This is a genomic window from Streptomonospora arabica, assembly GCF_039531585.1.
Taxonomy (GTDB): domain Bacteria; phylum Actinomycetota; class Actinomycetes; order Streptosporangiales; family Streptosporangiaceae; genus Streptomonospora; species Streptomonospora halophila.
Map to the genome: position 1 here is coordinate 1 of NZ_BAAAQI010000007.1, position 57,671 is coordinate 57,671.

Annotated in this window: 46 protein-coding genes and 1 tRNA gene (1 of these 47 running past the window's edge); 31 read left to right on the forward strand and 16 right to left on the reverse strand. The window is 73.6% G+C overall.

Going from position 1 to position 57,671, the window contains the following annotated elements; all coding sequences use genetic code 11:
• The first annotated feature begins 211 nt into the window (after positions 1 to 211).
• Positions 212 to 1,408, forward strand: a complete 1,197-nt coding sequence (locus ABD284_RS13455; RefSeq protein WP_344143275.1) for an aminotransferase class I/II-fold pyridoxal phosphate-dependent enzyme — start codon at positions 212 to 214, stop codon at positions 1,406 to 1,408.
• Positions 1,409 to 1,519: 111 nt separating this feature from the next.
• Positions 1,520 to 2,632: an SGNH/GDSL hydrolase family protein gene (locus ABD284_RS13460; protein ID WP_344143277.1), complete on the forward strand. Its 1,113-nt coding sequence runs from the start codon at positions 1,520 to 1,522 to the stop codon at positions 2,630 to 2,632.
• A 102-nt stretch (positions 2,633 to 2,734) separates the two neighbouring features.
• Here ABD284_RS13460 and rocD read toward each other — a convergent pair whose 3' ends face one another.
• Entirely contained in the window at positions 2,735 to 4,009 is a 1,275-nt protein-coding gene (gene rocD, locus ABD284_RS13465; RefSeq protein WP_344143279.1) for an ornithine--oxo-acid transaminase, read from the reverse strand.
• Positions 4,010 to 4,500: 491 nt separating this feature from the next.
• Between rocD and ABD284_RS13470 the strand changes: the two genes are divergently transcribed.
• From ABD284_RS13470 to ABD284_RS13490, 5 genes are all read left to right on the forward strand, one after another.
• Complete coding sequence (locus ABD284_RS13470) at positions 4,501 to 6,240, forward strand: AMP-binding protein (RefSeq protein WP_344143280.1); 1,740 nt, start codon at positions 4,501 to 4,503, stop codon at positions 6,238 to 6,240.
• A 110-nt stretch (positions 6,241 to 6,350) separates the two neighbouring features.
• A complete protein-coding gene (locus ABD284_RS13475; protein ID WP_344143281.1) occupies positions 6,351 to 7,424 on the forward strand; it encodes a serine/threonine-protein kinase in 1,074 nt (357 codons plus the stop codon).
• 238 nt (positions 7,425 to 7,662) lie between these two features.
• Positions 7,663 to 8,625, forward strand: coding sequence for a DUF368 domain-containing protein (locus tag ABD284_RS13480; protein WP_344143282.1), 963 nt, complete (start codon positions 7,663 to 7,665; stop codon positions 8,623 to 8,625).
• A 219-nt stretch (positions 8,626 to 8,844) separates the two neighbouring features.
• Positions 8,845 to 9,660, forward strand: coding sequence for a bifunctional hydroxymethylpyrimidine kinase/phosphomethylpyrimidine kinase (thiD, locus tag ABD284_RS13485; RefSeq protein WP_344143283.1), 816 nt, complete (start codon positions 8,845 to 8,847; stop codon positions 9,658 to 9,660).
• A 181-nt stretch (positions 9,661 to 9,841) separates the two neighbouring features.
• Positions 9,842 to 10,189, forward strand: a complete 348-nt coding sequence (locus tag ABD284_RS13490; protein WP_344143284.1) for a DUF1330 domain-containing protein — start codon at positions 9,842 to 9,844, stop codon at positions 10,187 to 10,189.
• A gap of 198 nt (positions 10,190 to 10,387) precedes the next feature.
• Here ABD284_RS13490 and ABD284_RS13495 read toward each other — a convergent pair whose 3' ends face one another.
• On the reverse strand, positions 10,388 to 11,809 hold the full coding sequence (locus ABD284_RS13495) for an alanine/glycine:cation symporter family protein (RefSeq protein WP_344143285.1): 1,422 nt from the start codon (positions 11,807 to 11,809) through the stop codon (positions 10,388 to 10,390).
• 242 nt (positions 11,810 to 12,051) lie between these two features.
• Positions 12,052 to 12,303 (reverse strand): DUF6457 domain-containing protein, encoded by a 252-nt coding sequence (locus ABD284_RS13500; protein WP_344143286.1) that lies wholly within the window; start codon positions 12,301 to 12,303, stop codon positions 12,052 to 12,054.
• Positions 12,304 to 12,551: 248 nt separating this feature from the next.
• Between ABD284_RS13500 and ABD284_RS13505 the strand changes: the two genes are divergently transcribed.
• The gene (locus ABD284_RS13505) at positions 12,552 to 13,745 is read left to right on the forward strand and encodes a glycosyltransferase family 4 protein (RefSeq protein WP_344143287.1); all 1,194 of its coding nucleotides are present in this window, start codon (positions 12,552 to 12,554) and stop codon (positions 13,743 to 13,745) included.
• Positions 13,746 to 13,900: 155 nt separating this feature from the next.
• On the opposite strand, the gene ABD284_RS13510 is transcribed toward ABD284_RS13505, so the two are convergent.
• Complete coding sequence (locus ABD284_RS13510; RefSeq protein ID WP_344143289.1) at positions 13,901 to 15,196, reverse strand: pyridoxal phosphate-dependent aminotransferase; 1,296 nt, start codon at positions 15,194 to 15,196, stop codon at positions 13,901 to 13,903.
• A 141-nt stretch (positions 15,197 to 15,337) separates the two neighbouring features.
• On the opposite strand from ABD284_RS13510, the gene ABD284_RS13515 reads away from it, so the two are divergent.
• Entirely contained in the window at positions 15,338 to 16,282 is a 945-nt protein-coding gene (locus ABD284_RS13515) for a LysR family transcriptional regulator (protein ID WP_344143290.1), read from the forward strand.
• Positions 16,283 to 16,379: 97 nt separating this feature from the next.
• Here the strand turns inward: ABD284_RS13515 and ABD284_RS13520 are convergent, their stop codons facing one another.
• The 3 genes from ABD284_RS13520 to ABD284_RS13530 all read right to left on the reverse strand — a co-directional run bounded on the left by ABD284_RS13520 (position 16,380) and on the right by ABD284_RS13530 (position 19,199).
• Positions 16,380 to 16,706 carry a hypothetical protein gene (locus ABD284_RS13520; RefSeq protein ID WP_344143292.1) on the reverse strand — a complete coding sequence of 109 codons (327 nt, stop codon included), beginning with the start codon at positions 16,704 to 16,706 and terminating at the stop codon, positions 16,380 to 16,382.
• Positions 16,707 to 16,938: 232 nt separating this feature from the next.
• Positions 16,939 to 18,180: a glycosyltransferase gene (locus tag ABD284_RS13525; protein WP_344143546.1), complete on the reverse strand. Its 1,242-nt coding sequence runs from the start codon at positions 18,178 to 18,180 to the stop codon at positions 16,939 to 16,941.
• 65 nt (positions 18,181 to 18,245) lie between these two features.
• Complete coding sequence (locus tag ABD284_RS13530; RefSeq protein ID WP_344143293.1) at positions 18,246 to 19,199, reverse strand: DMT family transporter; 954 nt, start codon at positions 19,197 to 19,199, stop codon at positions 18,246 to 18,248.
• Between the two features lie 1,048 nt (positions 19,200 to 20,247).
• Here ABD284_RS13530 and ABD284_RS13535 point away from each other — a divergent pair.
• Both ABD284_RS13535 and ABD284_RS13540 read left to right on the forward strand, forming a co-directional pair.
• A complete protein-coding gene (locus ABD284_RS13535) occupies positions 20,248 to 22,104 on the forward strand; it encodes an asparagine synthase-related protein (RefSeq protein WP_344143294.1) in 1,857 nt (618 codons plus the stop codon).
• Positions 22,105 to 22,234: 130 nt separating this feature from the next.
• Positions 22,235 to 23,830 (forward strand): beta-N-acetylhexosaminidase, encoded by a 1,596-nt coding sequence (locus ABD284_RS13540; RefSeq protein WP_344143296.1) that lies wholly within the window; start codon positions 22,235 to 22,237, stop codon positions 23,828 to 23,830.
• A 105-nt stretch (positions 23,831 to 23,935) separates the two neighbouring features.
• Here ABD284_RS13540 and ABD284_RS13545 read toward each other — a convergent pair whose 3' ends face one another.
• Together ABD284_RS13545 and ABD284_RS13550 are read right to left on the reverse strand one after the other, a co-directional pair.
• Complete coding sequence (locus ABD284_RS13545; protein ID WP_344143297.1) at positions 23,936 to 24,895, reverse strand: glycerophosphodiester phosphodiesterase; 960 nt, start codon at positions 24,893 to 24,895, stop codon at positions 23,936 to 23,938.
• Between the two features lie 338 nt (positions 24,896 to 25,233).
• Entirely contained in the window at positions 25,234 to 26,214 is a 981-nt protein-coding gene (locus tag ABD284_RS13550) for a mechanosensitive ion channel family protein (protein WP_344143298.1), read from the reverse strand.
• Positions 26,215 to 26,642: 428 nt separating this feature from the next.
• Here ABD284_RS13550 and ABD284_RS13555 point away from each other — a divergent pair, with 428 nt between their 5' ends.
• Positions 26,643 to 28,046: an ICP22 family protein gene (locus tag ABD284_RS13555; RefSeq protein ID WP_344143299.1), complete on the forward strand. Its 1,404-nt coding sequence runs from the start codon at positions 26,643 to 26,645 to the stop codon at positions 28,044 to 28,046.
• A 124-nt stretch (positions 28,047 to 28,170) separates the two neighbouring features.
• On the opposite strand, the gene ABD284_RS13560 is transcribed toward ABD284_RS13555, so the two are convergent.
• The 7 genes from ABD284_RS13560 to ABD284_RS13590 all read right to left on the reverse strand — a co-directional run bounded on the left by ABD284_RS13560 (position 28,171) and on the right by ABD284_RS13590 (position 36,853).
• On the reverse strand, positions 28,171 to 29,364 hold the full coding sequence (locus ABD284_RS13560) for a fumarylacetoacetate hydrolase family protein (RefSeq protein WP_344143300.1): 1,194 nt from the start codon (positions 29,362 to 29,364) through the stop codon (positions 28,171 to 28,173).
• A 70-nt stretch (positions 29,365 to 29,434) separates the two neighbouring features.
• Positions 29,435 to 30,589 carry a hypothetical protein gene (locus tag ABD284_RS13565; protein WP_344143302.1) on the reverse strand — a complete coding sequence of 385 codons (1,155 nt, stop codon included), beginning with the start codon at positions 30,587 to 30,589 and terminating at the stop codon, positions 29,435 to 29,437.
• Positions 30,590 to 31,286: 697 nt separating this feature from the next.
• Positions 31,287 to 32,474 carry a C40 family peptidase gene (locus tag ABD284_RS13570; RefSeq protein ID WP_344143303.1) on the reverse strand — a complete coding sequence of 396 codons (1,188 nt, stop codon included), beginning with the start codon at positions 32,472 to 32,474 and terminating at the stop codon, positions 31,287 to 31,289.
• Positions 32,475 to 32,694: 220 nt separating this feature from the next.
• Positions 32,695 to 34,398 carry a bifunctional 3'-5' exonuclease/DNA polymerase gene (locus tag ABD284_RS13575; RefSeq protein WP_344143304.1) on the reverse strand — a complete coding sequence of 568 codons (1,704 nt, stop codon included), beginning with the start codon at positions 34,396 to 34,398 and terminating at the stop codon, positions 32,695 to 32,697.
• 49 nt (positions 34,399 to 34,447) lie between these two features.
• Entirely contained in the window at positions 34,448 to 35,353 is a 906-nt protein-coding gene (locus ABD284_RS13580) for a 2-hydroxyacid dehydrogenase (RefSeq protein WP_344143305.1), read from the reverse strand.
• A gap of 80 nt (positions 35,354 to 35,433) precedes the next feature.
• Positions 35,434 to 36,258: a TrmH family RNA methyltransferase gene (locus ABD284_RS13585; RefSeq protein WP_344143306.1), complete on the reverse strand. Its 825-nt coding sequence runs from the start codon at positions 36,256 to 36,258 to the stop codon at positions 35,434 to 35,436.
• 67 nt (positions 36,259 to 36,325) lie between these two features.
• Positions 36,326 to 36,853, reverse strand: a complete 528-nt coding sequence (locus ABD284_RS13590; protein ID WP_344143308.1) for a subtilase-type protease inhibitor — start codon at positions 36,851 to 36,853, stop codon at positions 36,326 to 36,328.
• A gap of 467 nt (positions 36,854 to 37,320) precedes the next feature.
• On the opposite strand from ABD284_RS13590, the gene ABD284_RS13595 reads away from it, so the two are divergent.
• The 19 genes from ABD284_RS13595 to ABD284_RS13685 form a co-directional block, all read left to right on the forward strand.
• Complete coding sequence (locus ABD284_RS13595) at positions 37,321 to 39,033, forward strand: substrate-binding domain-containing protein (protein ID WP_344143309.1); 1,713 nt, start codon at positions 37,321 to 37,323, stop codon at positions 39,031 to 39,033.
• A gap of 265 nt (positions 39,034 to 39,298) precedes the next feature.
• Complete coding sequence (locus ABD284_RS13600; RefSeq protein ID WP_344143310.1) at positions 39,299 to 41,083, forward strand: substrate-binding and VWA domain-containing protein; 1,785 nt, start codon at positions 39,299 to 39,301, stop codon at positions 41,081 to 41,083.
• Between the two features lie 193 nt (positions 41,084 to 41,276).
• On the forward strand, positions 41,277 to 41,951 hold the full coding sequence (locus ABD284_RS13605) for a hypothetical protein (protein ID WP_344143311.1): 675 nt from the start codon (positions 41,277 to 41,279) through the stop codon (positions 41,949 to 41,951).
• A gap of 55 nt (positions 41,952 to 42,006) precedes the next feature.
• Positions 42,007 to 43,995, forward strand: coding sequence for a DUF2510 domain-containing protein (locus ABD284_RS13610; protein ID WP_344143313.1), 1,989 nt, complete (start codon positions 42,007 to 42,009; stop codon positions 43,993 to 43,995).
• A gap of 228 nt (positions 43,996 to 44,223) precedes the next feature.
• Positions 44,224 to 44,865, forward strand: a complete 642-nt coding sequence (gene orn / locus ABD284_RS13615) for an oligoribonuclease (protein WP_344143314.1) — start codon at positions 44,224 to 44,226, stop codon at positions 44,863 to 44,865.
• Between the two features lie 73 nt (positions 44,866 to 44,938).
• Positions 44,939 to 45,014, forward strand: a tRNA-His gene (locus ABD284_RS13620).
• 1,269 nt (positions 45,015 to 46,283) lie between these two features.
• Positions 46,284 to 47,780, forward strand: a complete 1,497-nt coding sequence (locus tag ABD284_RS13625) for a hypothetical protein (protein ID WP_344143316.1) — start codon at positions 46,284 to 46,286, stop codon at positions 47,778 to 47,780.
• A 78-nt stretch (positions 47,781 to 47,858) separates the two neighbouring features.
• Positions 47,859 to 48,653, forward strand: coding sequence for a Flp pilus assembly protein CpaB (gene cpaB, locus ABD284_RS13630; protein WP_344143317.1), 795 nt, complete (start codon positions 47,859 to 47,861; stop codon positions 48,651 to 48,653).
• Positions 48,653 to 50,353 carry a CpaE/TadZ family protein gene (locus ABD284_RS13635; protein WP_344143318.1) on the forward strand — a complete coding sequence of 567 codons (1,701 nt, stop codon included), beginning with the start codon at positions 48,653 to 48,655 and terminating at the stop codon, positions 50,351 to 50,353. Before cpaB ends, ABD284_RS13635 begins: the two co-directional genes overlap by 1 nt.
• Complete coding sequence (locus ABD284_RS13640; RefSeq protein WP_344143319.1) at positions 50,346 to 50,774, forward strand: TadE/TadG family type IV pilus assembly protein; 429 nt, start codon at positions 50,346 to 50,348, stop codon at positions 50,772 to 50,774. Before ABD284_RS13635 ends, ABD284_RS13640 begins: the two co-directional genes overlap by 8 nt.
• A gap of 54 nt (positions 50,775 to 50,828) precedes the next feature.
• On the forward strand, positions 50,829 to 52,184 hold the full coding sequence (locus ABD284_RS13645) for a TadA family conjugal transfer-associated ATPase (protein WP_344143320.1): 1,356 nt from the start codon (positions 50,829 to 50,831) through the stop codon (positions 52,182 to 52,184).
• Positions 52,181 to 53,113 (forward strand): type II secretion system F family protein, encoded by a 933-nt coding sequence (locus ABD284_RS13650; RefSeq protein WP_386699255.1) that lies wholly within the window; start codon positions 52,181 to 52,183, stop codon positions 53,111 to 53,113. The genes ABD284_RS13645 and ABD284_RS13650 overlap by 4 nt, the downstream gene beginning before the upstream one ends.
• Before the next feature lie 78 nt (positions 53,114 to 53,191).
• On the forward strand, positions 53,192 to 54,091 hold the full coding sequence (locus ABD284_RS13655; RefSeq protein ID WP_344143321.1) for a type II secretion system F family protein: 900 nt from the start codon (positions 53,192 to 53,194) through the stop codon (positions 54,089 to 54,091).
• 107 nt (positions 54,092 to 54,198) lie between these two features.
• Positions 54,199 to 54,420, forward strand: a complete 222-nt coding sequence (locus ABD284_RS13660) for a hypothetical protein (protein ID WP_344143322.1) — start codon at positions 54,199 to 54,201, stop codon at positions 54,418 to 54,420.
• Between the two features lie 66 nt (positions 54,421 to 54,486).
• Positions 54,487 to 55,134, forward strand: a complete 648-nt coding sequence (locus ABD284_RS13665; RefSeq protein WP_344143323.1) for a pilus assembly protein TadG-related protein — start codon at positions 54,487 to 54,489, stop codon at positions 55,132 to 55,134.
• Positions 55,131 to 56,165, forward strand: coding sequence for an OmpA family protein (locus ABD284_RS13670; protein ID WP_344143324.1), 1,035 nt, complete (start codon positions 55,131 to 55,133; stop codon positions 56,163 to 56,165). The genes ABD284_RS13665 and ABD284_RS13670 overlap by 4 nt, the downstream gene beginning before the upstream one ends.
• Before the next feature lie 9 nt (positions 56,166 to 56,174).
• Positions 56,175 to 56,753 (forward strand): hypothetical protein, encoded by a 579-nt coding sequence (locus ABD284_RS13675; RefSeq protein ID WP_344143325.1) that lies wholly within the window; start codon positions 56,175 to 56,177, stop codon positions 56,751 to 56,753.
• A gap of 35 nt (positions 56,754 to 56,788) precedes the next feature.
• Complete coding sequence (locus ABD284_RS13680) at positions 56,789 to 57,454, forward strand: C40 family peptidase (protein WP_344143326.1); 666 nt, start codon at positions 56,789 to 56,791, stop codon at positions 57,452 to 57,454.
• Between the two features lie 27 nt (positions 57,455 to 57,481).
• Positions 57,482 to 57,671 carry the beginning of a hypothetical protein gene (locus tag ABD284_RS13685; protein WP_344143327.1) on the forward strand. 680 nt of this gene lie beyond the right edge of the window, so the window shows 190 of its 870 coding nt (coding positions 1-190); it begins with the start codon at positions 57,482 to 57,484; its stop codon lies off the right edge, out of view.

A 57,671-nucleotide genomic window follows, 5' to 3' on the forward strand; every position in this document is an offset into this window, starting at 1 on the left:
CCGCGGCGGGGGGCCCCGCCGCGGCCCCCGCCCGCCGCAACGCCGTTGGCGCGGTGGCCGGGCCGTGCAGGGAGGGGCGCGCCCCGGCGGGGCCGCTTCGCGCGACCCGGCCACCGCGCCAACGGCGTCGCGGCGGCCGGGCGCCGCGGCGGGGCCCGCCGCCGCGGAGCGACCCGGGGCGGGCGACCTGGAGACCGACGACGAGGACGGCATGGGCGAGCACGATCCCTTCGACCGGCTCGGCGCCGCCGCGGCCGAGCGCGCCGCGGCGGGGCTGACCCGGCGGCTGCGCCCGCGCAGCCCCGACACGGTCCCCGGCGCGGTGGACCTGGCCGGCAACGACTACCTCGGCTTCGCGCGCCACCGCGCCGTGACCGGCGCCGCGGCCGCCGCGGCGCGGCGCTGGGGCGCGGGCGCCACCGGCTCGCGCCTGGTCAGCGGCGACACGCAGCTGCACCGCGAACTGGAGGAGGAGCTGGCGGAGTTCTACGGGGCCGAGGCTGCCCTGGTGTTCTCCTCGGGCTACACCGCGAACCTGGGCCTGGTCACGGCGGTGGCCGGCGGATCGGCGGCGCTGGTGTGCGACCGCGGCAACCACGCCTCCCTCATCGACGCCGCGCGCCTGGCCAAGGCGGCGGGCGCGCAGATCCTGCTGTTCGACCACGGCGACACCGGCGCCGCGCGGGCGGCGCTGGCCGGCTGCGCGCGGGAGCACCGGGCGCTGCTCAGCGACACGGTGTTCTCCGTGGACGGTGACCTGACCGACGTCGCCGGCCTGGCGCGCGCCTGCGCCGCGGACGGCGCCGCGCTGCTTCTCGACGACGCGCACGGCCTCGGGGTGGTCGGCGAGGGCGGAACGGGGGCGCTGAGCGCCGCCGGACTGCGCGGGGCGCCGGGAGTCGCGGCGGCGGTGACGCTGTCCAAGGCACTGGGCGCCCAGGGCGGCGCGGTGCTGGGGCCGCGCACCCTGGTCCGGCACCTCGTCGAGACCGCGCGCACCTTCGTCTTCGACACCGGTCTCGCCCCGCCCGCCGCCGGCGCCGCGCTGGCGGCGCTGCGGCTGCTGCGGGCCGACCCCGCGCGCCCGCGCCGGCTGCGCGGAACGGCGCGGCGGCTGTCGGCCGAGCTGCGCGCGGCCGGGTTGGCCGCGACGGTGCCGGACGCGGCCGTGGTATCGGTGCTCGCCGGGTCCCGCGAGGAGGCGGTCGCGTGGGCCGAGCGGTGCCGCGCGGCGGGCGTGGCGGTGGGCTGCTTCCGGCCTCCGTCGGTGCCCGACGGCCGGGCCCGGCTGCGGCTGACGGCGCGCGCCGACCTCACCGGCGCGCAGGTGGACCGCGCGCTGGAGGCGGTGGTGGCGTCCCGCCCACGCGGTGCGCCCTCGACGGGACCGGTCGCCGACTTCCGCTGAGGGCGCCGGCGGCGCGGGTAGCCTTCGTGCAGTGGACGCCGGTCCGCGGCGCCGGGCGCACAGGGCTCCGGCGGCGGGCGCAAGCGCCGGGAACGGGAGGCAGAAGGAGCGGTGCGCATCCCCGAGATCAGCCGTCGCGCACGGATCGTCGGCGCGACGGCCGCGGCCCTCGTGCTGGTGTGCGTCGCCGTGCTGGTGGTCCCGGTCACCCGCGAAGGCCTGCGGGCCGCCTGGTGCGACGCCACCGGCGAGGGCTGCACCCGGCTGGAGGACCCGCGGCGCGACCACGACGGGGCCTCGGGCTGGCGGCAGCGCCTCACGCCGCGGGAGGCCGCCTCGTGGGGCAACTACATCGCGCTGGGCGACTCCTACTCCTCGGGCGAGGGCGCGGGCGACTACGCGCCGGGCACGGCCGGCGAGGGCGGCTGCCGGCGCTCGGCCAACGCCTACCCCCGGCGCGTGGCCGACTCCTTCGACTTCGCGGGGGAGCTCGGGTTCTTCGCCTGCAGCCGCCAGCGGGGCGCGTCGATGCTGGAGTCGGTGGGCGAACGCGACTCCCAGATCGGGCGGGTGACCGCGCACACCTCGCTGGTCACCATCGGCATCGGAGGCAACGACCTCGGGTTCACCAGCGTGCTGCGGGGGTGCATGGTGCGTGTCCCGCTGATGGAGTCCACCGCCTGCCGCGACCAGGAGGAGGAGATCGAGAAGCGGATGCGCCTGTTCGACGACACCCTGGAGGACATCGTCGGCGAGATCCGCGAGCGGGCCCCCGACGCGCGCATCCTGGTCGTGGGCTATCCGCGGCTCTTCCCCACCGACCCCTCGGGCATGTACTACACCCTGGCCCCCGACGACCAGGAGTGGCTCAACGGCAAGCTCAAGGAGTTCAGCACCCGGGTGCGCGAGAAGGTCGCCGGGCTGGACTCGGAGATCGTGGAGGAGCGCCAGACCGGCAGCGTGGAGTACGTGCGCATGTTCAGCGCGCTCAAGGGCCACGAGGTGGGCGCCGACGAGCCCTGGCTCAACGGCGTCCTGCTGGGCGGGTTCGCCCAGGGCGTCCAGGTCGACCACGGCACCTTCCACCCCAACGCACGCGGGCACCGCGCCTTCACCAAGCGGATCCTGAGCCAGCTGGAGGAGGGACCGGACCGCGCGCTCTACGCGGCGCAGGCGACCTTGGACAGCGCCGAGCCGGAGGTCCTGGCGGGCGAGCTGGACTGAGCCCGCCCCCTCTGAGCGCGGCGCGGGGCTTCCCGCCGACCGCGCGGCCGGCGGGAAGCCCCTAACGGGTGAGCGTGCGCGCCGCAGCGGGCGGCGGTCGGCTCAGGAGTCGGCCCCCAGCTCGGTCAGCACCGCCGAGATCTGGTCCAGGCCCCAGTCGAGGTCGTCCTCGGAGACCACCAGCGGGGGCGACAGCCGGATCGTGGAGCCGTGGGTGTCCTTGACCAGCACCCCCCGTTCGGCCAGCAGCTCGCACATCCGCCGGCCGGTGGCCAGCTCGGGTGCCACGTCGATGCCCGCCCACAGGCCGATGCACCGGGTGGAGACGGCTCCCCGGCCCTCGAACTCCTTCAGCCGGGTGCGCAGCAGCTCGCCCAGCCGCCGCGCGTTGTCCAGGTAGGGGCCGTCGCGCAGCATACGCACCACGGTGGTGCCCAGGGCGCAGGCCATGGGGTTGCCGCCGAAGGTGCTGCCGTGCTGGCCGGGTTTGACGACCCCCAGCACGTCCTCGTCGGCGACCATCGCCGAGACCGGCAGGATGCCGCCGCCCAGCGCCTTGCCGAAGAGGTAGGCGTCGGGAACGACTCCCGTGTGCTCGCAGGCCCGCACGGTGCCGGTGCGCCCCAGGCCCGACTGGACCTCGTCGGCGATCAGCAGCACGCGGTTGCGGTCGCACAGCTCGCGCAGCCGGGGCAGGTAGTCGGGCGGCGGCACGATCACGCCGGCCTCGCCCTGCACGGGCTCGACCAGGATCGCCGCGGTGGTGGAGTCGACCGCCTCGGCGGCCGCGTCGGCGTCGCCGTAGGGGACGGTGCGGAACCCGGGGGTGTAGGGCCCGTAGCCGCCGTAGGCGTCGGGGTCGTCGGAGAAGGAGACGATGGTGGTGGTGCGGCCGTGGAAGTTGCCGCCGGCGACGACGATGGTGGCCTGGTCCGGGGGGACCCCCTTGACGTCGTAGGCCCAGCGGCGGGAGACCTTGACAGCGGTCTCCACCGCTTCGGCGCCGGAGTTCATCGGCAGCACCCGGCCCTTGCCGGCGAGGCCGGCCAGCGCGGTGACGAAGGGCGCGAACCGGTCGTGGTAGAAGGCGCGGCTGGTCAGCGTGACGCGTTCCAGCTGCTGTCGGGCGGCGGCGACGAGCTCGGGGTTGCGGTGCCCGAAGTTCACGGCCGAGTAGCCGGCCAGGCAGTCGAGGTAGCGGCGCCCCTCGACGTCGGTCACCCATGCGCCGTCGCCTTCCGCGACGACGACGGACAGGGGGGCGTAGTTGTGTGCGGAATGGGTCTCGGCCAGCCTGATGTGTTCGGCGGTCGAGTAGGCGGCTCCGGCGGGGTCGCCACCGGTCTCCTGCGGTCCCAGAGCGCGGGTCTCGCTCATCCAGGTTCCTCCGATCACCCTTGATCGATTGCCGCTCAGTGGATACCCGTTCGCTGTCGGGGCGAAGCGCCCGATCCGGTACGCCTGAGCCGCCGGTGGCCGCTGGTGCGCGTCCGGCGCCGCAGCGCGGCGGGAGGGGGGCGGCACCCTCGCGGAGCGCGTCCCGGGCGTGTTCGACGGGTCGCTGTCGTCCTGGGCGGCGCCGCAGCGCCGGTCCCGCCGCGTTCTCGTCAGTCGGCAAGGGCCCCTGGCTTCTTCCGCGGCCGTGCGAGAGCGGCACCGGCCCCCATCCGCAGCGCCCCGCGCCCAGCGCAGCGCGCCGGAGAAACGGCCCTTCGCGCCCGGCGCGCGGGACGCACCCGGGTGCGCCGCCCGCTGCTGACGGACCCGTAAGAATCGCCTTAGCGCACCCCCGGCCTGCTGTGATTCGCCCCATAGAGGCATCATCGGTCGCTCCGGCATTTCTCGGGTAGACCGCCGCTGGGGGACCCATGAAGGAGACGGCCAAGCGCATCGCACGGGCCCGCCGCACCGCGACCGCTCAGGGCGGGCGCGGCCGGGCCGACGCCCGCCGCGACGGCGACCGGCGCCTCACGCTCGCCGGGCTGCTGCGCGCGGTCGCGGCGGCCGTGCCGGAGCGCACGGCGCTCACCGACGGCTCGCGGAGCCGCACCTACGCCCGGCTCGACGAGCACGCCGACCGGCTGGCGGCGCATCTCGCCGCATCGGGCACCGCGCCGGGGTCGCACGTGGCGATCCTGGGCGGCAACAGCATCGAGTGGCTGGAGGCGTTCTTCGGCGTGCTCCGCGCGGGCGCGGTCCCGGTCAACCTCAACCAGCGCTACATCCGCACCGAGCTCGAGCAGGTGATGGCCGACTCCGGCGCAACGGCCCTGATCGCCGAACGGGCGCACGCCGCCCGGCTGCTGGAGGGCGGCTCGCGACTGCCCGCGCTGCGCCACACCGTCCTCGTCGACGACGGCGGCCCGCCCTGCTTCCGGGAGGAGCGGGGCGTCGGGGTGCCCGGCGCCGCCGACTACGCCGACGCGCTCGCCGCCGCCCCGTCCGCGTCCGTGGCCGTCGCCGACCGCGACGCCGTCGACGACGCCCGCTACCTCCTCTACACGGGAGGCACCACCGGCCGGCCCAAGGGCGTGCTGTGGAGCCAGGCCGATCTGTTCCGCGCCGCCCTGGAGCGGCGCGGGCGCGGCCATCCGCGCGCCTCGGGCCCCGAGGAGGTCGCCAAGCGCGCCCGGGACCGCTCTCCCGCGCGGCTGCTGGTGCTGGGGCCGCTGATGCACGCCGCCGGGCAGTGGAACGCGCTCTCCGCGCTCTTCGCCGGCGGCACCGTCGTGCTCTCCGCCGACGCGGGCTTCGACGCCGACCGGGCCGTGCGGCTGGCCGAAGCCGAGCGGGTGCACACCGTGCAGGTCGTCGGCGACGCGATGGCCCGCCCGCTGGCCCGCCGCCTGGCCGGGGAGCCCGAGCGCTGCCCGGAACTGGCCGTTCTCACCTCCGGCGGCACTCCGCTCACTCCCGCCGTCCGGCGGATGTGGCGCGCGTGGCGCCCGGCGATCGTGATCAACGACAGCTATGGCGGCTCCGAGACCGGGGTCTGCGGTGCGGCCGGCGGCGTCGACGAGGCGCCCTTCACGGTGGGCGCGAGTGTGGCGGTGCTCGACGAGCGGCTGCGGCCGCTTCCTCCGGGGTCGGACCGCATCGGGCGCATCGCCCGCACCGGGCGCATTCCCCTGGGCTACTTCGGCGACCCCGAGGCGACGGCGCGCACCTTCCCCGTCGACCCCGACGGCCGCCGCTGGGTGCTCTCCGGCGACTTCGGCACCGTCGCCGAGGACGGCGGCGTCACCCTCCTGGGCCGGGGCTCGGCCGTCATCAACACCGGCGGCGAGAAGGTGTTCGCCGAGGAGGTGGAGTCCGTGGTCAAGGCGCACCCCGGGGTGGCCGACGCGATCGTGGTGGGAGCGCCGGACGACGTTCTGGGCCGCCGGGTCGCCGCGATCGTGGCCCCGGTTGCGCAGGGCGCCCTCGACGCGCACGGACTGCGCCGGCACTGCCGCCGGCACCTCGCCGGGTTCAAGGTCCCCCGCAGCGTGCACCTCGTCGACCGCGTGCGCCGCACGGCCGTCGGCAAGCAGGACTACCGCTGGGCGGCCGGCCTGGTGGGTACCGACTCCCCGCTCGGGGCGCCGCGGCCGGACGGGGGCCGCTGACCGCGGTGCGGCGGCGCGCACACGCCCCGCATCGCGCTTCGCGAACCGTGTCCAACCGGTGACGGCCGGGCCGTCCACAGCGGCGCCGCCTACCGCTATGGTCTGTGGACATGGCCCCCCGCATTCTCGCCGACCGCTATCGGCTGATCGCGCCGATCGGCCACGGCGGCATGGGCACCGTCTGGCGCGCCGCGGACGGGCTCCTGCACCGCGAGGTGGCGATCAAGGAGATGCGGGCCTCCCCCGAACTGGACCCGGAGAAGCGGGAGGAGCTGCTGGCCAGGACCATGCGCGAGGCCCGGATCTGCGCCGCGCTGAGCACCCATCCGGGCATCGTCACCATCCACGACGTCATCCAGGAGGACGAGCGCCCCTGGATCGTGATGGAACTGGTCTCCGGGCGCGGGTTGGACCGGGTGGTGGCCGAGGAGGGCCCGCTCCCGCCGCGCCGCACGGCCGAGATCGGCCGCCAGCTCTTCGCGGCGCTCGACACGGCGCACCGGCACGGTGTGGTCCACCGCGACGTCAAGCCCGCCAACGTCATGCTGCTGCCCGACGGGCGCGCGATGCTGTCCGACTTCGGCATCGCCGTCTCCGACTCCGAGGACAAGCTCACGCTGACCGGCCGGCTGCCCGGATCGCCCGGCTACGTCGCGCCCGAGCGCCTGCGCCACGGCGTCAGGTCGCCGGCCGCCGACGTGTGGTCGCTGGGCGCGACCCTCTACTTCGCGGTGGAAGGGCGCTCGGCCTTCGAGCGCGCGACCAACGCCTCCCGGCTGACCGCGCCGCTGGAGGACCCGCCCGACCCTCCGCAGCGCGCGGGGGCCCTGAGACCCGTGCTCAACGGCATGCTGCAGCCCGACCCCGACCACCGGCTGGGCGACGGCGACCTGGACTCGGCGCTGGAGCGCGTGGTCAACGGCTCGGGCACCGAGGACCTCACCCCCACCCAGCTCGACGTCTCGGGCGCGCTCGCCGAGGTCGGCACGAATCCGGGCCCCGCCCGGCGGCCGTCCGGCGCCGCGATGCCGGCGGCGATGGCCCAGCCGGGCCTGAGTTCGGCCGCCGGTCCGGGGCGGCTCGGCTGGACGCGGCTGGTGGTGTCCGTGGTCATCGGCGTCGTCACCCTGATCCTCGCCCCCCTGCTGGTGGAGTTCCTGGCCAGCATGCTGATCGGGAAGTAGCTCCGCCCGCTGCGACCGGTGACGCGCGAAACGCGCTCCGCCGCCTTCGGCACCGACCCCGCCCCGGTCACCCGCTCTCCGGGCCGGGTCCCCGGCCGGTCCCGCGGCCGCCGAGCGCCGCCGGCGCCGCCGGCGGACCCTAGACTCGAAGCACTCTCCAACACCGGCCCCGGCCGCGCCGTTCGCGGTCGGGCGCCCCCTCGAACCAACCGCTACCCGACCAGACGAAACCGGAGTCATGGCCAAGACAGTCGGTACGCACATAGTCAACGGTGTCCGCGGCGCACTGATCGGCACGGCCGAAGTGGTACCCGGGGTCAGCGGCGGCACCATCGCCCTGATCGTCGGGATCTACGAAACCCTCATCACCTCGGCCGGACACGCCGCCAGCGGCGTGCGCACGGCCGCCGTGGACCTGGTCAAGGGGCGCGGGCTGCAGCGCGCCCGCGGCGAGTTCGCCAAGGCCGACTGGGGCGCCGTGATCGCGGTGCTGATCGGCATGGTCTGCGCCGCGGCGGTGGCGGCGACGTTCCTGGCCCCGCTGGTCGAGCGGGAGCAGCAGCGCTCCTACGCGTTCTTCTTCGGCCTGGTGCTGGCCTCGCTGTGGGTGCCCTACCGGGGTTCGGGCCGCAGCTGGAAGGCCGGGCACTACCTCCTGGCGCTGGCGGCGGCCGCCGGCGCGTTCGTGCTGACCGGGCTCCCGGCGGCCCACGTGGACCCCAACCCGCTGGTCGTCATGGCGGCCGCCGCGGTGGCGATCTGCGCGCTGGTGCTCCCCGGGGTCTCGGGATCGTTCATCCTGCTGACCATCGGCCTCTACACCTCGACCATGGGCGCCGTCCACGACCGCGACCTCGGCTACCTCGGCACGTTCCTGATCGGCGCGATCATCGGGCTGGCGTTCTTCGTCAAGCTGCTGCAGCTGCTCCTGGACCGCTACCACCACCTGACGCTGGTGGTGCTGACCGGTCTGATGGCCGGCTCGCTGCGCGCGCTGTGGCCCTGGCAGGACCAGGACCGCACGCTGCTGGCGCCCGAGGGCGACGTCTGGGTGACGGCCGCGCTCATGGCGGCCGGGTTCGCCGTCGTCGCGGCCGTGATGCTCGCCGAGCGCGCCGTACACGCCCGTCGGGGCCCCGACGGCCCTCCCGGCGAGCAGGGCCCGGCGGTGCACGCGGGCGGGCCCGCCGAGCGGCGCTGAGGGCCCGCGGCCTGCGCCGGACCGCGGGCGCCGTGATCCGTTCGGAGCCTTTTCGCCGTGAACGCGGAATATGCGGGCGCGCGCAGGCGGGTACGACTCGGGTGAGGGCGTGCCGTCCGGCGTGCCCTCGGCCGCCGTCCGCCGGCCCGCGCTGCGCGCGGACCTGCTGCGGTGCGTCGACTCGGCCCGCGACCGGCCCGGAGCAGCGAAGGAACGCATGTGAGGACCTGCAACATCCTGTCCATCGCCGGCAGCGACCCCAGCGGCGGGGCCGGCATCCAGGCGGATCTGAAGACGTTCTCGGCCCTCGGCGGCTACGGCATGAGCGTCGTCACCGCGCTCACCGCCCAGTCGACCGTGGGCGTGACCGCGGTGCAGGAGGTTCCTGCGGAGTTCGTCACCCGCCAGCTCGACACGCTGCTGACCGACGCGCAGGTGGACGCCGTCAAGATCGGCATGCTGGGCAGCGCCGGGGTGGTCGGGGCGGTGGTGAAGGCCCTGGACTCCTACGCTCCGCCGAACGTGGTGGTGGACCCGGTGATGGTGGCCAAGAGCGGCGACCGGCTGCTCGCCCCCGAGGCGATCGCGGCGGTGCGCGCCGACCTGCTGCCGCGCGCCGACCTGGTCACCCCCAACCTGCCGGAGGCGGCCGAACTGCTCGGCGAGAACGAGCGCCGCGACCTGTCCTCCATGCGGGAGCAGGCCGAGCGGCTGCTGGAGCTGGGCGCCAAGCGGGTGCTGCTCAAGGGCGGCCACCTCAGCGGGCAGAGCAGCACCGACCTCCTGGTCACGCCCGACGGCCTGACCGAGACGTTCTCGGCCGAGCGCATCCCCACCCGCAACACGCACGGGACGGGCTGCACGCTGTCCTCGGCGATCGCGGCGCTGCGCCCGCAGCGGCGCAGCTACTCCGAGGCGGTGCGCGACGCCAAGGACTATCTCACCGAGGCGCTGCGCCACGCCGACGAGCTGGACGCCGGCCGCGGCAAGGGACCGGTGCACCACTTCCACCGCTGGTGGGGCTCGGAGGCCTGACTCCGGCGCCGCGCCCCGTCCTGCGGGCGGTCGGCGGCGGGCGCACAGCGTGCCCGTCGCGCCGGCGGGGAGGACGTGGTCCGGGCGGCGCTTCGGAGCCTTACCTCCCGGGTAATCGACGCCGAACCGCCCCCCTGCCACGATCGCCGGTGTACGGTGCCCGACCGACCGGAGGAACCCCATGCCCGCCTACGCCATCGCCCGCCTGCACGAGGCCGCCCCGCACCCGGAGATCGCCGAGTACATCGAGCGCATCACCGCCACGTTCGAGCCCCACGGCGGGCGCTTCCTCGTGCACGCCGCTCAGCACGAGGTGAAGGAGGGCGCCTGGCCCGGGAGTGTGGTGGTGATCGGCTTCCCCGGGATCGCCGAGGCGCGGGCCTGGTGGGACTCCCCCGCCTACCGGGAGATCGCACCGCTGCGCTCACGGCACATCGAGGGCGACATCATCCTGGTCGAAGGCGTCGCCGAAGGCTACGACCCGGCCTCGACCGCGAAGGCGATGCGGGAGGCTCTGCCGGCGGAATAGCCCGACCTCGGGCCGGGCGGAAAGCCGCATCCGCCGACTCCCGCGCGCGGGCCTCCGGGCGCCGCCGGGCCGCCGGAACGCATCCGGCGGCGAAAGAAGGTTCAGCCACGCGAAGGGGGCGCCCGCCGCTCGCGGCGGGCGCCCCCTTCGGCCGCGGTGCAGGGGGGCGGAGCACCGGCCCCGCCCCGCCGCACCCGGTCAGGCGTCGTAGACCTTGGGCATCGGCGCCTCGGGGTCCTTCCAGTTCGGGTTGTCGAAGTAGCGCTTGGTCTCGGCGACCACCACGCCCGACAGCAGCAGCAGCCCGACGAGGTTGGGGATGGCCATGAGGCCGTTGGCGATGTCGCTGAAGCCCCAGATGATGTCCAGCGGGACCGTCGCGCCGACGAAGACCACCGCGACGAACACGAGCCGGAACGGCAGCACGCCCTTGCGCCCGACGAGGAAGTCGATGCAGCGCTCGCCGTAGTAGGACCAGCCCACGATGGTGGTGAAGGCGAAGACCATCACGGCGATGGCGACGCTGTAGCTGCCCACCGGCGCCAGGGTCGGCGACAGCGTCGACAGGCCGTCCGACATCGCCTGGGAGGTCAGCAGCGAGCCGTCCTCGGCGTCCTGGGCCTTCCATGCGCCGGTGACGATGATGACCATGCAGGTCATGGTCACCACGATGATGGTGTCGATGAAGGTCTGGGTCATCGAGACCATGCCCTGGCGCACGGGCTGGTCGGTCTTGGCGGACGCGGCCGCGATACCGCCGGTGCCCAGGCCGGACTCGTTGGAGAAGATGCCGCGCGCCACGCCCTGCTGGATGGCGAACAGCAGCGCCGAGCCGAGCAGGCCGCCGGTCGCCGAGGCGCCGGTGAAGGCCTCGGTGAAGACCAGGGCGAGCGCGGACGGAAGCTCGCCGATGTGCACGATCAGCACCAGCAGCGTGATGCCGACGTAGAGCACGATCATGACCGGCACCACCGCGGCGGCGAAGCGGCCGATGCTCTTGATGCCGCCGATGATGACGGCGCCGGCGAGGATCACCAGCACGAGGCCCGTGACCCAGTCGGGCACGTTCCACACGCTGTTCAGCTGCTGGGCGACGGTGTTGGCCTGGGTGCCGTTGCCGATGCCGAAGGAGGCGATGGCGCCGAACACGGCGAACGCCCCGCCCAGCACCAGGCCCAGCCCGCCGGGCAGGCCGCGGCGCAGGTAGAACATCGGACCGCCGCTCTGCTCGCCGTGGGCGTCCTGGCGGCGGTACTTCACACCCAGCAGGGCCTCGCTGTACTTGGTGGCCATGCCGACAAGGCCGACCACCCACATCCAGAACAGCGCTCCCGGACCGCCGGCGCCGATGGCGAGCGCGGCGCCGGCGATGTTGCCCACGCCCACAGTGGCCGCCAGCGCCGTGCTCAGCGCCTGGTAGTGGGAGATGTCACCCTCGACCTCATGGCGCTCCTTACGGCGGAACAGCGCCAGCCACAGGGCGTGGAAGAGCACGCGGAACTGCAGCAGCCGCAGCCGCACCGTCAGGAAGACACCGGTGAACAGCAGGAGGGGGATGAGGACGAACGGCCCCCACACCACCCCGGAGATCAGGTCCAGGTAGTCCTGGAGTACGGACATTGGGGATTCTCCCTATCGATCGGATCCGGGGACACTGCCTACCGGCGTTCGGCGCCGTGTGCGGCGCGAGCGATCGGCAGCGGTGCGCGGCGCTGTCGTGCGGACGCGGTCCTGCGCAAGGACAGAGTCACACCGTCTCGTAACACCCGAATCACGGTTCATCCACACACGTGTTGCGCCTGTGCCCCGAGGTCGGAGTGCGGCGTGAGCGCCCTGATGCAAAAGAGGTGGCCTTACGCTTCTCAGCTTTCGTCGGCGGCCCCTGCGGCGTGCTCGCGGGCGAGCGCGGCGACGGCGGCGGCCGCGTCGGCGGGGTCGGCGCCGCGGCCCACCGCGATGCCCAGCAGGTAGGTGGTCAGCGGCGCAGCCGGGCGGGCCACCGAGTGCGCGGCGTCCTTGGCGAGGTCGAGGATCCGATCGACGTCGGACTTGCCGATCTCGTCGGGGAGCTCGAGCTCGGCGCAGACCTGCTGCGCCCATTCGACCAGCGTCATGGCGGCTCCTCTGCCGAAGGGGTTCGGGGCGACAGTGGCCGATCATACGGGTGCGCGGGGGTGAGCGCAGGTCCGCAGGCCCGGCCGCGCCCGCGGCGGTTCGGCCGGCCTCGGGTGCGGCGGCGCCGGGCTGTGTCGCATTCCCGGCGGCGGCGCGTCGACGGGGCGTTCGCCTGCTGTCCGTGCGGGTTCACACGGCGTGTCTAGCGTGCTCTGCAGGAGCAGTCCCGCGATGACGGGAGAGCCGTATGCGCCCGCTGTCCACATCCCCCGATCCCTCCTCACCCTCCCCCGATCCCGCCCGCCCGCTGAACGTGGCGATCGTGAGCGAGTCGTTCCTACCGCAGGTCAACGGCGTCACGAACTCCGTGTGCCGCGTGGCGGACCACCTGCGCGCCCGCGGCCACCGGGCCCTGATCCTGGCCCCCGGGCCGGGCCCGTCCACGTATGCGGGCTTTCCGGTGGTGCGCATGCCCAGCGTGCCGCTTCCCGGGTACCGCTCGTTCGCGCTCGGGCTGCCGTCGCGCCGGCTGCTGTCGGCCGCACTGCGCGCCTTCGGGCCCGATGTCGTGCACCTGGCCTCGCCCGTGCTGCTGGGCGGCGCCGCGGTCGAGGCCGCCCGCCCCATGGCGCTGCCCACGGTGGCGGTCTACCAGACCGACCTGCCCGGATTCGCGGCCCGGCACGGCGTACCGGGAGCGGAGGCCATCTGGCCGATGCTGCGCCAGATCCACGCCGCGGTCGACCGCACGCTGGTGCCGTCCTCGGCCGCGCGCCAGGCGCTGGCCGAGCACGGCTTCCCCCGGCTGAGCCTGTGGCGGCGCGGCGTCGACACCTCGCGCTTCCACCCGCGCCACCGCGACGACGCGCTGCGCAGGAGGCTCGCGCCCGGCGGGGAGGTCCTGGTCGGCTATGTCGGCCGGCTGTCCAAGGACAAGCGCGTGGACCTGCTGGCGCAGGTGGCGCGGCTGCGCGGAGCCCGGCTGGTGGTGGTCGGCGACGGCCCCGACCGGGCCCGGCTGCGCCGCCGCATCCCTTCGGCGGTGTTCACCGGCCAGCGCACGGGCGAGGACCTCTCCCGCCTGTGCGCGAGCCTGGACGTGTTCGTGCACACCGGGGCCGACGAGACCTTCTGCCAGGCGGTGCAGGAGGCGCTGGCCTCGGGCGTACCGGTGGTGGCGCCCGCCTCGGGCGGCCCCCTGGACCTCGTCGAGCCCGAGCGCAACGGCCTGCTCTACGACCCGGCCTCGGTGCGCCGGCTGCGGCTGGCGGTGGGGCGGCTGATCCACAACGGCGCGTTGCGGCGGCGCATGGCCGCGGCCGCGCGCCCCTCGGTGGAGGCCCGGACGTGGGACGTCGTGGGTGACCAACTGCTCGACCACTACCGCTCGGTGATCACGCCGGGGGCCGCTGCGCCGCCCCGCGTTCCGCTACGCGGCTGAACCGGGGTTACAGTGTCCCGCGGCGGGGTGCGGACCCGGCCCTTCCGCAACGACCGGCGTCCGCTCCCCGCTCACCGCCCGGTCGCGGCGGCCCTGAGCCGGTCCGCGCGCCCGGGGCCGCCGCGCCGCCGCTCGGTCGGCGCGCGCGGGCGTGCTCAGCGGAGCGGGGCGCGGGGGACCTCGTCGGCGGCCTCGCCCGGCCCCACCTCCTGCAGGACCTCGCTGAGCCGGTCGAGGTGGTCGGCGATCCACGGAAGCGCGACGGGGTCGTCGGCTTCGAGCGCGGTGGTGCGCTGGTCCTCGGTCTCGCCGTAGAGCAGGCTGGTGGCCACGCGCATCCGCAGCGCCTGCGGGCTGTCGCCGAACTCCGAGCCGGGCAGCACGCCCACGCCGTAGTCCTCCAGAAGCAGCGCGGTCAGCTCGGAACCGGTGGTGACGCCGTGCTTGCGCGCCAGGTGGCCGCGCCAGGCCTCCAGGTCGGGGTAGGAGTAGAAGGCCGCCTGCGGGGCGGCGGCCATGGCGCCCGCCTCGGCGAAGCGGTCGGCGGTCTCGCGGGCGACGGCACCGTGCAGCCGCGCGCTGCGGCGGATCCGGTCGGTGAGCTCGGGGGGTTCGGTGAAGGCGTAGGCGGCGGCCTCCTGGATGGGTGCGGCCGGGCTGGACCAGATCTCGCTCGCGACCCCGAGCAGTCCGGCGCGCAGCCGGCGGCCCTGCGCGCTGTCCGGCAGCCTGACGACGCCCAGCCGCCAGCCGCCCAGCGCCAGGTTCTTGCTGAGACCGGTCGAGACCACGGTGCGCTCGGGTGCGTACTCGGCGGGGCTGTGCACCTCGGCCGCGTCGTCGTAGACCAGGTCGCGGTAGATCTCGTCGGAGATGACGACCAGATCCAGCTCGCGGGCGGTCTCGGCGAGGCGGCGGACCGTCGCGGCAGAGGCGAGGGTTCCGGTGGGGTTGTCGGGGGCGGTGACGATGACGGAGCGGACGTCGCGGCCGCGGGCGCGGGCCTGCCGTACCGCCGCTGCCAGCAGGTCGGGCTGGGGGACCCCGCCCTGCGCGGGTGCGGTGGGGATCTGCAGGCACCGGTAGCCGGCCAGCTGGGCCTGGGCGGCGTAGCTGACCCAGCTCGGTGCGGCCGCGGCGGTGTCTCCGCCGATGGTCAGCAGCAGGCTGTAGAGCAGCGGCTTGCTGCCGGGGCCGGCCACCACCAGGTCGGGGTCGGTGGCCAGGCCGCGGCGCTGCCAGTAGCCGGCGGCGGCGTCGCGCAGCTCGGCGGCGCCGGCGACCGGTCCGTAGGCGTTCTTGCCACCTCCCGCGGCCAGGGCCTCGCGCATGGCGGGGTGGACGGGCAGGCCCGCTTCGCCGAAGCCGAGCGGCACGACGGGCAGCCCTTGGCGCCGTCTCTCGGCCAGTGCCTCGTTCACGGCGAGGGTGGCGGACACGGTGACAGACATGAAGAGATCAACTCCGCATACGTCCGGTGACGAAAGTGCAGTTGGTGACGCGTTTGCTCGCATCACTCCCTGCTTTAACCCTGCCCACTTCCCCCCATCAGCACAAGCGAATCTTTTCGATGCTAAGAGTAAGCTGACCTTATGCTCGACTTGCGGAGGTTGCAGGTACTCAAGGAGTTCGCGGAGCGGGGCACGATCGCGGGCACGGCCGAGGCGCTGGGCTACACGGCGTCGGCGGTCTCCCAGCAGCTGTCTGCGCTGGAGCGCGAGGCGGGCACCCAGCTGCTGGACCGCACCGCGCGCAGCGCCGAACTGACCGACGGCGGCCGGCTGCTGGCCGTGCACGCCGAGCAGATCCTGGCCATGGTCGAGGCGGCCGAGTCGGTGCTGGCCCAGCAGAGCGGTGTCGCGCTGGGGCCGGTCACCGTCACCGCCTTCCCCACCGCGGCGGTCGCCCTGGCACCGCTGCTGGCGCAGAGCCTGCGTCGCCACGAGGGGCTGCAGCTGGTGCTGCGGCAGAGTGTGGGCGCGGCCGGGGTGCGCCAGGTGTCCTCGGCGGAGATGGACATCGCCGTGATCGACGACTGGTCGGAGCGGCCGCCCGATACGGGGACGGGCAAGCTGCGGCACCTGCACCTGCTGCACGACCCGCTGGTGCTGGCGGTGCCGTCCGACCATCCGCTCGCCGACACACGCCGCCCCGTCGAGCTGCACCGCCTGCTGGAGGAGCCCTGGATCGCGGCGCCCCGCGGCGAGCCCTCGCGGACGGGCACCGACCGGCTCTTCGCCACCGTGGGCGGGGCGCCCGACACCGCCTGGGAGTTCCAGGGCCAAGGCACCATCCTGAACCTGGTGGCGCGGGGGATCGGCATCGCGGCGGTGCCCGCCCTGGCGCTGGCCGGGGGCACGTCGGGACTGGTCTTCCGGGTGCTGCCGCAGGCCCCGGCGCGCGACGTCTACGCGGTGGTGCGCGCCAGCAGCATGCGCCGGCCCGCGATCGACGTCACGCTGCGGGCGCTGCGCCTGGCGGCCGCCGAGGTCCAGCAGACGCTGGACGAGGCGCTGCGCAGCGCCGAGCGCACGTGATCCCGTTCCAGCGAAACGACAGATCCGCTTGAGGACCCGAGGCCAGTCAGTCGCTGGGTCAGACCCCGCCGGGAGACGCTCAAGTACATCCTCATTGTCAGTCGCCGATGAGGCCGTCGAATACGCGGGTCCGGCGATGCAGGCGGTGCAGGCGCCGGCGCAGCCGCCGGGAGAGGTGGCGCGCGCGGTCGCGCTGCTCGCGGGTCACCCAGAAGCGCTCGAAGGCGTCGATGCGCTGCCGGCGCAGCGCCTCCAGCTCGGCCTCGGCGTCCTCGACCTTGCGCTGCAGGTCGGCATGGGCCCGCTCCAGGCCGACGAGCGCCGCATCGCACTCGTCGGCCTCACGTTGGACCCGCCGCAGACGGACGGCGACACCGTGGATGTCCGCCGCCCCTCGCAGCCGGCCAGTCCCAACGAACCACACATCACAAGGTCTATCCGGCACCCGACCCGGTATCACCGGTATGTGACGCAAAGAATGCGGAAAGTCACCGACGATGCCAATGCGGCTAGTTGGTGCTCATGAAGGCGGATTGGGCGGATTGCCCAAAACGCCGGGAAGCAGAGCTTTACCCGGCCCCGCCGACCCGCCGCCGGTCGTCCGGCCTCGGCACCGGGGCCGCGGAAGCACTGCTGCGGCCGCCCGCCGTCCGCGGTCAGGCGGCGATGACCGGGCGGCGCGCACGGGGAGCGCTCAGCGCCGTACGCGACCGGCGCAGGCCCGCGAAGTGGCGCGGGCGGACCTCGCCGTAGATCTCGACGAACCGGTCCAGAGACCTCCGGTGGTCGTGCCGGCGGGCGATCTCGCGGCTGGCCGCCCCCATCTCGGCGCGCGCCCTCTCGGGCTCCAGCACCTCCAGCAGCCGCTCGCCCAGGGCCTCGACGTCGCCCGGCGCGTACAGGTAGCCGTTGCTCCCGGGCGTGACCAGGTGCGGCAGGGCCAGCGCGTCGGCGGCCACGACCGGCAGGCCGGTCGACATGGCCTCCAGCGTCGCGATGCTCTGCAGCTCGGCGACGCTGCCGATCGCGAACATGTCGGCGGCGACGTAGAACTTGGGCAGGTCGGCGTCGGGCACGAAGCCCAGGAAGTGCACGCGGTCCGCCACGCCCCGATCGGCCGCCAGCCGCCGCAGATCCTGCTCGCGCTGGCCGGTCCCGGCCAGGGCGAGCTGCGCGTCGCGGCGCTCCAGCACCCGCGGCAGCGCCCGGATCAGCTCGTCGATGCGCTTCTCCTCGTCGAGCCGGCCGACGAAGGCGATGGTGTCGCGCTCGGGCAGCCCGAACCGCTCGCGCGCGGCGGTGCGCTCGGCCGGGCGCGGGTGGAAGCGGTCCAGGTCGATGCCGCAGGAGACGGCCTCGACGGTCCGGGTGAAGCCCTTGTCCCGCAGCAGCCCGGCCGCGCGCTCGGTGGGCGTGGTCACGTAGTCGGCGGCATAGGCCACCCGCACCATGTCGCGCCAGGCGAAGGCGCCCACCATGCTGTGCAGCCGCTCGGGGATGTGGGCGTGGGCGAACAGGTTGTCCGGCATGAAGTGGTTGGTCAGCACGACCGGGGTGCCGGACAGCCGCGCCCGGTGGATGGCCGCGCGGCTGGCGGTGAAGTGGCTCTGCGCATGCACCACGTGCGGCCGCAGCCGCTCGATCAGCCGGGTGAGGTGTCCGCCGATTCCCGCCGGCAGGGTGGTGCGCATCGTGTCGTGCACCATCACCGACACCGACCGCAGGTAGTGCATGGTCACCCCGGAGTCCGCGCTGATACCGGGCTCGCCGGTGGGCGAGGCGCAGACGACGTGCACGTCGTGCCCGCGGGCGGCCAGGCCGGTGGCCAGGCGGCGGGTGAAGTAGGCCGCGCCGTTGACGTCCGGGGGGTAGGTGTCGGCCGCGATCAGAACCCGCAGGCGCTCGTGCCCGCCGGCCTCGTCGCCGGCTCCGGTACGGGGCAGGTATCGCTGGCTCAAGGGGGTCATCGGGACTCTCCTGAGGTCGTGGTCGTGGATGCTCGGGCACCCGGCGATGCGTTGCCGGGCTTGGTGGCGGTCGGCTCGTCGCGGTCGGCGACCGCTCGGAGCGCCTCGGGATTGCGGTTGCGCGCCAGGGCCAGCACGACGGTGCCGCCGAGGGCCAGCAGCGCCGCGCCGACGGCCAGCACCTGGTTGAGCGGGGTCGTCGGGAGGCCCTCTCCCAGCAGCAGCGCGCCGATCCCCGCTCCGACGACGGGGTCGACCACCAGAAGCGTGGCGTAGGCGGCGGCGAAGTGCCCGGTGCGGTAGGCGTTCTGCTGGAACAGCCCGCCCAGGACGGCCGCGGCCAGGCACATCGGCGTCAGCCAGGTGAACACCGCGGTCCAGTCGGCGGCGGCGTTGGCCGCCACCACGCGGGCGAGGGCCGAGGTGGTGCCCAGGGCCGCACCGCCGACGGTCGCCAGCAGCAGCACCCGGGGGCCGGGCCGCACCCAGTGGGCCGCCGCGAACACGGCGCAGCCCAGCGCGAGGATGGCGCCGGTCAGCCCGAGTCCGGTGCCGATGGACAGCTGCGGTACCTCGGCACTGTGCGGGAACAGCAGCAGGAGTCCGCTCAGCCCCGCCATCACGGCGGTTCCGGCGGCGATCTGCCCGGCCCGGACCCGGGTGCGGTTGAACAGCGCCGACAGCACGATGGCGAACAGCAGCCCGGTGACGCCGATGGGCTGGATGATCGTCAGCGGTGCGCCGCTGAGCGCCACCAGGTGCAGCGCGACGCCCGCTCCCGCGCCCGCGGTGCCGATCACCCAGCGGGGGCGGCGGGCGAGGTGCACGAGGAAGCCGACCCGCGCGACGCTGTGCCCGGGCGCCCGCACCGCGTCGCGCTCCTGCAGAGCCGAGCCGAGCGCCATGCAGAAAGCGCCCGCCAGGGCGATGAGCACTGACCAGACGATCACGCTCGCTGCGCCTCCCCCGCTATCGGCGGTCGTTGCGGCGCCGACTCGGCGCCCTCCTGCCTACCAACCAGCCAAGTACAAAGCCTGCGGCGAATCGAGGAAGTCACCACCCAAATCCGGGTAGTGCCACCCCTACCGCGCCGGGTAGGCCCTGCCCGCGGCTGCGCACCTCCCTGGATACCCCTTCGGTCTGTCCGCGCCCCCGCGGGGCGGGGAATCGAGGGAAACATCAGGTCAAGAGTCCGTGACTGCGGACGCTCGCGATGAACCCGCTACCCGCATCGACTCCTATCAAGCCCGGTGGGGGAAGGTCCGGGCGGGCGGCGGCGCCCTGCGGCGCCGGGCACCGGACCGGCGCCGCCCCCGGTGCCCCCGCCCGGGTCAGCGCGGGCCGAGTGGAACGGGGACTCACTCGCCGGTGCCCGGATGCGGAAGCGTGTTAGGCGGGCACGCCGGCTGAACGGCGGTGCCGATGCCGGCCGCCGCGGCCTCAGCGCTCGCACCGAGTCCTCCGCGGGTGAGGACGCCTACCGCGATCGTGCCGAACAGGAACCTGCACCTGGGCACTCCCGGCCGCCTTTCGTGATCTTCATTCGTACATTCCCGGTCATCGCCGCCATACGGTCCTGCGGCCGGTACGCCCGGTGCCCGCCGACCGCAAGCGGCGAATCCGCCATGCGGGGAAAACGCGGCCCCGGCGTACCGGGCTGTTTTTCTACCACACCCGTCCGAAGTGGACGATTCCCCGAGGTGACGCCGCCGTCCGAGCGCCGCACCCGCGGATCGGATTTCCCCGTGACCTGCGGAGAGAATGGTCGGACAACGGGATGCCCATTGTCCCCGGCGGCAATACCCCGCTATTCCTTCTGCCGCCTGTATGGCATGTCGCCCTCGCCGGCGGTGAACGAGGACCGACAATTCGATGAAGGACTCCGCCCCCGTGCACTCGCCGGGAAGGCGAAACGTCTTCTTCATGAAGTGCCGGATGCGCGACCGCGCTCCGGCACCCGGTCTCCACTGCCGGAAGACGGTCACGAGGAGAGTTCGCATGCGCTTCTACCTGGCACTCGCATCCGCCGCGCCCGACGGCGCGGCCCCTATCCCCGAGCACGTCGTGGCGGCGGCACGCGCACTGGCGCAGCGTGTGCTGCCCGTCCCCCCGCAGACCCTGCGGCACACCGCCTGGCAGGCTCCGCGACACAACATCGCGCTGCTCGCCTGGACCAACGAGCCCGAGCACGAGTGGCTGCCCGAACCGCTCGCCGCCACCCGCGACGAGAGCGGCGAGGGCGTCCTCGGCTACAGCGGCTATCTGGCCGACCCCGCGAGCCTCAGGGCGCTGCTCGACCTCGGCGGCGACGCGGACCCCGGACCGCTCGTCGACCGGACGGGCGGGGCCTTCGGCGTCTTCCGCGCCACACCCGCGGGCGTGGACGCCGTCACCACCATCACCCGAAACGACCCGGTGTACTACACCGAACGGTCCCGGCTGCACGTGGTGGGCAACCGCGCGGCACTGGTCCACCTGGTCGCCCGCGCCGCCGAGGACGGGCCGGACGCCCGCCTGCCGCCCACGCCGGAGTACGACATCCCGCCGATGCAGGCGCTGGTGCGGCACGGCTTCTACCTGACCGACCACACGCCGTTCCGCGGCACCACCACCCTGACCGAGTGCGCGACGCTGCGCATCCGCGACGGGGTCGCGCGCACCGCCGCCCGCGACCTGCCGACCCCCGAGCCCGCCCCGCGCGGCCGGCGTGCGCGCCGCGAGCGGGTGCGGGCGCTGGCCGACGCGCTCCTGGAGTCGGTCGAGCCGGTCCGCCGGCACGACGAGGCGATATCCCTGTCGCTCACCGGAGGCCGCGACAGCCGGCTGGTGGCGGCCGTCCTGCACGCGGCCGGAATCCCATTCCGGGCGACGACGCGCGGCTTCGACGACCACCCCGACGTCGTCCTGGCCCGGCGCATCTGCGAGCGGCTGGGCGTGGCCGACCACCGGGTGCAGGCGCCGGAGCTCGACGGAGACGACGCGGTGCTGGCCGAGCATCCCCTGCCGCGGACCGCGCGGCTGGTGCGGATGACCGAGGGGATGAACTCGGCCTTCGAGAACGTCATCGCGCCCGGCGAGTTCCTGGTGGAGGCCCGCCTGTCCGGTTCGGGCGGCGAGGCGCTGCGGGGCGGCTGGCTCAACGACCAGCAGAGCCTCGACCGCGAAGGGCTGCTGAAGAAGTTCAACACCATCACCCGCGCCCAGACTCCGCTGATGACCCCGCAGGCCAAGGCCGAGGGCGACCGGCTCTACACCGCCTACACCGAGGAGTTCGACGAGCTGACCGTGGGGCTGGACCGGATGTTCCTGCGCTTCCGCAGCGGCCGCTGGCTGCCCGGCTCGCGCACGGCCACGCTCATCGGCTACTGCATGTACCACCCGTTCCTGGACCACCGGGTCCGCTGGGAGGCGATGCGGCTCTCGCCGGACTGGCGCTGGTCAGAGGAGGTCGTCTTCCAGTTGCTGACGCATCTGGCCCCCGACCTCGCACGGCTGCCGGTGGCAGACCGCCCCTGGCGCTTCGACCAGCGGCGGATGCTCAACCCGCTGCGGCGGCGGGCGCGCCGGCGGCGCCACGCGCTCAAGGCCCGCACGACGGCCGGCGGCTTCGACTGGCGGCGCAAGCTCAGCGCCGACTACGTCGCGCCCATGCGTGAGCGCATCCTGGACACCCCCGAGCTGTTCGAGCTGGTGGACAAGGGCCGCATCGAGGAGCTGCTGCACCAGGACCCGGTCTCGCGGCCCCAGCAGGTCTGGCACCTGTACTCCATGGCGGTGCTCCTCTCCGACGAGTGGCTCTCGCCCGCCCCGCCCGCCGACGAGCACGCCGAGCGCATCCGCATCCCCATCCGGTGACACCCCGCCCCGAGCGGCCGGGAGGCGGCCGGATCCGGCCGCCCCGGCCCCGGGCTGCGCGCGAGCGGGCCCGCGCGTGCCGCCGGGGGTCCGGTCGTGGCACCATGGGGCGACTATTGGTCTAGACCGGATGGGAGCGCCTTCCGTGCCCGCTGATTCGCTGGTGCCGCGGCCCGCCGAAATTTCGACCGGCGCCTATGACGGCCTCGTGCTCACCCCGTCGACGAGGATCGACGCCGACCATGCGGCCCGCGGCGCCGAGCTGTGGCTGCGCACGGAGCTGGGGGCGGCCACCGGCCTGCCGCTGCCGCGCGGCGACGGGCAGACCGCGCAGATCCGGCTGAGCGTGGACCGGGGAGCCGGTCTGGGCAGCGAGGGCTACCGGCTGATCGTCGACGGCGAGGGCGCGCTGGTCGTCGGCCACGACCCGGCGGGCGTCTTCTACGGCGCCCAGACCCTGCGCCAGCTGCTGCCGCCGGCCGCCTACCGCCGCGCTCCGCTGGAGCCCGACGGCCGGTGGACGCTGCCGAGCGTGCGCATCACCGACCGGCCGCGCTTCGGCTGGCGCGGGTGCATGCTCGACGTGGGGCGGCACTTCATGCCCAAGCACGACGTGCTGCGCTTCGTCGACCTGCTGGCGCTGCACAAGCTCAACGTCCTCCACCTGCACCTGACCGAGGACCAGGGCTGGCGCCTGGAGATCAAGCGGTACCCGCGCCTGACCGAGGTCGGCGCCTGGCGCACGGAGAGCCAGGTCGGCGCCGGGAGCCCGGCGGCGTTCGACGGGCGTCCCCACGGCGGCTTCTACACCCAGGACGACATCCGCGAGATCGTCGCCTACGCCGCGGCGCGGCACATCACCGTGGTGCCCGAGATCGACGTCCCCGGCCACTCGCAGGCCGCCATCGCCGCCTACCCCGAGCTCGGCGAGGGCGAGCCGGTGGGCGTGGCGCGGCACTGGGGGATCATCGACAACGTCCTCAACGTCACCGACACCACGCTGGAGTTCTACCGCAACGTCTTCGACGAGGTCCTGGACCTGTTCCCCAGCACCTACATCTGCGTGGGCGGCGACGAGTGCCCCAAGGAGCAGTGGCGCCGCAGCCAGACCGCGCAGCGGCGCATCCGCGAGGAGGGGCTCGCCGACGAGGAGGAGCTGCAGAGCTGGTTCGTCCGGCACTTCGACGGCTACCTCGCCGAACGGGGGCGCAGGCTCCTGGGCTGGGACGAGATTTTGGAGGGCGGCCTCGCGCCGGGCGCGACGGTGATGTCCTGGCGCGGCACCGAGGGCGGTGTCGCCGCCGCTCGCGCGGGACACGACGTGGTGATGTGCCCGACCGACACCTCCTACCTGGACTACCGCCAGTCCGGCGACGACGGCGAGCCCGTCCCCGTCGGCACCGTGCTGACCACCGAGGACGTCTACGCGGCCGAGCCGGTGCCCGCCGAGCTGTCGGAGCAGGAGGCCCGACGGGTGCTGGGCGCCCAGGTCAACGTCTGGACCGAGCACATGGACACCCCCCGCGCGGTCGACTACATGGTCTTCCCCCGCCTCGCGGCCTTCGCCGAGGCGGTGTGGTCGCCGGGCCGCCGCGAGTACGGCGGGTTCCTGCCCCGCCTGGAGGAGCACCTGCGGCGGCTGGACGCCCTGGGCGTGGAGTACCGGCCGCTGTCGGGACCCCTCCCCTGGCAGAGCCGCCCGGGAGTGGCCGGCCGCCCGCGCTGAATCCCGCGGAAGCGCCCCCGGCACAGGCGTCCGCGCGTCCGCTCGACCGGCGAGCGGACGCGCGGGTGAGCACGCGCGCCGCGGCGCCTGCGGGCAGGCGGCGGGTCAGGCGGCGGGGGCCGCGTCGGCGGTCTCCTCGGCGATGACTTGGCGGGCGACGTCGGGACGGTCGGAGATCAGGCCGTCGACGCCTTTGCCGATGGCCGTGCGCATGTCGCGGGGCTCGTTGACCGTGTAGGTGTGCACCTCCATGCCGGCCTCGTGGACGAGCTGGACGTAGTCGGCGTCGATCGCGGTGTGGTTGGGGTTGATCTGGTCGGCCCAGCCCGCGTAGTCGCCGATCTCCTCGGCGGGCACCTTGCCCAGCAGGCCGTGCGGCACCCGCGGCAGCAGGTCCTGCGAGCGGCGCATCGACTCCCAGTCGAAGCTCTGGATCACCAGCCGGGGCCAGCGCCACGACGGCCGGGGCGCCGACCAGTACGGGCTCTTGCGCAGGTCGGCGGCGATCTCGGCTTCGATTCCCGGGTAGAGCTCGGGCGACTTGAGTTCCAGCAGCAGGTTCAGCCGGTGCCGGCGCAGCCGCCGCAGCGCCTCGTCCAGGGTCGGCACGGGCTCGCCGGCGAACGCGGAGCCGAACCACGACCCCGCGTCGAGCCGCCGGATCTCGGCGAGGGTGAGGTCGGCGACGGCGTAGGAGTCGCGCCCGGGGAAGACGTCCTCGGCGTCGGTGGTGCGCTCCAGGGTCGTGTCGTGCATGATGACGAGCTCGCCGTCGGCGGTGCGCTGAACGTCCAGCTCCACCGTCGTGGCGTCGAGCCGGTTCGCGGCGTCGACGGCGGCCAGCGTGTTCTCCGGAGCATAGGCCGAGGCGCCGCGGTGGGCGACGTCGAGCACGGCCGGCACCCGCTGCTTCGCGGGACCGGCGCTGTCCAGCTGCGCGGCCGCGGACGGCACGGCCGGGGCGGGTGCGGCGGCGGGGGACCCGGGCATGGCCGCGACGGCGCCGGTGCCGCCCGCAAGGGCCAGCACCAGGGTCGCCACCGTGAACCCGAACCGTCGGAACATGTCACTCCCTCGTTTCGAGGTGCATCACTGACCGTCCAAGACTGGCCCCGGACGGTTGCCGCCGAGTGTCGCCGAGTCGATCCCGCCGTGCCGCGCCCGGAAACTCCGCCGCGCAGGGCGCGGGGGCGCGCGGAGCCGGCGACGCGGGATCGACCGACAACACTCCGGAATCGATCGGATGCACAGAGTGCGATTCTATGACGCGTCGGAGCCCGCGGCCGGGACCGACCGGGGGGAGTCTCCAAACGCCGAAGACGCCGCGGTGAACCTGCTTCGCGGCGTCTTCGGAACCTTGTGCGCTGCTTGTCCGCCGGGCGGGCGTCCGGCCCCGGACCGCGCTATGCGGTGTCGGCCGGGCTCGACGGCATCGGGTGCGCCATGCGGATGCCGGCCCGGTCGAAGTCGCGCTTGAGGTGGCCGCGCAGCTCGCGGTCCAGCTCCCACTGCTCGCCCGGCTTGGTCTTGGCCATGACGCGGAAGACCACCGCGCCGTTGGCGATGCCGACGACGCCGGCGGCGGCGGGGGACTCCAGCAGGCGGGCGGCCTGCTCGGGCAGCTCGGCGAACGTTTCGAGGCTGCGCTCGACGACCTCGGTGGCCTGCGCGACGTCCACCCGGGAGTCCAGCGGGATTTCGACGACCGCGCGCGCCCAGTCTTGGCTCATGTTGCAGACGCGCAGGATCTCGCCGTTGCGCACATACCACAGGCCGCCGTTGAGGTCGCGGATCTTGGTCACCCGCAGGCCGACCTCCTCGACGGTGCCCACGGCTTCGCCGACGTCCACGACGTCCCCGACGCCGTACTGGTCCTCGATCAGCATGAAGACCCCGGAGAGGAAGTCCTGGACCAGGCTCTGGGCGCCGAAGCCGATGGCGAGCCCGAGCACGCCCGCGCTCATCAGGATCGGACCGAGGTTGACCCCGAGCTCGCCCAGGGCCATGACGATCGCCACCCCGATGATCACGATCGAGGCGATGCTGCGCAGCACGGAGCTGATGGTCTCGGCGCGCTGCTGCTGCCGCTCGTTCCCGGCCCCGTCGGCCTTGGCCAGCACGCGGCTGCCGAGCTTGCCGCTGCCCAGGCGCTGGTGGGAGGCGGCCAGCCGCTTGACGCCGTGCTCGATCAGGCGCCCGGCGACGGCGCGCAGGATGACGGCGATGACCAGGATCAGCACGATCCGGATCGCACCGGAGATGAAGGCCCCGGAGTTGTCCGAGAACCAGTCGACGACGGGCCCCGCCTGCGCCATCAGGACGGTGTGCCCTTCGGCGCCGAGCAGCGGTGGCACACCCGCCTCCGCCGTGCTCGCTCCTGGCATGCTCTCTCCTTCGTATCGGCTGGTCCAGGGGGCGCCGCCGCTCCGGCGGCGGCTCGCGACCGGTGGCGGCGGGCGGGCCGGGCCCGCGGGGAACCGCCGTTCGGGCCGCGCTAGTCCTCGGCCATCGTGTCATAAGGCCATCTACCAGCCAAAAGAACGCAATGAACGGGCAACATCCGGACCGGCGGCGGCAATGGACACCGCTCGGGGAGCAATCGGATTGGGGTGATCGACGGCCGCGCGGAGCGGCCTCGGCGCGCCTGGAACATCCGCCGCGGTGGCCATGTGGGCCGATTCGGCGCCACGACACGCGAATGACACGGTGTGAGCAGATGATTACGCAATGTGCGATTTTTGTTGGGCGGTGGCCCGCAGGGTTTGCACCAGCCACCTGACACGCGCTTGGCAATCAATGGAGAGGTCCGAGCATGCGCAAGCACCAGAAGCGATGGATCGCGCTCGCCGGTGCCGCCACCTTGTCCGTGGCAGGCCTGGTAGCGGCCGGCGGCCCGGCGTCGGCGGAGTACAGACCCGGCGACGACCCGCTGGCCTGGCCGGTCGTCCGACAGCACGCGTCCTCCTACTCCCTGGACGGGTTCGACATCGCGTACCTGCCGCCGGGACTGGAGAGGTTCGGCATCCACGCCGTCTCCAAAACGGGGAACTCCGGCGAGCGGGTCTCGACGGTCTCGTGGGTGCAGGGCACCGACGCGGTGTACGGCAGGGTCAGCGTGATCCGCTCGCAGGACATCACCGACCTCGACGACCTGCGGAAGGCCCGCTACGGCCGAATCGAGGACAAGGCGCTGCAGAAGACGAAGGCCAACGGCTTCCCGGCCTACATGTCCGAGAAGACCGGCGACCTCTTCTGGGTCCCCGAACAGGGCGTGGCCGTGGAGGCCTACCTCCAGCCGGACCGCTGGGAGGCCGACGAGCTGGCCGCCTTCGCCGACGGCGTGGAGCGGCGCACCGCGGACGAGGGGACGCAGGGCGCCGAGGAGTCTGCAGGCGCGGAGGAGGACGGTCAGGAGGCCGCGGACTCCGGCGGCGAGGAGGCCGGTTCCGCGGAGTCCGCCGGCTCCGGTGAGGGCACCGCCGAGGAGCAGCCTGCGGAGGGCACCGGCGAGTCCGCGGACGAAGGGCCCTCCAAGCAGGAGGCCGGTGGGCCGTCCGCCGACGTCCGGCCTGCGGGCACGCAGGGCCAGGAGCCGGAGGACCAGGGGGCGGACGCGACGCCGGGCGCCGGGAAGCCGCAGGAGGAGGTGCCGGAGCAGGGCGCTGTGACCCCCTCACCCGGCACCGGCGGACAGCCCGCCGAAGAGGTTCCTGAGACCGGCGGAAAGCCCGCCGAGGAGATCCCCGAGACCGGACAGCAGCCCACCGGTGAGGCCGCCGGCCGGTCCGCGGAGGCCGCCGACGGCATGTTCGCGCCCGGTGTCCCGCTGGCGGACGCGCGCACCTGTGTGGCCGAGAAGCTGCTGACCGGGGACTCCGATGCGGTGCCGGCCGAGGTCGCCGCGGACGACAGCGCACTGCTCGAGCTGTGGCGGTCGGTCGGCTCCGACTCCCGGGACGAGGCGGCCCGCGCCTGCGCGGACCGCTTCGCGGCCGAACCGGCGCAGGTCGAGCGGATGATGACCGGACTCGCCGCCGAAACCGCGGCCGACGCCGCCTCGGAGAAGGCCGGCGCCCAGGAGGACGCCGAGCAGAACGAGGAGTCCGGCCGCGACGGCACCGGGACCGGGCAGGCGGAGGAGTCATCGGACTCCGGCCCCCTGGGCCTGTGGGATGCGATCCCGTGGCCCCTGCCCGATGTGACGGTCCGCTTGTAGTGCACCCGCGGCCCTGCGGGGCGGAAGCGGCGGCCAGGTGAGCCGGCCGGCCGATGGCGGCGGGGACTCGCGCGAGTCCCCGCCGTTCGCATCGCGGGCCGCGGTCGACGCGCCGGCCGCCGCGTCAGCCCTCGGCGGGCAGCACCGTAGCGCCGACCTCGCCGAGCCGGATGAGACCGCCGCCCATCCCCTGCGCCCAGGCGCGGATCCCGACTGTGTCGCCGTCCTCCAGATAGCCGCGGGCCGCGCCGCCGGAGAGCCGGAGCGGAGCCTCGCCCGCCGACTCCAGCTCCAGCAGGCTCCCGCGCCGCCCCTCCTCTCCCCCGGAGACCGCGCCCGAGGTGTAGAGGTCGCCGGTGCGCAGCGCCGCCCCGTTCGCGGTCAGGTGGGCGAGGAGCTGGTCGGGGGTCCAGTACATGGCCGCGTACTGCGGCCGGGAGACGACGTCGCCGTTCAGGCGCACCTCGAACCGGACGCGCAGACCCCAGTCGGCCACCCGCGCCAGGTTCGGCAACGGCGGCGGCGCCTGCGCGCGGCCCGCGAACCGCGCCGCCCCCAGCGCGTCGGTGGGCACCACCCACGGCGATACCGGGACGGCGAACGACGCACCGGTCAGCGGGCCCAGTGGCAGGCCCTCCCACGCCTCGATGTCGCGCGCGTTGAAGTCGGCCGCCAGCACCGCGCCGAAGACGTGCTCGACGAAACCGGAGACCGGCACGCTGCGCCCCGGCGAGGTCGGCACGCCCACGACGAAGCCCAGGTGCGCCTCGGCGTCCATGCGTGCGCTCGGCCCGACGTGCGGCGCCCCGCCGCCCGCACGCGCGCGCTGGCCCGCGGGGCGCCGCACACCGCAGCCGGAGGCGGTCAGGGCGCCGGCGCGCCCGTGCCGGCCGACGGGCTGGCGGTACCACCGGTCGGGCAGGCCGGTGCCGGGCCGGAGCAGGTTCTGGACGGCGGCGGCGTGCTCCGCCGACCCCTGGAAGACGGTGTAGTCGGCCGTCTCGAAGGGGCGCAGCAGCCGCACCTCCGACAGCGGGACCAGGTGCGGTTCGGCGGCCGCGCGCCCCTTGTCGGCCGCGAGCATCCCGGCCACCTTGGCGCGGGTCGCCCGCCAGGCCGTGGAGCCGCGCGCCATGAAGGGGCCCAGGGAGGGCGCCGCGAACTCCGGGTCGCCCAGCGCCCCCGCCAGGTCGAGCACCCACCGGCCCACCCGCACGCCCACCCGCGGCGGCTCCCCGGCGCGCGCGAACACGCCGTAGGGGAGGTTGTCCGCACCGTAGCCCGTGCTGTCGGCTCCGGGCACCCACGTCGTCCGCACGGTCCTCCTCGTCGCTCACCGCTGCCGCGCGCAGCCCGGACCGAGTACGGACCCGGGCGCGCCCGTGCGCTTACACCTGCCAGCCGCCCAGCAGGCCGAGCGCCGCGGCCTCGCGTACGGGGTCGCCGGTGCTGCGCGCGGCGTAGCCCATCAGCACCTCCCGCGTGCGCAGCGCGGTCGCCGGGTGCAGACCGCGGGCCAGGCGCGCGAGGTGCCGCGCGTCGGTGGCCGACAGCAGGCCGGGCACGCTGCCGTGGTCGCCGTCGACGACGGAGGCGGTGGCCAGCAGCAGGTTCAGGTAGCCGTACTGCGGGGCGCCCGTGGCGGGGTCGGTGCGGCCTGCGGCCTGCGGCGGCCCGCCGGCCGCCACGAACGGGACGTCGCGCTCCACGCAGGCGGTGATGAGCACGCCGAGCTCGCGGGCGTCGGGGACCAGCTCCGGGCGCGGGCCGCCGCAGCGGATCTTGACACCCAGCGGGCGCGCGCCGCTGAGGACGTCCACCGCGTCCAGCCAGCCGGGTTCGCGGAACGGCTCGAAGTAGACGACCCGCCCTGCGGCGCCGATGTCGCCGGTGCGGAACAGCGCGGCCACCAGGCGCAGGTCCTCGGGGCGGGCGCGGGTCTCGTAGTGGGTGATCCGGACCCGGGGGTCGCGCTCGGGCACCTCGCCCGCGATGCCCCGGTCGGTGTCGAGGATGAGGCCGACGTCCACAGGGCCGTGGCCGTCGAGGCGCGTGAGCAGCTCGCCCCATCGGGCCTCCGGGCACAGCAGGCGGTGCGAGAGCATCGGGTGGGCGACGATGCTGTCCGAGCGGTGCCGCTCGACCGCCTGCACCACGGGCAGGGGCCGAAAGTCCGGCGACTCGGCGGAGCCGTCCTGCGGGGCGTGCGTCGCGGCGTCGGCGCGGCGATCGGCGCCGGGACCGCGGGCGCGCTGCCCCTCGTCCGGGCGGCGGCTCGTGGCGGGCGGGCACAGTCCGGCGTCGTCGACCAGTCCGCGCAGCAGGATCTGGGCGGGGGTCTCCTCCTCGGCCAGTGCCAACGCTGCGAATCCCCCGTCCGTCGCGTCGTAGGCCCGGTAGCCCGCGTAGGATGCGGCCGCCTGCTCGGAGACGCCGGCGGCGGCCTGCGCGCGGAGCCGGGCCGTCCGGCGGCGGGCGCGGCGGCCGCCGATTCGGGTCCGCCGCACCGCCGTGTCGTCAGGCCCTCCGCTGCGTCCCTCCATGGCGCCTCCTCCCGTGAGGCGCGGACCGCGGCTCGTCCCCCGCTCCGCGCCCCTGCCGGATATAGGCATCCCTTGTGCCTGTATGGCTACTTCTACCCAGCTTTGCCGGAGTCCGTGCCTTGAAGTCGGCCGGAGACCGGCGGGGCGGGCCGGTCGGAGGTGGCGCGAAGCACCGCCGGTGGGAGGCGGCCGACCGGGAGGAACGCCGCGGGAGCCAATTGTCGCGCTCCGCTCCGCCGCCTCTACCGCGGCGTGGTACGGACGCTTTCCGGCGGTTCCTGTTGCCGCGTCCCATGGGAGGGACCCTCGCGAGGAATACCCGAGAAATACTGTTTCTGCCCTGTTTACGGGCTCGGAGGGCGTTGAACTCCGCCCTTGCCAAAACGGCCGGGCACTGCTTACCTTGATCCAGAAGTCGATGGGCCCCGCACTCACGGGGCGCCGTCGCATACGACCACAAGCAGGGCTGGTTTCGCTGGCTCCCCCTCCCTCAGTGACTTGCCCTGCGCCTCTCCTGCGGAGTCCAGCCAACCCCTCCCGGCTGGTCTCCATCGTGCAGGAGGAAAGGGGCGGTGCCGGCGCGGCGCCGCCCCTTTCGCTGTCCCGGTGCGGCACCGTCGGGCGGGCGGTGGCCTTTCGCACACCGGCGGTGCCGGTACCCGCCGCAGCGCGGCCGCGGGCTCCCCGGGAGCCGCTGTCAGCCGTGGACGCGCACGACGCCGGCCATGTTGTCCATGCGGACGTCGGTGACGCGCACGTCCAGCCCCGTCCTGGGCGCTTCCAGCATCCGCCCGCCGCCGAGGTAGATGGCCACGTGGGAGATGTAGTCAGGCGCCGTGGGGTCGTTGCGCCAGAAGATGAGGTCGCCGCGGCGGGCGTCGGCGTACTCGAGCTGCTCGCCGGCGAACCACTGGTCGTGGGTCACGCGCGGGACCGACACCCCCGCCTCGCCGAACGCCCATTGCACGAGCCCGGAGCAGTCGTAGCCGCCCTCGGACATCGACTCGCCGCCCCACACGTAGGGCACGCCGAGGCGCGTTTCGGCCGCCGCGATCGCGGTTTCGAGGGTCCGCGAGTCCAGGGCCTCGCCGGTCGCGCCGGCGGGCCGGGGCTCGGGGTCCTCGGCGAGCACCTGCAGCGAGGCCTCGTCGCCGAGGGCCTTCTCCAGCCGGTCCTGCAGGTCCCACAGGTCGGCGTCGGGCGCCGAGACGATCAGCGCGTTGCCTCGGGGAAAGCCCAGCTCACGGGCCAGGTCGCGGGAGACCAGCGCGTCGATTCCGGCGACGCCGGAGGTGGCGTGGGTCCACACATCGCGCGTGACCTCCCCCTTCGCACCGGCCAGCTCGACCCTGCTGCCCACATCCAGGCCGCGCTGCTTGCCCGCGTCGGCGGACAGGGCGACGCGGCCCTCGGCGATGCCCTGCCAGATGTCGTCGGACTTCGCGGACGGCTCGGGGGCGTAGTTGCGGAAGCCGGAGGGGTCGACGCCGAGCACGGCGGTGCCCTCGCCGTCGACGTCGAGCCGGGCGGCGTCGACGGTCTCGACGGACTCGACGCCGTCGAGCCCGGCGACCTCGCGCACGCGCTCCCGGGGGATCGACTCGGGAAGCACGGCGAAGTACTCGCGGGAGCGGGCGCGGTCGAACCCGGCGACCTCGGCGTGGTCGTTGAGCTCACCGGTGTCGCCCACGGGCGGGGAGGATCCGGTACCGGCCGGCGAGGCCGGTCCGCCGGTGGAGGGTGCGCCGGCCATCTGCTCGCCGACGGCCGGGCGCTCCCGGACGTCGGGCGAGGGGGCCGCCCAGGCCGGAGCCGCACCGAAAGCGGTGAACGCGACGGCAAAGGCCGCGGTCGTCCCCGCACACGATCTCCACCGTTGACGCACGTGTACCCCGCTCTCCTGCTGTGGGCCGACCCTGGGCCGGTGCGGCCGTTCGGCCGGCTTCAAGCGTCTCCAAGCATGGTGTTCCCCGGGTGTCGATTTCAAGCGTCCGAAACGTGAACTGCGGGTGCTTTCAGACGCCGCACCAGGTCAGGTCCGCGCGAGGAGCAGGACCGAATTGTGCCGCGTTTCGCGCGCCGTGAGCGCGTGCGCAACGCGTGCCTCAGGCATCGGAGTAGCGGTCGACGACGGCGATGTCCAGCGGGAAGCGCACCGGGGTGTCGCCGAACATGAGCGCCGCGGCCTCGTCGGCGGCGGCGCGCAGCGTCTGCACCGCCGCCTCGGCCAGAGTGCGGGGCACGTGCAGCACGAGCTCGTCGTGCTGGAAGAACACCAGCTGCGGCCGCCCGGCGGCGGAGTCGAGGTCGGCGAGCCCGCGCCGGACCGCCGCCATGAGCACCAGCGCCCATTCGGCGGCGGTGGCCTGGACGACGAAGTTGCGTGTGAAGCGGCCCCGCTCGCGCGCCGCCCGGTCGCCGGGGCCGGCGGACCCGCCCTCGTCGGCGTCGTCCTCGGCCCCCCACATCGGCGGCGGGCAGGTGCGGCCCAGCCATGAGCGCACCAGGCGGCCCTGTTCGCCCTCGCGGGCGGCGGCGTCGACGTGCTCGACGGCCCGGGGATAGGCCTGCCGCAGCCGGGGCAGCAGGGCTGCGGCGTCGCCGCTGGTCTGGCCGTACATCGCGGCCAGCAGCGCGATCTTGGCACGCTGGCGGTCGCCGCCGAAGGAGCGGGCCAGGCGCGCGTAGAGGTCGTCGCTGCCGGCGGCCGCGGCGAGCGCGGAGTCGCCGGAGACCGCCGCGAGGATCCGGGGCTCCAGTTGCCCGGCGTCGGCGCACACGAGGGTCCACCCGGGGTCGGCCACCACGGCGCGCCGGACGATCTTGGGGATCTGCAGGGCTCCGCCGCCGCGCGTGGCCCAGCGCCCCGAGACCACACCGCCCACGACGTAGTCGGTGCGGAACCGCCCGCCGGAGACCCAGGTGTCCAGCCAGGACCACCCGTGGGCCGAGTGCAGCCGCGCCAGCTCCTTGTAGCGCAGCAGGAGCGGCACCGCCGGGTGGTCGACGCGCTGGAGCACCCAGGAGCGGGTGGAGGACACGGGGTGGCCGGCGGCCTCGAACGCCCGCATCAGCTGGACCGGGGAGTCGGGGTTGACGCTGCGGCCGAAAGCCTCGCTGATGCGGGCGGCGAGGTCGGCCAGCACGGGAGGGCGCGTGCCCGAGGCCGGGCGCGCACCGAGCTGCTCGGTGAGGACCGCGTCGTGGACGTCGGCGCGCCAGGGGACGCCGTCGTGGGCCATCTCGGCCGCGCCGAGCGCACCGGCCGACTCGACGGCCGCCAGAAGCGCGAACCGCCCCGGGTGCACCAGCTCGGCCATGCGGCGCCGCTGGTCGGCGTAGACCTCGACGAGGGCGTCGAGCGGGTCGGCGTCGGGCGGCAGCGTGGAGCGGTCCGGTTCGAACAGGGTCGGCTGCGCATCGCGGCCCTCGGCGCCCGGGGGCGCGGGATCGGGCGGGGCCTCGCGGCCGTGCAGGCGCGCCCAGGCGGCCCCGAGCGCGTGGGCCTCGCCGAAGCGGCCGGCGTGGCTCAGCAGCAGCGCCTCGACCAGAGTGGTGTCGTGGCAGCGGGAGATGCGCACACCCCGGTCCAGCAGAGCCGGATAGACCTGGGAGGTGTCGGCGAAGACCCAGCGCACAGGCTCACCGCTGCGCCGGCCGCGCGCCTCGTGGTCGGCGATGGCGCCGGCGAGGTCGCCGACGCGCCAGAGGGTGCCCTCGGAGAGGGCGCCCTCGGAGCCGGACGCCTGTTCGCCGAGTTCGCGCAGGCGCCCGCCGCCTTCGGCCTCGGACACCGCCGCGATGCGCATACTGCAAGTCTGCTCTACACCGGTGACGGTTCCCAAGCGGCGCGGCGGCTCAGCCGCCGGTCCGCACCACGTTGGCCAGGGGTTCGCCGCCCGCCCAGCGCCGCAGCTGCTCGTCGACGAAGCGCCGCGCGCGCGGGTAGAAGGTGTCGGATCCCCCTGCCACGTGCGGGGTGACGAACACGCCGGGGGCCTCCCACAGCGGGTGGCCCGCGGGCAGCGGCTCGGGGTCGGTGACGTCGAGGGCGGCGCGGACGCGCCCCTTCTCGGCCAGCAGTGCGGCCGTGTCCAGCAGGGCGCCGCGCCCCACGTTGACGACCAGGGAGTCGTCGGGCATCAGCGCCAGCTCGGGGGCGCCGATCAAGCCCTCGGTCTCGGGGGTGTGCGGAGCGGTCAGCACCACGATCGAGGCGTCGGGAAGCAGCCGGTGCAGCGCGTCGATGCCGTGCACGCCCTGGTCGGGGCGTCCGCGGCGGGCGACCCGCACGACCTCGCACTCGTTGGGCACGAGCCGCGCCTCCAGGGCCGCGCCGATGCTGCCGTAGCCGACGATGAGCACCCGCGTCCCGGCCAGGGAGCGGGTGTAGTGGGGCTCCCAGCGCTGGGCGGCCTGGTCGCCGGCCCAGCGCGGCAGCTCCCGCTGCGCGGCCAGGACCAGGGCCAGTGCGTGCTCGGCGGTGCTGGCGTCGTGCAGGCCGCGGCCGTTGCACAGCTCGACGCCCGCGGGCAGGTGCTCCAGCGCCCGTTCGTATCCGGCGGTGAGCAGCTGGACGACGCGCAGGCCGGGCATGCGCGCCATCAGGTCCAGGCGCTGGGTGCGGCCGTAGGGGACCACCCAGAAGGCGACCCGGGACAGGTCGGCTGCGGGCTCACCGGATCCGTCGAAGACGTCGCCGGCGACGCCCTCGGGCGCGTTCTCCAGGTTCTGCTCCCAGGGCACCAGTACGCGTTCGGCCATGTCTCCCCCACTGCTCGTCCCGTCGTCCCGTTCGCGTTCAGCGGTCCGCGCCCGCTCCGCCCACTTGTAGCACCCCGCGCTCAGGCGGCTCCCCCCGCGGGGCGCGTCAGCTCGTAGCAGGCGATGGCGGCGGCGGCCGTCACGTTGAGCGAGTCGACCTCGCGCCCGGCCATGGGGATGCGCACACCGGCGTCCGCCTGGTCCAGCCAGCGGGAGGAGAGCCCGTCGCCCTCGCTGCCGAGCATCAGCGCCACGGGTGCGTCCGCTTCCCGCACCAGCGCGTCGGCGAGCGGGACGGCGCCGGGGCCGGGTGTCAGGGCGAGGAGGCGGAAGCCGCGCCCGCGCAGCTCGTCCAGGCCGCCGTGCCAGTCAGTGAGGCGGCTGTAGGGCTGGGCGAAGACCGCGCCCATGGAGACCTTGACGGAGCGGCGGTAGAGCGGGTCGGCGCAGCGGGGGGCCAGCAGGATCGCGTCCACGCCCAGGCCGGCGGCGCTACGGAAGATCGCGCCGACGTTCGTGTGGTCGAGGACGTCCTCCAGCACCACGACGCGGCGTGCGCCCCTCAGCACGTCGCCGGGTTCGGGCAGCGGGCGGCGGTGGAAGGAGGCCAGGGCGCCGCGGTGGACGTCGAAGCCCGTGAGCCGCTCGACGGCGGCGTCGCCGACGACGTAGACGGGGGCGTCGACCTCCGCGGCGAGGTCGGCGAGCGCCTCCAGCCGGCGCCGGGTCAGCAGCAGCGAGCGGGGCGCGAAACCGGCCGCCAGCGCCCGCCGGATGACCTTGTCGCCCTCGGCCATGAACAGCCCGTGCTCGGCCTCGATGCTCTTGCGCAGGTTGACGTCGCGCAACCGGAAGTAGTCGGCCAGGCGCGGGTCGCCGGGGTCGGGCACCTCGATGACGTCCATGGCCACCGATTATCGGACGCCGGAGCCCGGGCCGCTGACGCAGGGGTGCGCCCGGTCGGGGCGCGGGTCAGCCGAGCGGCTTGGTCACCGGGCGCAGCCGCTGCCAGCGGGCCTCCTGGCAGGAGTCGGACCGGTCGACCTCGGTGTCGATCTTGTGGCCCTCCCAGACGCCGGTGATCTCGGCCTTCTGGGGCCCGTAGGAACGGTCGGTGCACACGGCGCCCGGAGCGACCTCGGCGAAGGGGTTGTCGGCGCTGCCCCTGGCCGATCCGGCGGCCCATTCGGCGGCCACCTGCGCGATCTCGGCGCAGGCCGCCGGGTCGCTTCGGGGGTCGCCTTCGCATGTGAGGTTCTGCACGTAGGCACGGCCCTCGTCGACGACGCTGATGCGCAGCTTGCCCACCGGCGGCGCGGGCGAGGAGCCGAGGTCGCTCACGGCGTTGACCGCGGACTCGGTCGCCGGCGCCGGTTCGGGGGCCATGAGGGAGCCGCCGACGGCGACGCCGTAGGAGAGGGCCCCGCCCAGGCAGAGAGCGCCGAGCACCGTCGTCCCGAAGGAACCGAGCACCCCGCGGCGGGGGTTCAGCTTCACCATAGTCGCCACTCTAGGAAGTCGGATCGCCACACAGTGCGACGGCGGGAGGAGATTCCGCTGCGCCTCTGTGCGCCCATGTCTTCCGCGATACCCCGGAAAGCGTCTCTCGCACCGGGGAACCGGTGTCCCGGAGCGGGCCGCGTCGGGCAATCCCCGACGGAGGGGGCACGCTCACGGCAAGATACCGGTCTGAGCCGAGTACGCATACTAGCCATGTCCGGTAAGAGTGGCCACTGGGGGCTTTGGTTCGGTCCTGTCCGCACTGTGGCACTTCTCTCCCGCCATTACCAACGAGTAAGGTCACGGGCCGGAACACCGCCTCCGCCCCGGGCCCCGCGAACCGCCCGCGGGGCCTGCGGCTCCGGCACAGAACGCACGCTGCCCCAGCCCCCGCCCCACCGGCGCCCGCATCCCCGCACCGGACCCGCCGCCCCCGCTCGCCCCCACCGCTTCACCCCGGAGAGCACGTGCCCAACGGACGACACCGCCAGCCATCCCGCACCCGCATCGCACTGCGGTCCCCCCTCGGGTTCACCGCCGCGGCCCTGGTGCTCATCGCCGCGCTGACCGTGGCGGTGCCCGCGGCCGTGCGCTACGCCGGGTGCGGTGAGACGCGGTATCTGCGCATCGCCGCCGCGCTGAGCATCGCTCCGGTGCTCCAGCAGGCCGCAGAACGGTTCAACGAAGGCGGCCGGGAGTACTCCGGCGTGTGCGTGTTCGCCCAGGCCGCCGAGGTCCCGCCGCACCGCGTCATGACCGAGGTCTCCGGCGGGCCCACCGGCCGCTCGGAGATCGCCCCCGACGTGTGGGTGCCGGAGTCCTCCGCCTGGGTGGAGCTCGCCCGCGTCTCCGCGTCGGGCGCGCGCACCATCGACCCCGATCCGCGCTCGCTGGCCTCCACGCCGGTGGTGATCGCCGCACCCGAGGACACCGAGGGCCTGCCCGATCCCGGGGCGGCCTCCTGGGAGATGCTCCGGCCCGGAGAGCGGCCCGGCGGCGCGCGCCCGCTGGTGATGGTCGACCCCAACCGCGGCGCGGCCGGCATGGCGGCGATGCACGCCGTGCGCCGCGAACTGGGCAGCGGCGACGACGCCGATACCGCCATGACCGACTTCGTGCGCGACGCCCAGCCCGACACCGCCTTCGGCGAGGTCGACCCCGCCGCCGTCTACCCGGTGCCCGCCGGTCCGGCCCCGCTGGCCGTGCTGCCGGAGCGTGCCGTGATCGACTACAACGGCGACAGCCCCGCCACCCCGTTGCGGGCCCTCTATCCCCGGGAAGGGACGGTGAGTCTGGACTACCCGTTCGTCTCGACCAGCGACGACCCGGCCATGCGCAGCGCCGCCGAGGACCTGTGGTCCATCCTGCGCACCGACCCCTACCGCGAGCGGCTGCGCGCGATGGGCTTCCGCGAGCCCGACGGCACCGCCTCGGCCCCGCTGCAGTCCGCCCGCGGCATCCGCGCCGAGCGGCCCGAGACCCACGGCGAGCTGACCGGTGACGCCCTGCTGTCGTCGGTGGAGGACTGGAACCGGCTGTCGATGCCCTCGCGCTCGCTGGTGCTGGCCGACGTCTCGCGCTACATGCGCGCCGGCCTCGACGGCCAGGACACCACGCGGCTGGCGGTGACCCGCCGGGCCGCCCAACTGGGCCTGTCGCTGTTCCCCGACAACACCGAACTGGGGCTGTGGCTGCTCTCCAGCGACTACGGCGACTCCGGCCGCGAGGAGGTCGAAGGGCTCGCCCGGCTGGGCGCCGCCGACCGCGGGAACGGCACGACCCGCCGCGAGGAGCTGCAGGACATCGCCGAGGGGATCGAGTCGCGGGGCGGCGAGCCGCGGCTGTACGACAACATCCTGGCCGCGCACGAGACCGTGTCGGCCTCCTACCGCGAGGACCGCATCAACAGCGTCATCGTGCTGACCGCCGGGCGCGACGGCGGTTCCAGCGACATCTCCGCCGATGAGCTGGTGGCGGCGCTGCAGGACTCGTTCGACCCCGAGCGCCCGGTGACCCTGTTCATCATCGCCTTCGGCGACCAGACCGACCGCGAGGAGCTGGCCGACATCGCCGCCGCCACCAGCGGTACGCTCTCGGTCGCCGACGATCCGGACGAGATCGGCGACATCTTCCTCAGCTCGATCTCACGCCGGCTGTGCGTGCCCGACTGCGGCCGATAAGCCCGGATGAAGCGCGATGCCTGAGAGGCACCCCGGAAACCGGTTACGATCGGGTAACGGTGTTACGCGCGGTATCATCCGCCCGCCTTGTGCGGTGCCGGCCGGTGCGACCATCGTCCTTCCCGTCGCCACGGGCGGAATCACGGTCGCGATCATGATCGCCAGGCAGTCGGTATGCCACCATCCGCCCTTTTAGTGATCCTTCACCCTGAGATGTCGAGTTCAGTACCGTTCAGACCGCACCCCCTCCAGGTAACAGACCCCCGTGAGGAACACCTTGGGACGCCATAGCGGAACACATGAAGACGGAGCGGGCAGCTGGGACCGCCCCGAGCGGCGGCCCTCCGGCCGCAGCCGGCGCCGTCGCCGGCGCGGGCGCGCTTTCACCGCGCTCGCGGCCGCCTTCGCGATCGTCATCGGCCTCAGCGTCACCGGCTGGTACGTGCTCAACACCAGCGGCGGCTGCGGCGGCCAGGACGTCGAGCTCAGCGTCGCCGCCGCCCCCGAGATCGCCCCCGCCCTCAAGGAGGTCGCGGCCGACTTCAACGCCGACAACGACGGCGTCGAGGGGCGCTGCGTCAGCGCCGAGATCCGCGCGGCCGAGTCGGCCAGCATCACCTATGGCATCACCGGCGCGGGACCGGCCTCCGGCGGCACCGAGTCCGACGTGTGGATCCCCGACTCCTCGCTGTGGCCCAACCTGGTCAAGGGCGACTCCGGCGGCGACGCCGGCTTCACCGACACCGGCACCTCCGTGGCCACCTCGCCGCTGGTGCTCGCCCGCCCCGCCGAGGCCGAGGGCCCCGACGAGCGGCCCTCGTGGGACGAGCTGGTGCCGACCTCGGCCTCCGACCTGGGTTCCGAGGGGCCGCAGGTCCAGCTGGTCGACCCCATCCGCAGCTCCTCGGGCATGGCCACGCTCTCCCTGGTCGCCGGCGCGATCGGCCAGGAGGAGGAAGGGCGGCCCCAGCTCGTCGCCGCACTGCAGACCCTCCAGCGCAGCGTGGCCGAGGACCAGCAGGCCGCGTTCGACCAGCTCGCCGAGAACCCCGAGGCCTCCAGCCTGCTCGTGCTCTCGGAGCAGGCCGCCTGGCGGTACAACCAGGAGCACAGCGACGCCGCGGCGCAGGTCGACTATCCCGAGGGCGGCACGTACACCCTCGACTACCCCTACATCGACCGCAGCTCCGACCCGGTGGTCTCGCAGGCCGCCGAGCTGTTCCGCGAGGCGCTGACCCGCAACTCCGCGCAGAACACGCTGCTTCGGGACGGATTCCGTACCGCCGACGGCGAGGCGGACGGCGACGTGCTCACCGAGAAGGCGGGCTTCCAGGCGGCGGCGCCCCAGGAGCTGCCCACCCCCTCCACCAAGGATGTGCAGCAGCTCGCGCAGGCCTGGAACCGGCTCAAGCTCGACTCCCGGCTGCTGACGATCGTCGACGTCTCGGGGTCGATGCTGGAACCGGTGCCCGGCACCGGGATGAACCGGATGCAGATCACCGCCGCGGCGGCCGTCGAGGGACTCCAGCTGTTCCCCGAGAGCTCCGAGCTCGGGATGTGGCGCTTCTCCGTCGGCATCAACGACGACCTCGACTACGAGGAGGTGCTGCCCATCCGCGAGTTGACGGCCGAGGTCGAGGACGGCACCACCCAGATGGAGGCCCTGACCGACGCGTGGGGCTCCATCCAGCCCGTCCCCGACGGCGACACGGGCCTCTACGACACCTACCTGGCGGCCTACCGGGAGATGTCGCGCACCTACAAGGCCGACCGCGTCAACGCCATCCTGATGCTCACCGACGGGAACAACGACGACCCCGACAGCATCAGCCTGGACGAGCTGGCCTCGAAGCTGGAGGAGGAGTCCTCGCCCGTCAAGCCGATCCCGGTGTTCACCATCGCCTTCGGCCCCGACATCGACGAGGAGCCCCTCCAGAAGATCACCGACATCACCGGCGGCGCCTCCTACACCACGGAGAACCCGGCGGAGATCGGCGACATCTTCCTGCAGGCGTTCTCGCACCGCCTCGACACCGGCGACGGCGCCTGACGCGGCCAGGCCCAGAGCACGTGCGCGCCCGTCCCGCCCTCCGTTCCGCGGGGGCGGGACGGGCGCGCGCTTGCGGAGTCAAGCGCCACGGATAGACCATCCTTGCCCACCGCGCGCACCCTATGGACTTAGCCCTCCGCTTCACGTACTCAAAGGGGGTCGGAACGCGATGGAGCGGTGAGAGGTGGCAGCTGTGGTCAAAGCTTGGATGCCGGGTGCCAAACGAGTTCCCTGCGCAGGCCCGGCGGGGGCGCATCTGCAGGGAGGCGCTCCGCGCGCGGTCTGGCTGACGACCGAGTCGGACCCGGCCGCCCTCACCGCACGGGCGGTGGCCCAGCGCCTGGCCGGCGACGGCCGCCTCGGGCACCTGGTGTGGAACCCCCGCACGGGCGAGACCGTCCAGCTGCTTCCGGCGACCGCCCCCGCCGCCGGCGAGCTCACCGCGGGCGCGCCCGACCGGGCATGCGAAGGGCGCGTCTGCATCGTGGTCACGGTGATCGGATGGTCCTACGCCCCGTTCACCGACTCCCCGATGTGCGACCTGGCCCCCATCCTGCGCTGGCTGGACTCCTGGGGCGTCGCCCGGCGCTGGCCGGCGGGCGCACCCGCGGCCGCACCTGCGCACCCGCGCACACGGGGCTGCGACGAGCGCTTATGGGCGCGCGGCGGCCACTTCGGCCACTCCCAGGTGCCCGGGGCGCAGTCGCCCTCCCCCGGCGCCGTATCCCCGCACCGGCTGCTGGAACCGCCCGAGCCGCCGGGGCGTGCACGCTCCCTCACCGCACCGCCGCCCCAGCCGCAGGCGCTGCCCGCCATCGAGCACAGCGCCAACGGTGAGCGGCACTACGCCGGTGCGGCGCGCGGCTGAGCGCACCGGGGACAGCCGGTCGGGGCCGGTCCGCACACCCTTTAGTCTGTCCGCCATGGGTGGATCGATCGAGCCGGGCTGGTACGCGGATCCGCAGGGCGGGCAGGACCTCCTCCGCTGGTGGAACGGAGACGAGTGGACGCAGCACGTGCGCTCGCTGTCCGAGCTGCAGGGGGCGGCCGCGACCGCGGACGAGGACGGCGAACCGACCGCCGACCTCGGCGGACGGGGCGGGGACGACGAGGCGACAGCGCCTGACCTGGGTCCCGCGTCCGCGCCGCCCGCGGACGACGGGCCCAGCACCGTGCGCGTCGACCCCGGCCAGTGGTCCGGAGCCGGCACCGGCCAAGACGACGAGGAACCCACCGCCGACCTCGCCGGCGGCGGGCCCCCCACGCCCGGCGCCGGGCAGGCGCCGGCGGCACAAGCGTGGGAGGAGGACGAGGCCACCGCCGACCTCTCCGGCGGCTCCACCATGCGCATCGATCCCCCGTCCGCGCAGGACTCCCCCGCCGCGCCCGCTCAGCCGACCGGCCCCGGCATCGGCGACGAACCCAGCACCATGCGCATCGACCCCGGCCAGTGGTCCGGAGCCGGCACCGGCCAAGACGACGAGGAACCCACCGCCGACCTCGCCGGCGGCGACTCCACCATGCGCATCGACCCTCCGGCCGCATCCGGCCAATCCGGCCGAGCCGACCGGTCCGGGCCGGACGCCGGCGGTCCCGGCGGCCGGCCGCCCGCCGACGCCACCGCGCGCTTCGACCCCGACTCCACCGCCGTCGCGGGCGCGGGCGGCGCCTTTCCGTCCGACAGGCCCGCCGATGACGCCCCGGCCGCCCCAGCAGCCGGCTCGACCATGCGCATCGACCCGTTCCGGGACAACGACGAGCCCACCGACGACCTCCGCGGCGACCGGCCCGGCGGCGAGGGCGGCGACGCGCCCCGCACCGCCGTCTTCAACCCCGGCGACGCGGGGCTGACCATGGGCACCGGCGCGGCAGGGGCCGCGGGCGCCGCGGCTGCGGGCTCCGACGAGGAGGGCGGGAAGAAGCGGTTCAGCCTGAACAAGCTCTTCGGCAACCTCCGTGAGGGCTGGTCGGAGATATCGGAGGAGCGCAAGCAGCGCCAGGAGGAGCAGCGCAAGCAGGCCGCCGTCGAGGCCCGCCAACGCGCGGAGGAGCAGGCCAAGCGCGCCGAGGAGGAGAACGCGCGGCGCGCCGAGGAGGCCCGGCAGCAGGCCCGGTCGGCCGAGCAGAGCCCGCAGGCGCCGTCCGGCGAGGCCGGCGCCGCCGCCCCCGGCGCCTCCACCGCCGCCCCGGACCCGGCCTCGGGCTCGGATCCGGCCTCGGGCGCGGGATCCGCACCGCGGCAGCAGGCGCCGGAGGCTCCTCTGTCCGGCCCCCAGCAGCCGGCGTCGGGTCCCCAGCAGCCCCACTCCCCCTCCGGCGGGCGGCCCGCGGCGCCGGGCGGCCCTCCGGCTCCCGCCTATCCCCCGCCTTCGGCGCCGTCCGGACCCCAGCAGGGCTACAGCGCGCCGCCGCCCGCCTACCCCGGCCCCTCGGGTCAGCAGCAGGGATACGGTCCCGCAGCGGCTCCGGGCGGATACCCGCAGCAGGGGCCGCCCCCCGGCTATCCGCCGCCCGCGGCACCCCCGCCTCCGGCCCGGCGCGGCCGCAAGCGCGGGCAGCAGCCGGCTCCGCAGGGCTACCCGGGAGGCCCGGTGCCCGGCGGCTACCCGCCGCCCGCCGCGCGGCCCCCGCACGCGGCCGGTCCGGGCGGCTACCCGGCGAACGGCCCGCAGGGACCCCAGCAGTGGGGCGGACCCTCCGGGGGCCAGAGCCCGTGGGGCCGCCCCGGTCCGCCGCCTCCGCCGCAGCAGCCGCAGCAGCCCCGCCGGCGCAAGAAGAAGAGCGGCTGCGGCGGATGCCTGGGCTGCTTCTTCTTCGTGGTGCTGCTCGTGGTGGCGGCGGTGTGCGCCGTCGGCTACCTGCAGTACACCGGCCGCATCGACTTCCTCAGTCAGTTCGGCATCTACCTGTGACCGCGCGGCGCCCCTCCCTCCACCGGATTCCGCAGGTGCGGGTCCGCTGCCCCGCGCCCGGGCCGGGCGCCGCCGTCCGGCCGCCGCGCGGCGCCTTCGCGCACCCGCTTCCGCTCACGGACGGCGCACCTCCGCACGCGCTGCGCGACCGCCCGCGCCGGGTTCCCGGCGGCTGCGGGCCGGGCGCAGCGGGTCGGACGCACGGTGAAACGGCTTAAGCTGGCCCGTATGAACGACTGCTTGGTGTGGATCGACTGCGAGATGACGGGGCTCGACCTCGAGAACGACGCGCTGATCGAGGTGGCCTGCCTGATCACCGACAGCGAGCTGAACCAGCTCGACGAGGGGATCGACGTGGTCATCAAGCCGCCGAAGGCGGCCCTGGACCAGATGGGCGAGTTCGTCACGCAGATGCACACCACCTCCGGCCTGCTGGAGGCGCTCGACAGCGGGGTCACGCTGAAGGAGGCCGAGGACCGCGTCCTGGAGCACATCCAGCGCTACGTGCCCGAGCCGAAGAAGGTGCCGCTGTGCGGCAACTCCATCGCCACCGACCGGCTCTTCATCTCCCGCGACATGCCGCGCATCGACGAGTTCCTGCACTACCGGATGGTCGACGTCTCCAGCATCAAGGAGCTCCTGCGCCGCTGGTACCCGCGGATCTACTACGCCAGCCCCGAGAAGCACGGCGGCCACCGGGCGCTGGCCGACATCACCGAGAGCATCCGCGAGCTGCGCTACTACCGCGCCGCGGCCTTCGTCGCGCCTCCCGGCCCCGACAGCACGACGGCGCGGGCCGTCGCGGCCGACGTCGCCGCAGGCGGGACGGGGCGCCTGGAGCAGCAGCGCTCCGCCGAGGCGGAAAGCTGATCGGAGCACACCCGCGAGTGGGCTAGAATCTAATCCGGACGCAGGACGGGGAACACTCCGGTCGGCGCTCATGGTGGGTGTAGCTCAGTTGGCAGAGCACTTGGTTGTGGTCCAAGAAGTCGGGGGTTCAAGTCCCCTCACTCACCCCAGGCGAAAGCCCCGCGCTCACGGTTCCGTGGCGCGGGGCTTTTCTCGTTGCGGCACGGCGGACACCGCGCCCGCACACCTCGGCGCCCCCTCGGCGACGCGTCCCGCCAGGCGGCTTCGCCCGCGCCGGACAAGACCCGTCCCATGACACAGGCGCCGGTGCCGCCTTCGGCCCCCGCCGCCCGCCCGGCCGGTCGCCCCACCCGCATCCGCGCCCGCGGCGACCCCTCCGCGGACGCGCGCAGGCTCGCGCGCGACGACCCTCGCTATAGCCGCCTCCCCGCCCCACGGACACGATGTGCGGCCACCTCGGTGTCGAACAGGCCCGCCTCCAGACACCCGCGGACCGCCCCATACGCGCCCGCTCCACGGCACTCGCCGGACCGCCGGTGACGACGGGGAGAGTTGTCCCCCTCACCGCACGCAGGGTTCGCACGCACCGCGGACGCCCACGAACCCGCGCGCGCAACGGCCGCAGGTCCCGCGCCAGGCGGCCTCACCCGCGCCGGACAGGAGCCACCCCATGACACAGGCGCCGATGCCGCCTTCGGCCCCCGCCGCCCGCCCGGCCGGTCGCCCCACCCGCATCCGCTCCGGCGACGAACCTCTTCCGTCGGGTCGGAGAGCCGGGCCGTCGTCCAGGGGGGCTGGGCGGAGCGACCGCCGCTTCCGGCCAGCCGGGGCCGGTTGTCCACAGGGCGACGCGGGCCTCGGCGCGCTCCGGAAGGGCTTGGCTACGATACGAATCCGGGGGGGCGCTCGTCTGCGCTCCGCCTCCTCCGACCGGGTGCCCGCACGGCACACCGCCCGCCCCCGACATGTAGCGAAGGGAGCCGCCGTGACCGCCGACCTGCGCGCTCGGAGCACGCGACGCCCGGTTCCGCCCTGCGGACCCGGCGGCGTGCGCCCTCGCGGCGCCGCTCCCGATGAACAGCCGGCGCGAAACAGCGAACGGAATATCGAATGGCGTGCCGTGCCGTTCACTCCGTGTTTTCCACCGGGGGAATGGATTCCGCCGGGCCCGAACTCGGTCATTACCCGCCGGCGCGAACGCGGTCCACGGCCGACGCACGGACGATCACGGTTCCGCGCATCCACGTGAGCGCCGGGCGCCCCGCGAATACACAGGAGAGCGGACTCTCACCCCATTGATCAGAGTTCCACCGTTACCATATGCCGGGACAGTGCCGAGTTGCCCCTTCGCTGTCCACAACCCGAAAAATCGATCTTGATGTCCATATCAAACCGCCCATCCCCGGGAGCCTGTCACTGTGACCCGTGACCAGACCAGGTCAGCCAGCGTCGTCGCCCTCCTCGCCGACATCCCGAGCACGGGGCATCTCGGCGCGGCCCAGGCGCAGCGCTTCACCCTGGACGGTCACGACCTCGCCGAACGCTCCGGACCCTTCGTCGACTTCGTCCGCCACCACGCCTCCCGGGGCGTCAAGGTCGTGGCGCTCTACCCGCGCTGGCGCCGCGAGCACGCCCGCCGCGCGGTCGCCTTCGCCCGGGGCGCGCTGCGCGAGGACGCCGTCGCGGGCGCCGACGTCGACCTGTCGCCGCTGGCGCTGTCGCTCGTCGCCGACCAGTTGGCCTACCTCTGCCCGTACCTGCCGGCCGGCATGATCGCCGGGCTGGCCGACGAGCTTCCCCGGCACACCTTGGCCGGGGGGTGGCTGCGCAACGTCGCCAACCTCGCGACGATCCCCATCTCGGTCCCCCAGCACCTGGGCTCCTTCGCGCCCGGCGTCACCTATCTGGCGCTGTGTTCGCCCCTGCCGCAGGTGGCGCGCGTGCCCAAGGGCGAGACCGCCGCCCGGCTGCCCTTCCGCCCGCAGGACCCGGTCCAGGTGCTGTACTCCAGCGGCGCCCACTTCGACACTTCCGCGTTCGAGCAGCAGTTCCTGGCCTCGCTGCAGGCGGTCGCCGCCCGACGGCTGCCGCCGCAGCCCCTCGGCCCCGTCTACTGGGGCTCGCCCAAGTACGCCGAGTTCGTCGCGTTCAGCGCCCACCCCCGCGCCCTGACCGAGCCCGCCCGCACCGTGCGCCCGGCCACCTGCTCCTGGTGCGGCGAGCCCACGATCATCCCGGTGTGCCGGTTCTGCGGCGCCGCCAACACGCTGCCCGCCCAGCGGCCCGCCGCCCCGGCACCGAACGCGTCCCCGGCGCCCCTCGCCCCGGCTGCGCAGGCGCCCCCGCCCGGGCCCGCCGGACACCCGCCCGCCTGGACCCAGGCGCCGCCAGCGGCGGGCCCGTACCCCGAGCGGCCCGCCGCGGCGGAGCCGCCGGCTCCCCACCACGCACCCGGCCAGGAACCCCCCGCGCCCGCTCCCACCGCGGGCGAGGACCGAGTCTCGCCCGTCGGCGCCCCCGACTCCGGACCGCAGCGGCCGCGCCGCCCGCGGCCCCCCGACCCGGTCGAGGACGAGGACCTGCCGGTGCCGCAGGCGCTCCCGCCGCTGCCGCACGAGCCCGGCGGTCCCGCGCCGGGCGGCGGCGCACCGTCGGCGTCGGCCGGCGCCGCTTCCCCCGGGGCGGCGCCGCCCGGGTTCCGCCTGCAGGCGGAGCCCGAGGCCGCCGCGCGCCCCGCCTCGGCGCTGCCCGGCACGGCCGGGGGCACCGATCCGCGCCCGCCGGCGCCGCCGAGCGGCGGTCCCGGCCCCGACCAGCCCTCGGGCCCCCAGCCGCGGCACCCGGCTCCCGCCGGGCACGACACCGGCGATCGGCACCGGGAACCGGACGTGTCCGTCCCCCGTGCCCCCAGATGAGCGCCTGGGGCCGCCCCGCCCCGGCGCCGATATCCGCAGCGGCCTTCCGGCCCCCCGTCCGCCTAGAAACGGAGCGCCATGAACCCTCGTCAACGGCGCGGAATCCTGCTCATGATCGTCGCCGCCGTCGGCGGTGTCGCCGTGTTCCTCACTGTGGTGGCCTACGTGGGCAACCTCAACAGCGAGCTGGGCAGCTACCGCACGGCGCTGCGCCTGACCGAGGACGTGCAGCCGTACCAGGAGATCACCCCCGACATGCTGGAGGAGTACGAGGTCCCCGCCCGCTTCTTCGACTCCCAGCACTTCATCGGCGAGTTCGGCGAGATCAACGAGCAGGTCGGCCGGCTCCCGGTGGCCTCCAGCGCGCTGCGCGAGGGGGAACTGCTGCAGCGCAGCATGGTGATCGCCGCGCCCGACCTGGAGGAGGGCGAACGCGAGATCGCCATCATGGTCGACGCCGAGACCGGCGTGGCGGGCAAGGTGGGCCGCCAGTCGCGCGTGGACGTCTACGCCGCCTTCAACCCCGGCGAGGGCCAGCCGCAGGCGTGCGCCTACCGGGTGCTGACCAACATCGAGATCCTCGACATCGGCGACGTGGGCTCCACCATCGACGAGACCACCGGCGACACCGGCAGCGTCGTGCCGGTCACCTTCCGGCTCACCCCCGACCAGGCGCTCAACCTGACCTACGCCGAGTCGTTCGCCAGCAGCCTGCGCCTGGCCGCGGTCAGTCCGCAGGGCTCCGGCGACCCCGGCAACCTGGAGTTCTGCGCCGAGGACCAGCTCGACCAGATCCGCGAGCAGTCCGGCGAGCCCGCCGAGTCCGACGGCGCCGAGGCGTCCCCGCAGCCCGAGCAGACCGAGGGCGAGTGATGAGCGGATACCAGGTGATGCTCGGGGTCCCCTCGGCCGAGCTGGAGGAAGCGCTGCGGGCGCGCTTCGACGAGCTGCTCGACACCGAGGTGATCGGCGTGCACCGCACCTCCCAGGAGATCGGTGACAGCGTCGGGCAGGTGCCCACCCTCGACGTCGTGCTCGTGCACGAGCGCCTCGGGCCGCTGCCGGTGTTCGACCTGATCCGCGACCTGTCGCGGAACCGGCCCCAGCTCGCCGTCATCCTCGTCGTCGACGAGGTCGACGCCGACACCTTCACCAACGCCATGGAGGCGGGGGCGCGCAGCGTGCTGCCGGCGCACGCCACCGTCGAGCAGATCGCCCAGCGCGTCACCGCGGCCGCCGACTGGTCGCGCACGCTGCGCCGCCACCTGGAGGCCGCCTCCCTGGACGTCCCGATGGACGGCCGGAGGGGCTCCATCGTCACCTTCAACGGCGCCAAGGGCGGCGTGGGCACCACGACCAGCGCCATCCACCTGGCGCGCGCCGCCGCCCGGTCGGGCCGCGTGGTCTGCCTGGTCGACCTGGACCTGCAGTCGGGCGACATCCCGGGCTACTTCGACCTCAAGCACCGGCGCAGCATCGCCGACCTCGTCGAGGCCGCCGACGACATCAGCGCCTCCATGCTCGCCGACACCCTCTACGTGCACCCCGAAGGCGTGCACATCCTGCTGGCGCCGCACGACGGCGAGCGCGGCGAGGACGTCACGGGCCGCGCCACCCGCCAGATCCTGGGTGCGCTGCGGTCGCGCTACGACCTCGTGCTCGTCGACTGCGGCACCGCCACCACCGAGGCCAGCGCGATGGCGGTCGAGCTCGCCGACACCGCCGTGCTGCTGGTGACCCCCGACCTGCCGGCGCTGCGGGCGGCCCAGCGGGTGGTGGCGATGTGGGGGCGGCTGCAGATCCGCGACTCCCGCAACGTCAGCGCGCTGCTGATCCGCCACAGCCGCAAGAACGAGATCCAGCCTGACTTCGCCCGCAAGCTGCTGGCGACCCCCATCCTGCGCACCGCGGTCCCGGCGGCCTACCGGGCGGTCGAGGAGGCCTCCAACACCGGCGACCCCGCACGCGTCACCGACGAAGGCCTCCTGCGGACGTTCGCTCAGGTCGCCGCCGAGCTGGAGCTGCTGCACCGGCCCGAGTCCCCCTACGACCGCGACGGCGCGGGCGAGCCCGCCTACCAGGCCGCTCCCGGCTCACCCGATCCCTACGGCGAGCCCGCCGACGCGCGCGAGCGCCGCGCGCGGGCGCGGCGGCGGCGCGGCGACTCCGGCGCGCTGTTCGTCGAGTTCGCCTCGACCCTGCCCTTCGTCGGGTTGGCGCTGCTGATGACCTGGCAGATCCTACTCGTCGGGCTGACGGGCATGTTCGCCTCGCACGCCGCCAACGAGGGTGCGCGCCAGGCGGCGATCGACCCCTCCGACGACGAGGCCATCGCCGAGGAGGCCGCCAAGCGCATCAGCCCGCCCTGGAACGACGAGGGCACCCTCGACGTGTCGGTGGTGGGCACCGACGCCGGGCGGGCGGTGCAGGTCAGCATCGCCACACCGGTGTTCCTGCCGGGGGTCGACGGCCCCTGGGACATCAGCAGCCGGGCCCTGGTCATCCCCGAGGACACCGGCCGGCCGGGGCAGGAGGCCGACCCGGTCGCCCCGGAGGAGGACGACGATGCCTGAACCGGCCGGTGCGGCGCGGACGGCGCTTGCGCGCGGGCGCGCGCAGCCGCCGCTCCGCGGGTCCGCGCGCCGGCGGCGCCGGGGCGACCGCGGCTCCCAGATCCTGGAGTTCGCCGCCTACTTCCCGCTCTTCGTGCTGGTCGCGACGATCGCGCTGGAGACTTTCTTCGCGTTCATCGCCGCCGAGCGGATGGAGCACGCCGCACGCGCCGGCGCCCGCGCGGCCGGGACCGAGGGCCTGGCCGGCGGCGAGTCCACCGCGCGCGCCGCGCTGCCGTCGTGGCTGAGCCAGGCGGAGGTCTCGGTGGGCGACAACGGCCAGGGCGGGTATTACACCGAGGTCACCGTCGACTTCCCGCTGATGTTCCCCACCCCCGGATTCGACTTCGACCTCTCGCGGCGGGTGGAGATGCCGCTATGACCGCACCGGCGCCCCGCGCGTGCCCCTCACCGCCCTCCGACCGCAGGTAGTGCCATGGGACTCAAAGACCGCCTCACCGACGACCACGTCAACGACCACCAGACCGACCAGATCGCGCACTGGCGCCAGCGCCTGCTGCGCGAGGTCAACCTGGACGACATGGCCATGCTCACCCTGGAGCAGCGGCGCACCCGCCTGGAGAAGGTCGTCGGGCACATCATCTCCCGCGAGGGCCCGGTGCTCAGCGACCGCGAACGCGGCGGGCTGGTCCGCCGCGTCGTCGACGAGGCGCTGGGGCTGGGGGTGCTGGAGCCGCTGCTGGCCGACGAGAGCATCACCGAGATCATGGTGAACGGCCCCGACAGCGTCTACGTCGAGCAGCGCGGACGCGTACACCGCATCGACACCGCCTTCACCAGCGAAGAGCAGCTGATGCAGACGATCGACCGGATCGTCTCGCAGGTGAACCGGCGCATCGACGAGTCCAGCCCGATGGTCGACGCGCGGCTGCCCACCGGCGAGCGCGTCAACGTGATCATCCCGCCGCTGTCGCTGAGCGGACCGGTCGTCACCATCCGGCGCTTCCCCAAGCCCTTCACCGTCGAGGAGCTGGTGGCCCGCGGCAGCGTCGACGGCACCACCGCCGTGCTGCTGGCGTCGCTGGTGCGGGCGCGGTTCAACGTGATCATCTCGGGCGGCACGGGCACCGGCAAGACGACGTTCCTCAACGCACTGTCCAGCTTCGTGCCCTCCGACGAGCGCGTGATCACCATCGAGGACTCCGCCGAGCTGCAGCTGCAGCAGGAGCACGTCATCCGGTTGGAGGCCCGCCCGCCCAACATCGAGGGGGCGGGCCAGGTGACCATCCGCGACCTGGTGCGCAACTCGCTGCGCATGCGCCCGGACCGGATCATCGTCGGCGAGGTCCGCGGGCAGGAGACCCTGGACATGATGCAGGCGATGAACACCGGCCACGACGGCTCGCTGGCGACGGTGCACGCCAACTCCGCTGAGGACGCGGTCTACCGGCTGCTCACGCTCGCCTCGATGTCGGAGGTCAAGATCCCGTTCGAGGCGCTGCGCGACCAGATCAACGCGGCGGTCGACGTGATCGTGCACCTGAGCCGCTACCCGGACGGCTCGCGGCGGGTAGCTCAGGTGGGGGTCGTGGCCTCGCAGCGCGACGAGGAGTTCCGGCTGGAGCCGCTGCTGCACTTCCAGCCCTACCCCGACGACGGCAGCGGGCACACCAACGGCGAGTTCCGCCGCTACCGGCTGCCCTACCACGTCGCCGCGCGCATCCGCGCGGCCGGCGAGTCCGTGCCGGCGGCGTTCGGCGTCCAGCGGGAGAACGGCCGCCGACCGGCCTTCCCCGATCCCGCCCCGCCCTCCCCGGAGGTCCCCCTGTGACGTACACGACGGTCATCCTGGCCTCGGCCGCGGTCACGATCTGCCTGTTCGTGCTGGGGCTGGTCCTCTACATCGACGGCAGCGTGCAGCGCCGCCGGCTCGCCTCGCGCAGCGCGCTGCACGAGGTCGAGCGGCGCGCCAACACCCCGCTCGCACGGCTGGACGTGCTGCTGCGCCGCACCGAACCGGGCCAGCGCATCGAGTACCGGCTGGCGCGCGCCGGGGTCAAGGTGAAGGTGTCGACGTTCGTGGTGCTGATGGCGGCGGCCGCGGTGCTGGCGGTGGTGTTCGTCTGGCAGGCGCTGGCGCCGGTGTTCGGGCTCGCCGCGGCGTTCGGGGTGGGCTTCGCCTTCTTCGCCTACCTCAAGCGCCAGGAGGAGCGGCGCAAGGAGGCGTTCACCGCCCAGCTGCCCGAGCTGGCCCGCGTACTGGGCAACGCCACCCAGGCCGGCCTTGCGCTGCCGACGGCCGTGGACATGGCGGCCGAGGAGCTCGCCGAGCCGGCGGGCTCGGAGCTCCGGCGCGCGGCGGAGTCGATGAAGCTGGGGCTGCCGTTCGAGGAGGCGATGAACGAGCTGCGCCGGCGCATGCCCTCCCGCGAGATCGGGGTGCTGCTGTCGACCCTGCTGGTGTCGTCGCGGTCGGGCGGCGCCCTGGTCTCGGCGCTGCGGTCGATCTCGGAGACCCTGGAGGAGCGCAAGGAGTCCCGCCGGGAGGTGCAGACCATCCTGACCGAGACCACGTCGACGGCGTGGGCGCTGCTGGCGATGGGCGTGGGTGCGCTGTTCCTCGTCAACCTGCTCCAGCCCGACGCCATCCGCACGATGACCCAGAGCGCGGTCGGCACCCTGGTGCTGGCGCTGTCGTGCGGGCTGTTCCTCACCGGCTTCGTCCTGGTCCGCCGCATCACCACCCGTATCGACCTCTGACCGCCCGGGCGGCCCGCAGCCGCCCGCCCTCCCGCCCCCCGAAACCGGCCCGCGAGCCCCCGAACCCCCGGAGCCCTCATGCCCTTCGCGTCCGTCCTGGCGCTCGGCCTCGGAGCCGCCGCGGTCGTCGCGGTCTTCTGCTGGGGCCTGTACCTGTTCACCAAGCAGAGCGAGGTGGCCGGCGACATCACCGCGGCGCCGCCCCGCGCCAAGCGGAAGTCGACGTTCGTCCTGAACCGCCTCACCGAACTGATCGGCCGCCCGTTCCTGGGTGCGGTGCGCGAGCTCGTCGGCGAGGAGCGCCAGGAGAGCATCCGCCTGCGGATCGAGGCCGCCGGCCGCCCGGAGGGCCTCACCGTCGAGCGCTACCTGCAGCGGAAGACGGGCGAGATCCTGCTCTACAGCAGCGCCGCCCTGCTGCTGTTCTCCCGCGACCAGACCATGCTGGCGCTGCTGGCGCTGGCGTTCGTCCTGCTGACCGACGCCGAGCTGCTGCTGAAGACCCAGCAGCGCCAGGACGACATCCAGCGCCAGCTGCCCGACTTCCTCGACGTCCTCGCGGTCAGCGTGGGTTCGGGTCTGGCCTTCCGCCAGGCGCTCGCCCGGGTCGCCGACGCGATGCCGGGCACGCTGTCCGACGAGTTCCGGATCGTGCTGCGCCAGATGGACCTGGGCACCAGCCGCAAGGACGCCTTCCAGGCCCTCCGCGACCGCAACTCCAACGAGTCGCTGGGGAAGTTCGTCACCGCCATCCAGCAGTCCGAGGAGCTGGGCGCCCCGCTGTCGCACACCCTGCTCAACATCGGCCAGGACATGCGCCGCCAGGACGCCCAGTACATGCGGCGCAAGGCCCAGCGCATCAATCCCCGGGTCACCGGGATCACGGCGGCGACGATGCTGCCCGGCCTCCTTCTGCTGGTGGGAGGAGCGATGATCTTGGGATCGGGAGTCGACTTCGGAGGTGTCTTCACCGGATGACTTATCCACAATCCATCGGCCGCCCCTACACAACTGGACGCGACACCCGTAACTTGATATCAACCGCCGGGGACCAAGATCCCCATGTTCGCTTCCGGGAGGGCTGAATGGCCAAACTGCTGGTGTCCCTGCACCTGAAGACACGGGAAATGATCATCAGTCGCCTCACCGCCCCCCGAGGAGACAGAGGAGCGAGCATTCTCGAGTACGCAGCGGTGATCATCCTCGTCGGCGGCGTAGCAGTGGCGATCATGCAACTAGAGGTTTTCAACGACATACCTACGACAATTTCACGAAGCATCCAGAATGTTCTGGACCCCTCTGAATAACTTCCGGAATCCATGACAAAGAGGACTGGAACCCGCAGGTCGGATCGCGACAACGGTCAGGCGAACTTGTTCATGCTCATCGGCTTGACCATTTCACTGATCGCGATACTTCTCCTCTTCGTGCGGGTAGGCAACGCCAACAACCTGCGGAGCGATGCCCAGACGGCAGCCGATGCAAGCGCACTCGCCGCCGCCGGAGTAGCTCGCGACAACGCCGCCGAGAAGCTCGCGAACGACGAAATCCCCTACAGCAGACTCTATGATCCGGCCGAAGGCAGGACAGCCGCCGAACATTACGCACAACAAAACGGCGCGACGGTCGAACGGATCCGTGCGAGCGACGACAGCCAAGGAAACCTCGGAAACATTGTACGCGTGGAGATTCAGACAACTGAGTGCCAGCGCGAACTTCAGGAAGACGGATCACGGCACTGGTCGGACACCGCCTGCGCGGATTCCGACGACCCCGACGCCGACACCTCGCACTCCGGAAACGCGGCCGCGATAGCCGAAGTGGTGGTGCCCGACTGCGAGTACACATTCGGCGGAACCGAGATCGTCGGACTGACCTGCGAGGGGGAGCGAGTCCAAAGCTTCGCTCACGCTCAGCAACTGATCGACGTGCGTCTCACCGACTCCGAGGGGCAGTACATATACAAACCGCTGGGCAACGCCCTGGCATTCGCTCCGCCGCGAGGAGAAAATCCATCATGAATGCACAGGGAGCAAGCAACAACCCTCGTGGGGTAGCCGCCACTATCCTGGCGCTGACGTTTCTGCTCTCTGCGTGTGTTACCAGTGGCGGCAGCGATGGCTCGCAGCAGAGCACGGGGACCGGTGGCCCGCCATCCGCGCCGCCCACTTCAGGTTCCGGCCCCCCGGTTCTGGCGAGCACCACGACCACCTCGACCGAGGCAGGCGCGAGCCTCCGTATCGACATACATTCTCTGCAGCGCCAGAAGAACGAGACGGCCGTGCTCGAGTTCTCCATCGAAAATCTTGGATCTCAAGAAGAGGCCAGCCTGCCTAACCCGCCACTTCAAGGCGAGGGATCCGCCGATGTGCAACCGTTTTCACTCATCGACGGCGCCAACAGGAAAAAGCATCTGCCGCTGCTCTATTCAGCGGGAAAGTGCTACTGCAGCGACTGGAGCGAGGCGACTATTGAGAGCGGCGAGTCCTTGAGCGGCTGGATCGCTTTCCCGGCGCCTCCCGGTGATGTGAAGTCGATGATCTTTGTTTCGGCCATCGCCCCACCGATACTCGATATTCCTCTGACCCGCAACGGAAATAACGTCGAGCATCCGGCGTCCGGAGAACTGGCGCCGCCGGAGATCTGGGACGTGCGTTCGCTCGAGGGCGACTTGGCCGGAAACACACGCGAGGAGACCGGTGACGAGGTGTCCATCTCACTCTCGACCGACGTGCTGTTCGCGGTCGGAAAATCAAATCTCACCGACAAAGCCGAGGAGAAACTCCGCCAAGTCGCGCTGGAAATCGATAACTCACCCAGCGAGACCGTGAAAATCGATGGCCACACGGACGACAGCGGCAACGCTTCCATCAACGATCCACTATCGGTCGACCGCGCCCAGGAGGTCAAGGAGTCACTGTCGTCCCTGGTCAGCCGTTCAGGAGTCGAATTCGAAGCCGAAGGGCACGGGGCAGACCGACCTATCGCGACGAACGAGACAGAAGAGGGGCGGAAGAAGAACCGGCGCGTAACCATAACCTTCGCCAGTTAGGAGTACAGCATGCCGATGCGCGTCGCTCGTGCTTCCGGAGTTCCACTCGTCGTCGTGTGCTCCATGGGGACCCTGCTCATGGTGGCGCCTGCGGGCCTGGCTTCCACATCGCCCCAGGAGACTCAGCCGCCGCAGTCAACACCCTCAGCGGGCTCAACTCCCTCCCTCGGCAGCAGCCAGACCAACGATGAGATCGACGACCTCCCGGATGCCACCGCCGATATTATCGGACTGGACGGATCGAAGAGCAGCGGATTCGTTTCCCTCACCGTGAGAATCACCAATAAAGGGACTTCCAAGGATATCCATTACGCCCAGTTCGAGAACCCCACCTACCTCTACCGGGAGGCGGTCTTCAGCGGGATATCCCTTATCGACGACGAAAAGGATAACCGGCATCACCCGGTAATGGATGAACACGATTACTGCCTATGTTCTGGGTACGCCCCACGGTTGCCCTTTTCAGCATTCGTACGGCCGGGGGAGTCGGTGGATTACTGGGCGATGTACCACGTGCCCAAGGAGCTGAATACGGTAGACGTGAAGATTCCGGGGTTCGATCCTATTGAGGACGTTCCCGTCGGGTGAGGTTCGGGTTCCACTGACGTGAGGAGGTCGGTGCGGTGACGGTGCCGAGGAAGCTGCTCGCTCGGCTGCATGGGCGCGGGAGTGAGCGCGGGGCGTCGATCCTGGAGAGCGCGGCGCTGATCGCCGTCGCCGCCGTGGTCGTGATCGGTCTCGCCAACACCTCGATCGGCGACACCCTCCACGACGCCACCCGTGAGTACGTCTGCCGCGTCGAAGGTCCCGACTGCGGCGAGGAGACCTGGGTCGAGCGCGAGCGTCCCGAGAAGCCCGAGGAGTACTCCTGGGCGCCCATGGCGAGTACCTGGAACGGCGAGGTCCAGGGCGAGGGCAGCGCCAAGGTCGCGATCCAGTTCGCGCTCGCCCAGCAGGGGAAGCCCTACGACTGGGGCGCGACCGGGCGGCAGTCCTACGACTGCTCCTCCCTGATGCAGGAGGCGTGGCGCGAAGCGGGCGTCTCGATCCCGCGGACCACATGGGATCAGAGCGGCGCTCTGCAGCACGTCCCCAAGAGCGGACTCAAGCCGGGCGACCTCATCTTCTTCCACACCATGTCGGGGTATCCGCCGCCCACGCACGTCGGGATGTACATCGGCGGCGGCAACATGGTGCACGCCGGCGACCCCGTCCAAGTCGTCCCGGTTCTCGGCAACCCGCATTGGGAGTCCCTCTGGGTGGGCCAAGCCCGTGTCCCGCAGGCGTGAGTCGGAAGGGTCGGTGACGTGGTGACGGTGCGTTCAACCCGTGGTTCAAACCGCGGTTCGTTCTGCCGGCGGGTGGTCGCGGCTCCCGCCGCGCTCGGTGCCGTGGTCCTGCTGACGACCGCGTGTGTCGGCGCCTCCGGCGGCCCTTCCTCCCACGAGGCGGTTCCCACGCCCGGCGACGCCGAGAACCGCGCCGAACTGGCGGAGGTACTGCCCG

Excerpts from the sequence above, each read along its gene's own strand:
- rocD (WP_344143279.1), bottom strand. The coding sequence starts at position 4,009 with ATGAGCGAGACCCGCGCTCTGGGACCGCAGGAGACCGGTGGCGACCCC.
- ABD284_RS13585 (WP_344143306.1), bottom strand. The coding sequence starts at position 36,258 with ATGGACGTCATCGAGGTGCCCGACCCCGGCGACCCGCGCCTGGCCGAC.
- ABD284_RS13470 (WP_344143280.1), top strand. The coding sequence starts at position 4,501 with ATGAAGGAGACGGCCAAGCGCATCGCACGGGCCCGCCGCACCGCGACC.
- ABD284_RS13475 (WP_344143281.1), top strand. The coding sequence starts at position 6,351 with ATGGCCCCCCGCATTCTCGCCGACCGCTATCGGCTGATCGCGCCGATC.
- ABD284_RS13660 (WP_344143322.1), top strand. The coding sequence starts at position 54,199 with ATGGCCAAACTGCTGGTGTCCCTGCACCTGAAGACACGGGAAATGATC.
- ABD284_RS13635 (WP_344143318.1), top strand. The coding sequence starts at position 48,653 with ATGAGCGGATACCAGGTGATGCTCGGGGTCCCCTCGGCCGAGCTGGAG.
- ABD284_RS13670 (WP_344143324.1), top strand. The coding sequence starts at position 55,131 with ATGAATGCACAGGGAGCAAGCAACAACCCTCGTGGGGTAGCCGCCACT.
- ABD284_RS13565 (WP_344143302.1), bottom strand. The coding sequence starts at position 30,589 with ATGGAGGGACGCAGCGGAGGGCCTGACGACACGGCGGTGCGGCGGACC.
- ABD284_RS13550 (WP_344143298.1), bottom strand. The coding sequence starts at position 26,214 with ATGCCAGGAGCGAGCACGGCGGAGGCGGGTGTGCCACCGCTGCTCGGC.
- ABD284_RS13500 (WP_344143286.1), bottom strand. The coding sequence starts at position 12,303 with ATGACGCTGGTCGAATGGGCGCAGCAGGTCTGCGCCGAGCTCGAGCTC.
- ABD284_RS13645 (WP_344143320.1), top strand. The coding sequence starts at position 50,829 with ATGGGACTCAAAGACCGCCTCACCGACGACCACGTCAACGACCACCAG.
- ABD284_RS13510 (WP_344143289.1), bottom strand. The coding sequence starts at position 15,196 with ATGTCTGTCACCGTGTCCGCCACCCTCGCCGTGAACGAGGCACTGGCC.
- ABD284_RS13610 (WP_344143313.1), top strand. The coding sequence starts at position 42,007 with ATGGGTGGATCGATCGAGCCGGGCTGGTACGCGGATCCGCAGGGCGGG.
- ABD284_RS13490 (WP_344143284.1), top strand. The coding sequence starts at position 9,842 with ATGCCCGCCTACGCCATCGCCCGCCTGCACGAGGCCGCCCCGCACCCG.
- ABD284_RS13480 (WP_344143282.1), top strand. The coding sequence starts at position 7,663 with ATGGCCAAGACAGTCGGTACGCACATAGTCAACGGTGTCCGCGGCGCA.
- ABD284_RS13590 (WP_344143308.1), bottom strand. The coding sequence starts at position 36,853 with ATGGTGAAGCTGAACCCCCGCCGCGGGGTGCTCGGTTCCTTCGGGACG.
- ABD284_RS13675 (WP_344143325.1), top strand. The coding sequence starts at position 56,175 with ATGCCGATGCGCGTCGCTCGTGCTTCCGGAGTTCCACTCGTCGTCGTG.
- ABD284_RS13575 (WP_344143304.1), bottom strand. The coding sequence starts at position 34,398 with ATGCGCATCGCGGCGGTGTCCGAGGCCGAAGGCGGCGGGCGCCTGCGC.
- ABD284_RS13540 (WP_344143296.1), top strand. The coding sequence starts at position 22,235 with ATGGGAGCGCCTTCCGTGCCCGCTGATTCGCTGGTGCCGCGGCCCGCC.
- orn (WP_344143314.1), top strand. The coding sequence starts at position 44,224 with ATGAACGACTGCTTGGTGTGGATCGACTGCGAGATGACGGGGCTCGAC.
- ABD284_RS13545 (WP_344143297.1), bottom strand. The coding sequence starts at position 24,895 with ATGTTCCGACGGTTCGGGTTCACGGTGGCGACCCTGGTGCTGGCCCTT.
- ABD284_RS13555 (WP_344143299.1), top strand. The coding sequence starts at position 26,643 with ATGCGCAAGCACCAGAAGCGATGGATCGCGCTCGCCGGTGCCGCCACC.
- ABD284_RS13655 (WP_344143321.1), top strand. The coding sequence starts at position 53,192 with ATGCCCTTCGCGTCCGTCCTGGCGCTCGGCCTCGGAGCCGCCGCGGTC.
- ABD284_RS13455 (WP_344143275.1), top strand. The coding sequence starts at position 212 with ATGGGCGAGCACGATCCCTTCGACCGGCTCGGCGCCGCCGCGGCCGAG.
- cpaB (WP_344143317.1), top strand. The coding sequence starts at position 47,859 with ATGAACCCTCGTCAACGGCGCGGAATCCTGCTCATGATCGTCGCCGCC.
- ABD284_RS13515 (WP_344143290.1), top strand. The coding sequence starts at position 15,338 with ATGCTCGACTTGCGGAGGTTGCAGGTACTCAAGGAGTTCGCGGAGCGG.
- ABD284_RS13505 (WP_344143287.1), top strand. The coding sequence starts at position 12,552 with ATGCGCCCGCTGTCCACATCCCCCGATCCCTCCTCACCCTCCCCCGAT.
- ABD284_RS13495 (WP_344143285.1), bottom strand. The coding sequence starts at position 11,809 with ATGTCCGTACTCCAGGACTACCTGGACCTGATCTCCGGGGTGGTGTGG.
- ABD284_RS13535 (WP_344143294.1), top strand. The coding sequence starts at position 20,248 with ATGCGCTTCTACCTGGCACTCGCATCCGCCGCGCCCGACGGCGCGGCC.
- ABD284_RS13640 (WP_344143319.1), top strand. The coding sequence starts at position 50,346 with ATGCCTGAACCGGCCGGTGCGGCGCGGACGGCGCTTGCGCGCGGGCGC.
- ABD284_RS13580 (WP_344143305.1), bottom strand. The coding sequence starts at position 35,353 with ATGGCCGAACGCGTACTGGTGCCCTGGGAGCAGAACCTGGAGAACGCG.